Consider the following 55485-nt stretch of genomic DNA (forward strand, 5'->3'; position numbering starts at 1 on the left):
CTCGGCGGCGAGGGTGCCGCTGCGGGGGGGGGACCGCGCGAGGGGGGGAGCGGGAGCCGGGGGGCGTGGTGTGTTCCCGCCCCCTTCTAAACTCCTCCCGTGCTGGGACCCTCCCCCCACCCCCCCCCCGCCCCCCCCCCGCAACCGCCTGAACCGGCCGACTTAACCGCCCGAGCCACCTCTGTCGTCCGGAGCATATCCGTTACGGGCGTGGGTACTTGGGCGTCTCTGCATGGATGTGTGTACGTGAGGGGTGGGGAGCATGAGAGTCATGTGGCTGAGATGGCGTCGTGCGCTGAACAGAGCGACAGTACTGACCGCGGTCGCCGGGGCGGCGGGCGCATGCCTGCTGTGGTCGGCGCCGGGCGCGGAGGCTGCGTCCGCGAAGCCGGTGCCGGTGACGGCTTACACGCAGCGCAGCGAGGCCGGCGACTGGATCGGCCAGGGTGAGGCGCACACCTACCGGGCCCCGGCCGCGGACATCCGGGTGCTGGGTGACGACACCTACGCCACGGCGATCATCGAGGCCGGCGACGTGCGGTGGTCCGTCGAGATGCAGGCACCCGCCGGCGACCGGCTCACCCCGGGCGTCTTCCGCGGCGCCGAACGGGCCCCCGGGCCCTCCGGCCGGGCGCCCGGCCTCTCGGTGGGCGGCGACGGCCGTGGCTGCAACACCGTGTACGGACAGTTCACGATCAACCAGATCGACACTGACGGCAAGGGCGAGATCGCCCTGCTGGACGCCTCGTACGTCCAGCGCTGCGAGGAGGCCGACGCGCCCGCACTGCGCGGCACGATCAAGTACAAGGCGCTGCCGCTGTCGTTCTCCTACGTCAGCGAGCCCGGCGACTATGCGGGCGGGGGCCGCAGCCGTACCTTCACCAACGGCATCGCCACATTCACCCTCGACGGCACCGTCGACGGACGCATCGAGTTCGGCGCCTCCGGTCTGCGCGAGACCTGGAACGCGCTCGTCGTGCCCCCCACCGGCCAGTCCTTCCAGGTGGGCCGCACCTATCAGGCGGACGAGCTGGGTGACGACGAGCACGGGATGCTCTCCGTCGGCGGCGGCGGATGCAACCACAGCAACGGCGAGTTCACGGTGGACAAGCTGGTCGCTGACGCCTCGGGACAGATCACCGCCCTCGCCCTCACCTTCGAACAGCACTGTGAGGGAGCGGACCCGGCCCTGCGCGGGACGATTCACTACTTCGCCTGACCGCGGGCCAAAACCCACGAGGTAGGTGGCGCGGGGCCCGCCCGTGGGCGGGCCCTCAGCCGGCGAACGAGACGTGATCACCGCACCAGTGGTTCGCCCGGAGAAACCGCTCCCAGGTCAGTGCGCCGCTCCTTCCCGGGAGCAGACGCTGCGGTACTCGGCTTTCAGCCTGGCGTGCTGGCGATCGGGGACGGCGCACGCTCGTCGCGCGGCGGTTCTGCACACCAACACCGCCTGCCGTGTCGCGTCCCGGTTCCTGCCTCTGGTGGCGGACATGACGGCCCCAGCGACATCCCCGGTCTACGGCTGCAGGGACTCAGCAAGAGGCGTCTACGTTTCGTGCACCTGCCGACCGGCGGCAGAGTCGACCTGATCGACACCCAAGTCTCCCCTACCCGCCGGCGCAACGACTTCATGAAGTCCCTCCGCCACGAGGAGCGCTGACACAGGAGGCACGGCAGCACGCCGCTGTGGGAACTCCCCCACCTTCATCCCGCCGAATGGCTGTTGGAGCACCACTGGCAGATCAAACCGTGCATGCTGCCGCGCAGCGCGCTCATGGCCAGAGTCCCACGGTTCTGGGGAGATCAGACCGTTCGCGGGATCGGCATGTCTCTCTGCCGCCGGAAGCGGCAGAGAGACACAGAGCCCCGTAACGCTAGCTAGATGGACACCTCGACACTTCCTTCGTAGACGCAGCGGCTGTCCTGCAACGCCTGAACGTCGACGCAGGCATCGCCTGCCGGCCTCAGCTGGAAGGTGCAGGGGAGGTGAGGATCGGTATACCCGGTGAATCTTCCGTCGATGCCCTGGATACGTTGCACATTTCCGTGGCTTCGGGCCAGGGCCAGTGCGCTATTGACCATCACCATGCCCGGAATATGGTCCACGGGTTGCCCCCTGAACTCCAACTGCTCTTCGCTGGCTGTCATTTCGACCGTCGTTGCTTCAGGCCAAGCCTGTGAATCCCCTGCAGCTTCCCCTGATCCGCGGACGAACCGATACGCCGCGGGCGACAGGAAAGTGAAGGTGACCCGCGCCGTTCCCAGCTGCTTGCCCTCCACTGTTATGGCGGCTGCGAAAGTGGAACTGACCAGTTGCCCACGTCGCATGTCAGGGTCGATCAGCCGAACAGACAGGGTGAGTGGCGTTCCGCCTTCGAGCTGCCCATCGCCACCGACCGCCGGGGCGCTGCACGAGAGAGCTTGGAAGACGCAGTGGTGTGAGCGCGGCACGTCGAAGGCTTCGTGAGCGATCAGGAGTGCTGCCTGCCGGACGGCGTGGATGAGCAGCATGATCCGATCACCACCGTCGTGGCGTGCCGAGACCGTGTACTGGTGGTCCCCTTCGGCAGCCTGCCAGTCGAGAAGTGTGATGCCGGAGGCGGGGTCGATGAGATCAGCTGGAGCTGGCCCCGCTGTGGGATGCCCTGGATCGGTCATGTGGTCGTCTCCTTCATCGGCTGCGGCGGCGTAGGGCGGAGTCCGTCAGTTCGGGAGGACTCCAGCCGCCGTCTTCGGAGTTGAGGGTCTGGCCGGGAGGCACGATCTCGTCGATACGGTCCAGGACGTCGCTGGGCAGCGTGACGTCGGCTGCCGCGATCTGGCTCTCGAACTGTTCCATGGTGCGTGGACCGATAATCGCCGAGGTTACGGCCGGGTGTTCGGTGACGAAGGCGAGCGCCATGTGAATGAGGCTGATGCCGGCTTGCTCGGCGAGTTGGGTGAGCTGTTCGACGGCGTCTAGCTTGCGCTGATTGGCGTTCAGCGTCATGTCGTACCGCTTCCCCCAGCGGCCCGCGCGCTTGGTGGGCTCCGGCTCGTGCCCCTTGCGGTAGCGGCCGGTGAGCCACCCGCCGGCCAGGGGACTCCAGGTGGCGGTGCCCATGCCGTACTTGTGGCAGGTAGGCAGCACATCCGCTTCGATCTCGCGGGCGAGCAACGAGTACGGGGGCTGCTCCAGCACGAAGCGTTCGCGATGTCGGCGTTCGGCCGTCCACTGTGCCTCGACGATCTGGTGGGCGGGGAAGGTGGAGCTGCCGAGGTATCGGATCTTGCCGGCCTGTACGAGGTCGGAGAGCGCGCCGAGGGTCTCGTCGATGTCCGTGTGCGGGTCGGGCCGGTGCATCTGGTAGATGTCGATCCAGTCGGTGCCGAGTCGGCGCAGGCTGTTGTCGACGGCCTGGTGGATCCAGCGACGCGAGTTGCCGCGGGAGTTGGGGTCCACTCCCATGGGTGCGTGCGCCTTGGTTGCGAGGACGACGCGATCGCGTTTGCCGGTCTGGGCGAGTGCCTTGCCGACGATCTCTTCGGATTCCCCGCGGGAGTAGGAGTCGGCGGTGTCGATGTAGTTGATGCCCGAGGCGAGGGCGCGTTCGATGACGGGGATGGATTCGTCGGCACTGTTGTTGCCCCAGGATCCGAACATCAGGGTGCCTAGGCAGAGCTGGCTGACGCGGATGCCGGTGGTTCCGAGGTAGCGGTACTTCATGCGGTGACAGCCTCCGGTGCGGTCCATTGGGTCACGCGCGTGGCGACGTGGTCCGGCCAGTCGTAGAGGAAGTAGTGGCCGCCGCTGAGGTACTCGACGTCAACGGGCTGGCTGGTGTAAGCCGACCAGCCGGGCAGCTGATCTGCGTGGGTCATCTCATCCGCATCTCCGGCCAGGACATGGACCGGCACATTGATGAGGGTGGGCGGCTGGGCAGGACTGTAGGCGTGGACCATACGCTGGTCGTTGCGGATGATGTGCAGGAACCCGTCGGCCATGGCGCGGCTGAGTCCCTTGGGCACACCGCCGACGGAGCTGAGTTCTGCGAAGAGTTCGTCGTCGGGAAGCTTCGCGACGCGCTTACCCCAGTCGGTCTGAAGGTGCGGAGGGTTGCGGCCGGAGACGACGAGCGACTGCGGAAGCTTCTGCCTGGTGCTCTGGAGGTGGCACACCATCTCGTAGGCGATGAGAGCGCCCATGCAGTGGCCGAGGATGTGGAAGGTGTCGCCTTCGAGGCGCTCCAGGAGCTGCTGGGTCAGATTCTGTGCGGCGTCGGGCACCTGGGTGGCGAAGTCCTCGGAGCGGCGCATGCCGCGGCCCGCCGGTTCGAGCGGAACGACGTCGATGTGCTCGGGGAAGCCACGCTTCCAGGAGCGGAAGACGCTGGCCGATCCGCCGGCGTGCGGCACGCAGAACACCTGCGTGCGGGGAGGGTTGGGCATGAGGGACGTTCCTTGGGGTGTGGTCACTTGTGCTGGGCGGTTGCGGCCAGGGGCACGACGGTGATCTGTGCCGGGCGCTCACTGCGCAGGAGCAGGGGCCGCAGTTCGGCGTGCATCATTTCCTCGGTGACCATGACGGGCTCGGTGGCGTGGACTTCGAGCTCTATGCGGGTGTCTCCCTGTTCGTCCTGGCGGACGTGGGGGATTGCCCGGGCGACTCCTGGGATGCTCTGAGCTGCCTGGCGGATGGAGTAGAGCGAGACCTTCTCTCCGTGCACGACGACGAAGTCGGAGAGCCGTCCCTGATAAAAGAGGTAGCCGTCCTCGTCCTGCCGGAACAGGTCTCCGGTCGCCACCAGCCCCGGGGCCAGCAAGGGCTGACGCGAGGAGGGCCCGACTTTGCGCCGCAGAGCCGTGTCGGTCGCGACGATCAGTTCACCGACGCCGTCTGCAGCGGGTTCCCGGACCAGAACGCTGACGTCCTCCAGCGGAAGACCGACTGAGGCATGCCGGTGAGCGGGCTCCTGATGGGCTGCCAGCGTCGCGACACGCGGGCCTGCTTCGGTAAGCCCGTAGGTGAGGTACAGCTCGCCGCCGGGGTTCAGAGCAAGAAGTCGACTCACGTGGGCCGGATCGATACGGTCCCCTCCGACCGCCAGCGACCGCAGTGGTGCGGGCAGCGGGGTCCCGATTTCGACGAGTTGCCGGGCGATCGTGGGGGTGATCGATGACGAGGTCACGCCGTACCGCTGGATCGTGTCGCGGTACGTCGCCGGGTTGAACGGTGGCCCGGAGATGATGAGTTCCGCTCCGGTGACCAGGGCCGTCAGCGCTTGGGCAACGATGGCGTAGGAGTAGTACAGGGGCAGGTTGATGAGGATCGTGTCGCTGCTGCGGACGCCGACGGCTGCGGCATGGCGGCGTGCGTTGCGCAGCAACGAGTCGACCCCGTGCAGGCAGGCGCTGAACATTCCGGAGGTCCCGGACGTCAGCATCAGCGCGTGCCCGGGTTCGTAAGCGCCCTGCGGTTCGCCGTCAGTCAGCACGACGGCCTGCTGTTCGCCCACAGGGACGGTGTGGGCGCTGCCGTAGCGGCGGGGGTCGATGCGCGCAGCGATCAGCGCGCCGGCCGACAGATGGTGCGCCAGGGCGGTGAGTCGGGCTGACGGTGTAGAGGGGGCGACGGTGACGGGCACACAGCCGTTCAGCAGCACGGTGAAGTACTGCTTGAGCAAGTGGCTGCCGTTGGCCAGCGCGATGATCACCGGAGTTCCGGGGGCCAGTCCCAGTGCGGTGAAGTCGTGCTGCAGGACGTCGAGGTCGGGTCCCGCGACTCCAGCGGGCCTGCTGAGATCGGTGGTGCGTTGGAGCAGGGCGACGACGTCGTCACGCGTGATGCCCAGGTCCATGGTCGTGGAGAGCATGGTGAGGACACCTCCTTCAGTGATTCACGGCCGGCTTGTCGGCTCTGGCCGCGAGGCGGTGGAGTTCGAGTTCGCAGCGCGCCGCATCGGTGGCCTGTGCGGCCTGGAGAACGAGGCAGCGTGCTGCGTGGACGTCGTTGTCCTGTCGGTGGGTGGCGATGAGGACGTAGCGAGCCAGGCCGCGCCCCAACCAGCTGGCCGCGATGTCGCTGGCCGTGCCCACAGCATTGGTGGGTGCGGTGCTCAGTGCCAGAGTCGGCCCGCGGTAGCCCTGCTGGATACAGGAGAGTCCCGCGATCGAGCCGGGGTTGGCTCCGGCGAACTTGAGCGGAGACAAGCGCCCACGGGGTGTCGCCTTGGCTATGATCCGCATCGTAGTGACGGTGCATGACTCACTGATGGCGATCATGCCGACCTGGTCGCCGACCGTGGTCAGGTCCGCTCCGCAGTCATCTACAGCGGCTTCCACCGCATCGTTGATCAACCATGCCAGCGGATCAGCGTACAAAGAGGACCCGTTGCGCGAATGCCTCGCTGGAGAGTCCGTGATGGCTTCCCCGAAGCCAACGGCAAGAGGCGGGCAGTGACGGCGTTCACTCATGGTCAGCTCCCGGCACGGTGAAGAGCAGCGCGGTATTGAAGCCGCCGAAGCCCAGGGTCAGGCTGAGTCCGCTGCCGGCCGGAACTGGTGTGCCTCTGTCCTGTGCCGGCGGCAGCGGTAGCGGGAAGTCGTCGATCGGCTCTTCGAGTTCCTGCACCGGCGGCACTTGACGATCAGTCAGGGCCTGGATGAGGGTGATCGCTTCGATGGTTCCGCAGGCACCGAGGCTGTGGCCGAGTGCCCCCTTGGTGCCGAACACGGTGGGCTTTTCGGCTGCCGCACCGAAGAGTGTGCGCAAGCTGGTCGACTCCACCGCGTCATTGACCGGGGTTGCAGTGCCGTGTGCGCTCACGACGGAGATGTCCTGTGTGGTCAGGCCGCTCCCGGCCAGGGCACGCTCGACGGCGAGTACGACACTGCTGCCTGCGGGATCCGGAGCCGTCATGCCCGCGGCATCGTTCGCGGAACCGGCCCCGTGCAGGATCGCCCGCTCGCGTGCACAGCGGCTGCGCGCGTGGTTCACGGACTCAAGGATGAACACCCCGGCGCCCTCGCCGAGAATCATGCCGTTGTGCCGGGAGTCGAAGGCCCGCAGTCCATCGGGGCTCATGGTGCCGAGCAGCGAATGTCCCAAGCGCTTGGCCGGGGTGACGATGTCTGCTCCCACGCACACGCAGACCTCGCGCTGTCCGGAGCGGATCAGTTCCGCTCCCATCAGCAATGCATCGGAGCCTGCCGAGCAGGCGGTGGCCACGCACAGCGGTGGGCGCGGGTATCCGAGGGCTTCGGCGACGCCGCGAGCCCAGTCGTCGAGGCGGACGACATCGGGATCGTCAAGGTTTGCCGCGTAGCTGGTGCCGAGGATCAGTTCCGTGCCGGGGCCCGCCAGTACTTCGGGGGTGAGCCCAGCATCCGCCAGCGCCGTCGTGATCGCGCGTGTGGCCAGAGTGTGCTGGCGTTCGCCGGGAGGCTGCTCCAGCGGGACATCGGGGACGATGGCTGCAAGGTTGCTCCGCAGCGGGGTGCCGGAGGGGACTTCGCGTACCCCTGTCTCGCCTTTGAGGAGACGAGCCCACACCCCATCCAGGGTGTTTCCCAGGGGAGTTTCCCAGCCAACGCCGGTGACTATCGGCGGTTCAAATTCCACTCTGTTCAGACCTTCTGTCAGGGTTTCAGGCAGCGGCCGTCTGGCTGCGGAGCTTCTCCACGAGCGAGGCCAGGGAGGCGATGGTGGAGAAGTGCTCGGGAGTGAAGTCGTCGTCCGAGATCTCCACCTCAAAGGCCTCCTCGATCTGCACTCGCAGCTCCACGAAGCCGAGGGAGTCCACACCGAGGACGTCACGGAGGCTGTCCTGCTCGCCCATCTGGTCGGTCGGGATCTCGACGTAGACGTGGGAGACCAGGATGTTCTTGATCGTGTCAGCGATGTTCATCTTTATATTCCTTGAGGTCAGGCCGCTACAGTGGCCAATTTTGGGCGGACTTGATGAAAGGTTTCATCAAGTGATGAGGGATCTCCGGTCCGAAGAGTTCAGGACAGGGAGCTAGCTGGAGGCTCGGCGGGTGCGCTGGGACAGTGCGGCGCCCAAGAGGATGACGACCGCCCCGACGGGCTGGTGCCACTTGAGGCCTTCACCGAGGACGAGCACTCCGGCCGTGGTGGAGATGATCGGCACGAGATAGGTGACCATCGAGGCAACCGTCGCGCCGGCGTCCCGCACCAGGCTGTACTGGATGAGGAAGGCGAGACCGGTGCCCACTGCCCCCAGGACCACGAGGGATGCCGTCTCGGCGAACGGGAAGCGGTGCGGCACGGACGTGATGAAGGGAGCTGCCAGCGCAAGTTCCACCGTACCCGCCGTGAGCTGCGCCGCAGACAGGGAAACGCTTGAGCTCCCGGAGTGGGAGAGGAACCGGCGCACATAGACCCAGCCGGTCCCCATACTCAGAGCGGCCGCGAGCGCCTGCCCTGCTCCTACTGGATCGCCGGCACTGATTCCACCCCAGATCCCGAAGACCACCAGGACCCCGAGAAAGCCGAGCCCCATCCCCATGAGCCGATTGCGGTCCGGGCGCTCACCGGGCAGCACGGTCACGGCCACGAGCAGGGTGAACAGTGGAGTGGTGGCGTTGCAGATCCCCGCCAAGGCCGAGGTGATCCGCTGTTCGGAATAGGCGAAGAGCGTGAAAGGGAGAGCATTGAGCAAGAAGGCGGCAACTGCGAGATGCAGCCACAGGCGCGCACTGCGCGGCAACACCTCCCGCCTGACGGCGACGACGAGCAGCAGCGCCACGGCGCCGAATGCAACGCGCCCGAGGGCGACCTGCAGTGGTTCGTAGGCTTCCCCGCTCACCTTCACGAAGAGGAAGCTGAGCCCCCATACGAGAGCAAGCAAGGCGAACCTGACGCGCCAGTCCAACCCCCGCTCCTTCCTGCCAGCAGGAGGAGGAGGCGCGGCCGGATCCGTCCCCTTGCCGACGTCGTCGACGGGCGGAGCCGCACAATCCGGCGGGTCGAACTGCTGCCCGCCACCAGGTGCCGCACGAGGTGAAGTATCCATGGCCATGACTATGGAAGTAGGCCCATGACCTGCACAAGCGAGAGATTCTGAGAACTCGATGTAGCATCCCTTCAATATGCTTAACCTAGATCGACTACGCACTCTTCAGGCAATTGCGACATATGGATCCGTCAGTGCCGCGGCGGACGTACTGCACGTCACCACGTCGGCCGTCTCGCAGCAGATGCGCAAACTGGAGCAGGAAACCGGCCACCAGCTGGTCACGCGTAGCGGTCGCGGCGTCGAGCTCACGCCCGCCGCACAACTCCTAGCGAGGCGAGCCGAGCGCATCCTCGGCCTTGCCGACGAAGCCGAGGCCGAACTTCAGGCCCGCAACGAATCAGCAATCGGACCTCTGACCGTCGGGGCGTTCCCTACGGCCGCACGCGGGATTCTTCCCACAACCATCCGCCTCCTCGCGGAGCGTGCGCCCCAACTGAACGTGCAGGTAAGGGAGATGGACTTCGACTCTCCCATGTCCCAGGTGGAGCGTGGCGACCTCGACCTGGGCATCGTCCAGGACTGGGATCACGTACCGATCCCCTGGACCGACGGTGTGGACCGGCATCTACTGATGACCGATGCCGCGCGCGTCGCCCTACCCGCAGAACACCGCCTCGCCGACCGCGACGTAATCAGGATCCACGAACTCGTCGACGAACCCTGGATCAGCCGCGTCCGCCGCTCCACCTGCCACGAATGGCTCCTGTACACGATGCGCGAGCAAGGCGCCGAGCCGCGCATCATGCACTCGGTCACCGAACACCCCACCCAACTAGCCCTCGTCTCGGCAGGCGTCGGCCTGGCAATGGTCCCGACTCTGGGCCTGGGACCTCTGCCGCCAGGTGTGCGTACTTCGGCGATCGAGCCGCACCTGACGCGCCGCATCTACGTCATCTGGCGACCCGACCGGGCCATTCGCCCGTCGGTACGCGTCGCCATCAGAGCTCTGAGCGATGCGACGAAACAGACGGCCCTACTCCCGGTTCCCTAAGAACCACGAAGGACCGCCGGACCAGTGAACGCCTTGGCGGCCTCTACCCCCTCTGCTGTTACACGCCTCTGGCATCGCAGCCGCAGCTGCAGTCGCAGCCGGACGAGTCCAGTTCACGGTCGGGCAAGGTCCCGCTCACTCCCCACAGCAATCAGCCACACCGTTCACACCAATGACCTGGCACGAGAACCGTGGTCAGCGGTCGGCACACCGCAAGACGCACCACAGTGCGCAGCGCCCTCCCCCTCCCCTGGCGCTGAACGAGTCTCACCTCGGACCAACCAGGGTCTATGCCACACGCCCCTCCCCGGGAAGGTGCGCACCAACGGTGTTCAAGAAGCGCGGCTGGACCGTAGTCATGGAGTACCGCCTCTTCTCCGACAACCGAACGCTCAGTCTGAACGCCTACGACGATGCCTGCGTCAGGAATGTCCGGGCGGCCGAGGACGCCACGTCCTCCAACTGACGGAACCGGGCGCGGGCGACGGCGCCCCGCGCCTGCCGTCGCCCGCAGGTAGACGATGCTGTTGGTCTCGTTGCTCACCCTCACGCCGCCCGCCAGCAATTCGACCTCAACGGCCCACCCTGCCGTGCGGCGCTGTCCGGTCTGCCCAGGCGAATGGGCCTCAGCGTCGTCGATGTCCGAGGCGGCAGGCGGGGTTCCGTCGGGGGCGTGGCTTCACCGGTCAGGTGCATACGCCCTTGGTGGGGAACTGGGAGGAGGCGTTCTACCGGCGGACCGCCGCGATCAGTCCGCCGGGCCGTTCCTCGCGCCGCGGCGGGGTGCTGATCGGGCGGTCGTAGGCGGCAGCGCACTCGCGCAGGGTCCGGCTGTCGGCCTCCCAGCCGTGCCCGGCCAGCCAGCCCACCGGATCGTCGGGCATCTCCGAAAGCCACATGGACGCCGCCGATCCCGCTGCGGCGTCTGCTGCGAAGCGCTCGATCACGCCGCGCGAGCCCAACGTCAGCCCCATTCGGCTGCCCGTCGCCGATTGCGCGCCGATCCGGGCCAGGAGCAGCTCTACCGCGTCCTCGGGCAGGTAGATCAGCAGCCCTTCGGCGATCCATACGGTTGGCGCCGCCGGGTCGTGCCCCGCGGCGGCCAGCGCGCCCGGCCAGTCCTCACGCAGATCCACCGCCACGGCGATCCGCTCGCAGCGAGGGACGGCCCGCTCCTGGCGCAGCACTAAAGCCTTGAAGTCCAGTGGCGCGGCGGTGTCCACCTCGAACAGCCGGGTGCCCTCGGGCCAGTCCATCCGAAAGGCCCGGCTGTCCATGCCGGCGCCCAGCAGTACGACCTGCCGTACTCCGGTCGCGGAGGCCTGCTGCAACAGGTCGTCGAGAAACTTCGTCCTGATGACGATGGAGAACGACACGGCCAGCCGACGGCGGCGCGCGGCCTCGTCATCGGGCGGCGGCGAGGAGGGCCACAGACCGCCGGCCGCGGCGAAGGCCTGTGCCAGCGGGTCGCGGAACAGCGCGTTCTCCCGCTCGGTCTCCAACGCCCGCACCCTGGCCACGCCCACCGCCGTGGCCCACACTCCCGACGGCTGCACCCGCTCCTGCCCCTCAGTCACCTCGCCAGCCTAGATGAACGATTCCCAGAGGCCTGATGAGCGGAGCCAGATTCACGCGTGGCTGGCCAGCCACGCGCGCGCTGACCACCTACAACCACTCAAACACCATGAGCAATTATCAACAGCCGCCCTGTGTACGCGGCCACACGAAGTGGACCAGAGCCCGAAGAGACCGGCACAATCAGTTGGCGGAGCCGACGGACGCCGCATACCACCTTGGCGTTCTGGCGCTGTCGGCCAAGACCTCGATGTCTCCTAGTCTTTGTCGCCCTACTTCGGCCAACTCGGTACCCATGACCGAAGTACGGCGACAAAGACTAGGAGACATCGAGCGAGGCCAGCAGCGCGAGGGCTTGGGCCGAGGGGCTGCCGGGGGCGGCGTGCAAGAGCAGCGCCTCAAGTCCGTCGGGGCCCGCCACCTGGAACTTCTCGACCAGTAGTTCCAGCGGGCCGACCTCGGGATGCTGTATACGGAAGGTGACGTGTTGCGCTGTGCGCACGTCATGGCGTGCCCACAGCTGGCGGAACCGGTCACTCTTGAGGGAGAGCTCTCCGATCAGGGCGTGCAGGTACTCGTCGTCGGTCTCGGCGCCGATCTGGGCACGTAGGTGAGCCACGGCGCTGGCCGTGTACTGCTCCCAGTAGCCGTGAAAGTCGCGGGTGGCCTGCTCGGTGAACAGCATCCGCAGCCGATTCACTCCCGGCACCATGTCCGGTGACAGCGCCCGGGCCAGACGGTTGGCGGCCAGCACGTCGCTGTACTTGTTGAACACCAGGGCGGGCACGTTGAGGGTCTGCAGAAGCAGCCCAAGGCTCTCGGGCACGTGCTCCTGCCTCCGGTTCGGGCGTCGGCGCGGCTTCGGGCCGGCCAGCGACATCAGATAGGCAGTTCCTTCCGCGTCCAGCCGGAGCACACCGGCCAGCGCGTCGACGACCTGGGGCGAGGGGTTGCGGTCACGGCCCTGCTCCAGGCGCAGGTAGTACTCGACGCTGATCCCGGCCAGCATCGCCAGTTCCTCACGGCGCAGTCCGGGCACCCGGCGCTGTCCGTGGCCGCCCGCCAAGCCCGCATCGTCCGGTGTAACGAGTTCGCGGCGGGCCCGCAGAAAGTCTCCGAGAGCGTTGTCCACTCCTTCACCGTATGCCCCCGCTTATGCAGGTGGGTGCCCCTGTCACTACCAGGAACAACGGGAGCTGGGTCATCACATTCGCGCAGGTGAGGATGGTGAAATGACGAAGACATGGTTCATCACAGGAGTCAACAGCGGGTTCGGGCGGGAACTGGCCGAACAAGTTCTTTCACGCGGCGACCGTGTCGCGGGGACGGTCAGGCGCGAAGGCTCGGTCGATGACCTGCGCGCCAAGTACGGCGACCGGTTCTGGCTCGGCCATCTCGACGTCACCGACATCTTGCAGGTACGAAAGGTCGTCGACGCCGCGTTCGGCGAGCTGGGCCGCATCGACGTCGTAGTGATCAACGCCGGATACGGGCTGTTCGGGGCAGCCGAGGAGTTCACCGACGAGCAGGTGGTCCATCAGATCACCACAAACCTGATCGGCTCGATCCAGACGGCACGCGCGGCCCTGCCGCACCTGCGGGCACAGGGCGGCGGCCGGATCATCCAGATCTCCTCGGTCGCCGGTCTCGCCGCGCACCCCGGGGCATCGCTTTACCACGCGGGGAAGTGGGGCATCGAAGGGTTCATGGAGGCTCTCGCGGAAGAGGTGGCTCAGTTCGGCATCGAGGTAACACTGGTAGAGCCCGGCGGCGCGCGTACCTCATTCTCCGGCAGCAGCCTTCAGTTGAGCCAGCCGCTGGCCGCCTACGACGACACCCCGGCCGCCGCCGTGCGCGCCTTCAAGGACACGGCCGTCCCCGTCCCCGGGGATCCTGCCAAGGTCGCGGCGAAGGTCATCGCCTCAGCTGCCCAGCAGCCCGCCCCGATGAGGCTGGTCCTGGGCAGCGACTGCTACCAGGGAGCCACCGCCGCGCTGCGCAAGCGCCTCGCCCAAGTCGAACCTCAGCAGGCAAGCGCATCCGAGACCGACGCGGAGAGCTGAGCTCGACCGACACCGCAGGCGCCTGCGCCGCCTGACAAGGAACTCGCCTCGTGCCCGAACGCACCACTGACCGTCACCTCGCCCGGTGACCGTCCGGAAGCGGAGGTAGTCCATGAGGCCGGTGACGTCCAGGCCCGTCCTCTGAGGCTGTCGTTCGCCAATGGGGAACCGTGCACCGGCCGGCCGATCCTCGACGCGGGGCGGCCCGCTGCAACCGGCCGCAGTTGCTGGCGGGCCACACTCACGCCTTGCCGCGCTCCTGCCGCAGGAGTTCCAGCTGTCGACAGACAGCTTTGCTCACCCTGGTTTCGTCGTTGGTGGCGAGAAGGTCGAGCAACGCCCCGCGCAGCACCGCCAGCGTCAGGGTGCGGCGAGTGGCTCCGTCGTCGCTGTCCCGTTCCGGCTGCGGCTGGCACAGGGCCAGAACGTCGAGCCAGTCGTCCACGGTGGACCTGGCGAAGCCGGCCCAGGGGCCGTCGGGCTCGACGAGGGAGCGGGCGTACGCCTCGGCCCACAGCCGCAGCAGCGGGCGGTGCTCCTCGGCGGCGAGCCAGGTCCACACCTGCTCGGCAGCCGGTGCCAGGCCGACGGGAGCGTCGCTGTGGCGGAGGTGGTCCAGCAATGCCAGTTCATCGGTGCGGGCCCGCTCCAGCAGCGCTCGCACGAGGCCGTCCTTGTTGCCGAAGAGGAACATCAGCACGCGTGTGCTGGAGCCGATGGCTTCGGCCAGCGGGCGCAGCGACAGGTCGGCCAGTCCGTGCGCGAGCGCGTAGTCGTAGGCGGCTTCGAGGAGCTGGGTCTGGCGTGCGGAGGGGTTTGCGGTCTTCGGGGGCATGGGCCTACCTTAAGGCGACTGACACACTCGTGTCAGTTACCTTGAGTGATTGACAGTTTCGGAGAGTGCGCAGTGCCCGAGGAAGCACCCCAGCGGCACGCGGTCATCCGCCGCGCCGACCGTCCCGGCGATCTGGGATGGGTGGTGATGGCCCACGGCGAGCTGTACCACCAGCAGTTCGCCTTCAACACCGACTTCGAGGCCCTGGTGGCAGGGATCGTCGGGGACTTCGCCATGAAGCACTCCCCGGCAATGGAAGCGGCATGGATCGCCGAGGTCGACGGCGAACGCGCGGGCTGCGTGTTCCTCGTCACCGACGACCAGCCGGGCGTGGCCAAACTGCGCGTCCTGCTCGTCACCCCGGCGGCCCGGGGCCTCGGCATGGGCACCCGCCTGGTCGGGCAAAGCCTCGACTTCGCCCGCGCAGCCGGCTACCGGTCGGTGACCCTGTGGACCACAGACAATCTGGCCTCCGCCCGCAGGATCTACGAACGCTTCGGATTCGCCCTCACCGACGAGAGGCCTCACCAAGGGTTCGGCCACGACCTCACCGGCCAGACCTGGACCCTCAACCTGCACAGCACGCCAGCATGAATCCGGCTGCCCCACCGCGCGGGATCAGGCGATCGATCTGGATCCGGCCGGGACTCATTCCGCACGCACCGCGGAACGCGGAGTCGTTGACCAGGCGGCCGTCCGAAACGCCTGCACCCTCAGGTGCGCTACACGCAAATATTCCTCAAGTGGACACTCCGGCAGATTCGTTCGGCCGAGCTTCGATGGTCCAGAGCCGTGGAGGGTTGAGGTTTTCCCGATGGCGGTCGGTCCCGAAGTCACAGTTCCTTCACGTGCAGTCGGGGGATTCATCCGAGGAGCCTCAGATCACGCCACGCGCTCACCAGCACGGCCGAATCTGCCGCAGCCAGACCCAGCGCACATTGATCAGGACGACTCCAGATCAACTGCCCCTCGAAAGGAACCGCACCCAAAGCAGAACGCGCAGAACGCCGGTGAGAGAACCCGTAGCTCGCTCCTGCCCTGCAGCACCTGCTCGCCCTCGAAACCGACTTCCTGCATCCGGGTGACACAACGCAGTTCCACCCCGCGACACGGGGCTGGCAGTGGAGTCATGGCACGGGAACCGAAGGGGTGCCTTTACACGTCCCGGTGCATGACATGAACATTCTTTGACCCAGAGGGAATCCCCATGCAGCAGTCAACCGGGAGACAGATCGCCGTACGAGCAGCGGGGACGCTGCTGACGGTGGTGTTCGCGGCAGGTTGTTCGGCGAGTGTGGGGTCGAAGGCGGTGAGCAAAGACGAGGTCGCGAAGCAGGCGTCGGCGGCCCTGGGCAAGCAGGTCGGCCGGAATCCCGACGACGTCACCTGTGAGGACGATCTCAAGGCTGAGGTCGGCGCGACCGTACGCTGCGAACTCACCGACGGCGGCAAGCAGTACGGCATGACGGTCACCGCGAAGTCGGTCGACGGCGACAAGGTCAACATGGGCTTCAAGGTCGACGACGCTGCGGGCGCGGGCAACTCCGCCAAGCCGGTGCCCACCGACACGGCGGGCTCCGGCACCAGTGGTGGGGGCAAGTCGGTGGACCGGGCTGAGGTCGCGCGCCAGGGCAAGGCCGCCCTGACGGCACAGGTCGGCAAGGCGCCCGACGCGTTCGCCTGCTCCGAGGACCTCCCGGCCAAGGTGGGTGCCGTCGTCCGCTGCCAGCTCACATCGGAGGGCAAGCAGTACGGCGTGACGGTCACCGCGAAGTCAGTCGTGGGCGGGAAGGTCAGCATGGACTTCAAGGTGGACGACACCGCGGCCGGCTGATCCCGGCCTAACTGTCCCTACCAAAGCCGTTGAAAGTGGCGGTAGGTGATCAGACAGACGGCAAGTCCGAGGAACGCCTCGTGGATGCCGTCGCGTCGTTCCCACCAGATGCGTCGGCGGCGGAATCCATGGAGCCAAGCGATCGTCCCCTCGACGACGTAGCGGAAGATGCCCAGGCCGGTGCCATGGGGCTCGCCCCGCTTCGCGATCACAGGCCGGATCCCGCGTTGCCAGAGCAGGCGCCGGTAGATGTCGTGGCCATAGCCGCGGTCGGCCAGCAGCGCGTCCAGGCGCCGACGGGGTCTGCCGACCCGACCCGCGACGGGCGGGATCTTGTCGAGCAGGGGCAGGAGTTGGGTGACGTCGTTGCGGTTGCCGCCGGTCAGCGACACCGCGAGCGGGATGCCCTGCCCGTCGACGATGAGGCGGTGCTTGCTGCCCGGCCGGGCGCGGTCGACCGGGCTGAGCCCGCTTTTGGGCCCCTGCGGGCGGCCCGCACGTGCGAGGAGTCGATAGCCGCCCGGTCCCAGTCCAGTTGATCCTTCGGCCGCAGCTTCTCCAGCAGCAGCACATGCAGCTGGTCCCAGACGCCGGCCACGTTCCAGGCCGCCAGGCGCCGCCCCCTATCCTGCCCAAATTTCTGACCCCTGCTTGACGAAGTCGAGTCTATGAGTCCAGTCGGATGGCCAGAGATCGACCGGGTACAGGAAGTGGTCACCGGGTCCGCCATTGGTGTCGGCCGGTGGTCGCCCGGTTGGAACGTCGGAGACCCGAACCCGTAGCAATCCAGCGGGAACAGTCAGGCTCGGCCCGTCCTCGGCATAGTTCCCAGGGCTGGACATGGTGAGCCGTCCAGTCGGGGCGTCGAGATCGGTTTCCACAATGTGCTCGGTCGTCGGGTCTGTCGGTGGTGCGGAAGCGTGCACGGTGATCACCGACTCGACCATGTCGTCCGGTGCTGTGGCGACGGCGATCGAGTGTGGTTCAACGCCGACGCGATGGACGTACACGGCTTCCTTCGTTCAGCCGGCGGGAGCCAGGTCCGGGTCCGTCGCGTGTTCGGCTATCCACGCGCCATAGGGGTCGATGCCCCGCAGAAGCGACACGATCGACTGCTTCCAGATCGAGTCGCCTGGCCAGATGGACCTGATGGGCCGGCTGCAGCCGCGGCACATGCAGGACGTCATCGCCGGCATCAGCCTCTTCCGTCCCGGCCCGGTCAAGGGCGGCATGCCTGCACGGTTCATCGCCGCCTGCTGCGGCCCCCGAAACGAAGAACGCCACTGCAACGATCCGCAGCAAGCCATCTCCCGACAACGCGCCGTCTGCAGAGGCCAAGAGAACCAGCGGCGGGAGAGGCCCTTGGACTGACCCGTACGGCGATCACTACGCCCGTGACCGGCGAGCGGCATCGGCATCGGCATCGGCATCGGCATCGGCATCGGCATCGGCACAGAGTGCGCAGGGGAAGAGCGCGCCAGCGACGCTACGAGATCCCGGTCTGCCGGAATGTACGCACGACCGCCACCGTGCACGCGGCCACGAGCCCGGCCGCCGTACCCATCAGTCGCAGTTCCGTTCTCCGCAGTTCGCCCTGGGCGCCCACGCCCCGAACGGGTGCCCGCCCTCGCGGGTCGTAGACCACGGGAAGGATGTCGCCCGGTGCGATCGACGCGACGCAGCCACGCCACACCTGGATGCCTGCCCGGTCGACCTCAAGGTCGGCCAACGAGCAGATCCGGCGTCCTTGGCCCGGTGGCGACGCCACCGACGCCACGCGCGCGGACTTCACGAGTCCGCGCTGCTCGAGCGCCACCCCGGCCGCCACGTCCGGTGCCTGGAAGGCCAGGCAGATTCCCAGCACGGCGACCAGCCCGATCAGGATGCGTCCCGCCCGCAGCGCCATGAGGTACAGCACCAGGGCCGCGACCACCACGAGGCCCAGCTCGCGGGTGTCCAGGGAAGCGGGGCCACGCCACATACCGGCGAATCCCAGTCCGACGGTTGCGGCCACCATCATGCTGCCCGCCAGCAGGCCACGGATCATCAGTTGTCGCGGTACGCCCACGAACTCGGCGGGTCCCCACAGGATCGTGCGCATGTGTTCCCCGAGTCCCGGAACTGTCCGGTTGCCGTGCCCTCTCTGCCCGGCCCGCATTTCGTACCTCCTTCGTGCCGGATCCGGCGGCCTCGCGTTCATCTTGCCGCCTCGTGTGCGCTACCAGCAGCGGTCACCGGCTTCGAACGGCGGCGTCACGTCGACCACCAGCGCTCAGGCCCGCCTCCTCGCCATTCGACGAGTGGCGAGGAGGCCACCTCGTCGGCGTCCAGAACGACTCCGGCCAGACACAGCAACTCGATGACATCGGCGACGGACCGAGCGACTCCGGCTTGTCTGCCACGCAAGGTCACCAGGCGTGCGCCACCTTCGTGGACTGCGTGAACGACGACTGGAGTCACTGGACTCGGTCCCCTGCCCGGCAGTGAGGACCACGAGGTGACGCAGTCCGTGCGCGAGCGCCCGTTCCGAATTGGCCGGCTCCGGGGTCGAGCAGTCATCTTCCGGTCCTCCTGTCTCGAACGATTGGAGCAGGAGTGACCGGATCACTCCTGATCAGCCTGGATGTGTCGGATCGCCCCAGCCCAACGGATGAAGCCCGGTGTCCGTGTCCAGGAGCGGAGCGAGCGGTTCGCCGCTCGCGTCGTTGAAGGCCTTAAGCGCGTCGATCAACGCTGTCCGCTGCTCAGGGGCCAGGCGTTGCACGATCGTCTCGATCTCGCTGCGGCGGCGGGCGGTGACGTCCTCAACCGTGCGCCGCCCCTCGTCGGTGAGCTGCAGCAATGTCTCGCGGCGGTTGTCCGGGTTGATCTGCCGGTCCACGAGCCCGGTCGCGATCAGCCGGTCGACCATCCGCATCGCGGTCGACGGGGCCACGCCCAACAACTCGGCCAGCGCCACGAGTTTGGTCGCCCCGCGAGTGGAGAGCACCACCAGCATCCGGAACTGCGGCAGCGTCACCCGGTCCTCGACCTCCGCGAGCGAGCGCGCGGAGACCGCCACCAGCACCCGCGAAGCCGTCAGTACGGCACGCGTCATCGCATCCACATCGTCCCTGCGCGCTATCGGCGCAGCCTTCCTGGCCATGGCACCTTTCTACCCTGCCCATGGCACCGCGCGCCCCTCCCCCACCGGTTGTTCATGGCTCGCCGCCGATGGCGCAGCCGCACGGCCGCGTCGTCGCGCGACGCGGCCGTGAAGATGCCGGACTACGTCTGCGCCGGCGCCACTTGTTACACCTTTGGACTATGCAAATATTGCACCTCCTAAGCGTCGGCGTCGCGCTCCGTTACCGAATCGATTCCGACGTCCACCCCAGGAGGCGTCGAGGCGACCACACCCGGCACGTCGCCCCCTTGACAACCTTTGCATAATGCAAAAGTAAGGAAGGGGAAATAGTGAGTGTCCTACGCAGTGAGGGACGGGCGAGGCGCCCGGTTCCGGGCGGCCGGGGTTCGATGATGGTGCTGGCCGTACTGGTCGGTGCGGGGGCCGGCGTCGGCTCGATCGTCTTTCGTTGGTGCATCCAGACCTTCACCCGGATCTTCTCCGGGCGTGCCGACTACGCGGCGGCTCCCGGGAGCGGCAACCCCCACGTCCCGTGGCTGGGGCCCTTCTTCGTTCTCGTGGTCCCCGTCGTCGGCGGCCTGCTCTACGGGCCGCTGGTGAACCGGTTCGCGAAGGAGGCGCGCGGGCACGGCGTCCCCGAAGTGATGCTCGCCGTCGCCCAGCGCGGCGGACGGATCAGCCCCAAGGTCGCCGTGGTCAAGACGCTGGCCTCGGCACTGACCATCGGCTCGGGCGGCTCGGTCGGCCGCGAGGGACCGATCGTGCAGATCGGGTCGGCGCTCGGCTCCACACTGGGCCGCCTGAGCAGGCTCACCGAGGACCGGATGAAGCTGCTGGTCGCGTGCGGCGCGGCGGGCGGCATCGCGGCCACGTTCAACGCCCCGCTGGCCGGCGTCATCTTCGCGATGGAACTGATTCTGGCCGCGTTCAGCATCGAGGCGTTCGGCGCGACCGTGCTCGCCAGCGTCACCGCGAGCGTCATCGGACGGGCCGCGTTCGGCGACGTCGCCTTTCTCAGCCTGCCCGACTTCCATGTCCAGCACCTGGCCCAGTACGGCCTGTTCGCCGTGCTCGGCGTCGTCGCCGGTGCGGTCGGGGTCGGCTTCTCCCGGGTGCTGTACGCGATCGAGGACGCCTGCGACTGGGCCTGGCGCGGCCCGGAGTGGCTGCGGCCGGCGGTCGGCGGCCTCGCGCTGGGCCTGGTCCTGCTGGCCCTGCCCGAGATGTATGGGGTGGGGTATCCGGTCCTGGAGGGCGCCACCGAAGGCAAGTACGCGATCGGGTTCCTCCTGATCCTGCTCGTCGGCAAGATGATCGCCACCAGCCTGACCATCGGGATCGGCGGCTCCGGCGGGGTGTTCGCGCCGAGCCTGTTCATCGGGGCGATGCTGGGCGCGGCCTTCGGCGCGGGCGCACACGACCTGCTGCCCGGCACGGCCGGCTCCGTGGGCGCCTACGCACTGGTGGGCATGGGAGCCGTCTTCGCGGGCGCCTCGCGCGCGCCGATCACCGCCGTGGTGATCCTCTTCGAGCTGACCGGCGAGTACTCGATCATTCTGCCGCTGATGCTGGCCATCGTGCTGGCCACGGTCACGAGCCACACCTTGACCCGCGACACGATCTACACGCTCAAACTCCGCCGTCGCGGAATCGATCTGGAAGGTCCCGCACCCGGCGCCGCCATCGGCGCCGAGCAGGTCGCCTCCGTCATGGAACCGCTGCCGGCGTCGGTGTCCGGCACCCTGACGCTGGCCGAGGCCGCCGACCTGCTGAGCCGCTCCGAACACGGGGCACTCCCGGTCCACGATCCCTCGCGCGCCTATCTGGGCATCGTCACCGCGCGTGCGGTGACGGAAGCACTCGCGGATCAGCCGGACAGCGTGCCATCCGTGGCGGGCGACCTCGCCGAAATGCCACCACGCGTCACCACCGACGAGCAACTCGCCCACGCCCTGCACTCCTTGCTGTCCGTATCGGGCACCGGACTGCCCGTCGTGCACACCGAGACGGGCCAGCCGGTCGGCTGGCTGAGCCATCAAGGCGCCCTGCGGGCACTGCACGCTCCCACGGAGAGCCGGACCGGCGAGCTCCTTCCGTCGTAGAACGACAGGGACTCGGCCTGGAGAAACAAGTGGGACACCACCACGGACAGGGTGGCCGGTGTCCGGCAAGCCCCTCACAGGGCCGCTCTCACGGGTCTGCCTGCCACGGCGCGGCCACCGTCGTCCACCTGTGGGCGCCCGGCACGGACAACAGCCCTTGCTGGGGAGCGCCGTTGCGGCGGGTCGCCCCGGCACCGGCCGACTCTTTCCGACGCGCCGACCTGGGCCACGGCGCCGCCTCCGAACGCCCTACCGGCCTCGACTACGGGCGTTACCTGCGGCTCGCCGCCGACTACCGCGCCCACGGCTACGCGGATACGGGTCATGCGCCCGCGTTCGCCGTCGAGGACCCGGCATTCAACGCGCTGCGGATCGCCTCCGAGCACGCCATCGCCACGATCGCCGAGCTGGTCGGCGCGGACGCCGACGTCCACCGCGGTGGGCCGTGCCCGATGAGTCAGTGCCGCGATGCCCTCCGCAACGTCGGTGGCGAGTGGCAGGAAACGCAACTCCTCCCGAGGGAAACGAAGCGCGCCGGCTACTGAGACGCGGCCAAGGCGTCGCGTGCGGTGGCCGGTCGGCGGCCGAGAAGTTCGCCGAGGAGAGGGTCGGTGCCGGAGAAGAAGCCGGCCTCTGCGGCCTGGTAGAAACCCAGCAGGAATCGGCTCATGTGCTCGGGCTGCCCAAGGGCGCTCTGTGCCGCGACCCAGTCGTTTTCGTCCATGTGCTGGTAGCGAACCGTGCGTCCTGACAGTTCGGACGCGACGTCCGCGATTTCGGCGAAGGTCGGTGCCGCGGGTGCGGTCAGGGTCACCGGGCCTTCGTGGGCGCCGGGGGAAGTGAGGATCAGCGCAGCTGCCTCAGCGGCGTCGCTGCGGGCGGTCCAGGAAACCGGTCCGTCGCCGGGCACGGCGATCACGCCGGTCTCGCGCCACGGTCCCGCGAGCCACAGGAGACTGTGGGCGTAGAAACCGTTGCGCAGTGAAGTCCACGGTGTGCCGGAGGCGGCCAGGATCTGTTCGGTGGCGAAGTGGTCCCGTCCAGGTGCGAACGGGTTGTCCGGTGCGGCGGCCTGGTGACTGGTGTAGAGGATCCGCTTCGCCCCGGCCTCGACGGCAGCGTGGACAGCCGTGCGGTGCAGAGCGGTCGCGTCCGCGGTCGGGTCGTTGGAGGAGACGAGCAGCAGCTGATCGGCGTCCGCGAACGCCTCGGGAAGGGAGTCTGCAGCGGCGTAGTCGCCGTACCTGACCTCGATTCCCTGCCGGGCGAAACGCTCCGCCTTAGCGGTATCGCGCGCCACGATCGCGATCTCGCTCGCGGGCAAGTGTTCGAGGAGATGGTCGACGGTCGCACCGTTCAGGGCTCCGGTTGCACCGGTGACAATTATCATTGATCCGCCCTTTCCGTTATCGGTGGAATCACCTCCACGGTAGCCCCGGATATCAGCGATAGCAAACCATTGCTATCCTTGATTCATGGGTGATGCAGTAAGAACCAGCCGCACGGACACGCGGGCTGCGATCGTCGAGGCTGCCGCTTCGGTACTGCGCGAGAAGGGGCCCGGCGCGGTAACCACCCGCGGCGTCGCCGAGCGCGCCGGCGTCCAGGCCCCGACCATCTACCGCCTCTTCGGCGACAAGGACGGCCTGCTGGAGGCGGTGGCCGAGTACGTCATGGCCGCGTTCGTCGCGGACAAGGCCTCCCGCGTGGCGGCCGCCGCGGCGACCGAACTGGACCCGCTGGACGACCTGCGCGCGAGCTGGCGCAAGCAGATCGAGTTCGGCCTGGCCAACCCGGCGATCTTCCGACTGCTGAGCGACCCCGACCGCGTCCGCGAATCGCCTGCCGCCCGCCGAGGCAAACAGATCCTGGAGACACGTGTGCGCCGGCTGGCGGCAGCCGGGCGGCTCCGGGTTCCCGAACCGCATGCGGTCGACCTCATCCAGGCGGCCGGCATCGGAACCATTCAGACCCTGCTGGCAACCACCGAGGAGCAACGGGACCCCATCCTGGGCGAGGCGATGATGGACGCCGTCCTCGGCCGCATCCTGACCGACGCACCCACCCAGACACCCGACGGTCCCCTCCCTGCAGCCATCGCCCTCCGCGCACACGCACCCCACCTGGAGACGTTCAGCGAGCCCGAACGCCGGTTGCTCGTTGAGTGGCTCGACCGGATTGCAGACCCCGCGGGAACCAACGCCACGACGACTCCGGCCGCTTCACCCCATCCCCCTCAGCGCCACACCTGACGCTCGGCACTGTCCGCGCCTGAGCATGCCGTGCTCCTCCGACCGGATGGAGGGGTTCAGGGTGGGGCGTGAACACCGCACTCGTGTGCGGGACTTCGTGGAGGGAGGCTGTGTGAGGGTGGGTGCGCCACACCCAGGCAGCCGCCCGTCCTGCGCGGAATCCGTGCCGGGGCGCCGAAACCCACGGGAGCCGGCCGACCGAGACCGTGGGGATGTCGCCGCGATGGCGTGTCCGAGAGAGAAGGCCCCTAGCGGGCCTCAACGGGACTAGCAAGAGGGACTGTTGGCGCGTTCACCGGTCATCTCAGCAGGTCTGGCCTGCTTCACGGCGCCACGAATACCTGCGAGCTGCCGGTTGTCCAAGAGATGCGCAGCGTGCGACGGGAGATGCGCCAGCCGACGGGGGTGCGCACGAGGTCGTCCTCGTAGGTGCCGCCGGTGTGGTAGTAGTCATTGCCCCGATGGTGATGGGCGACGATCTGTGTGGCCGCCTTCGCGCCCGTGTCCGTGACGGCGATGCTTTGGGCACCCAGGAGATGCTGCGTCGCGTCGAGGTTGCTGAACAGTTGGCGGGCACCGTCCGCCACTGCGTTCCCGCCCGTTGTCAGGCTGCTGAACTTCTCGCCCTCCGGCAGGTGGGCGGCGAAGACATTGCGTACCTCGGCGTCGTCGGTGAAGACGGAGGCGACGCGTGCGAAGTCGCGACGGTCCAGCCCGAAGGCGTAGGCCGTGAGCAGGTTGTGGATCTCGGTACGGTCCGAGTCGTCGGGAGCGGAGATGTCGCTCATGAGGTTCCAATCGTGAAGGGCGTGGCGGAAAGGAGCCGAGGGCGGTTTGCTGGGCCTGGGGCGCAGCCGCTTGGTCTGGGTCGTCTTCGAGGGGATGCGTCACGTCACGAACTCGGGTGGCATGCGGGGCTGGCCACCGCAGGTCCACACCCGGCACGCCCGCACTTCGACAGGTGCTTTGAGCGTTCGTAGTTCCGCCGGTCTCCCTGTCTGTCGCCGAACGAGCGGCGGCAGTCGCTGGAGTCAAGGGGCCGTGTTGGGCCGCATCGGCGGAGCTGCGCGCGTGGGAGTGCGTGCCGATGTGTTCTCGTCGGCGACGCCTGGCGGGGCCCGCAGGCTGCGGAACACGGGGCTGGCGCCCGTGCCGCTCGGAGGCCGTCGAGCGGCCCCTGCCCAGGTGGTCGCCGTGGGCGCCCGTCTCATCAGCGTCGGCCAGCGTTGCCCGCAGTGGATCACCGGTATGCGAGCCGGAGCGCGGCAGGAGGGTGCGGTCCCTTGCCAGCCTTTGGCTGACCGCGGGCCGTGCGCTGCGACGGTCTTGTCCGCCGTGGGGTGTGCCTGGCGAGCCTGCTGCTGCGGGGCGTCGATCGGCCGGTGACTACCCCTCCCGGTTTGCAGGTCGTGCGGTGCGGGCCGGGCCGCGCCCGTTCTCTGTTCCTAGATGCCGGCAAGGACGGTGGGGTCGCCTTCGGTCCAGGCGTTGTCGACGGTGAGGTGCTGGATGACCCAGGCCTCGCCGCGCCGGACCAGGTCGACGTCGTACCGGTTGGTCATGAGGACGTGGCGGGAGTGGTCCTCTCGGGGCAGGTGCTGGCACGCCATGATCCCTTCCAGGTGTGCTTTGTCGCCGTCGAGGGCCACTCGCGGGTTGCTCAGGGAGTGTGTGGTGTCCAGGTGGCTGAGTGAGCTCAGCAGAGCCGGTGCGATGGTCTCTCGGCCGTTGATCGGCGGGTACTCCTGGCCGGCCTTCTTCGTGGCCGGTCCGAAGTCGGCTACGGCGTCGTCCGCGAACGCGGAGGCGAGCAGGTCCTTGTCCCGCAGGTCGAGGCCTGCGGCGTAGCGGTAGAGGGTCTCCACCACGGCGAGCTTGTCTGCGGTGGCTGTGAGGGAAGTACTGCTGTCGGTGTCCGACATGGTGCGTCCTTAGGTGGCGGGGTGCTTCGTCCATCACCGTAGACCACTATTCGACAGGTGTCGAATAGTGTTAACGTCGAGAACGAAGTCAGAGAAGGAGCGCCATGTATTACGTGAATCTCAGCGTCCGAAGGGCGACCGACACCGCCGTCGGCAGACGGCGGCAGCGCACTCATGCCAGGCAGTCGACCGCGCCCGCGGCAGCAGCGCTGTGCGGCGTTTCCAGCGTCGGGCGGATTTCGGCGCCGTCCCGGGCGGTGGCCGGGCCGCGCAGGCGGTGGCCGAAACCCGAGCCGCCGGAGCCAGATGATCGGCCTCGAAGTAGGGTGCGGCCATGGTGAGTGAGCAGTCTTCGGCAGTCGAAGCGGACCCGCGCTTCACCCGCTCGCGGCGGGCGATCGCGGACACGTTGGCCGATCTCGTGGAGCGGACGCAGTCGTGTCCTTCGGTCTCCGCACTGGCCCAGGCCGCCGGCATCCACCGAGCCACGTTCTACAACCACTTCGACTCGGTCGAAGAGGCCGCGGTATACGTGATCGCAGACGATTTCCGTGCCCTTCACGACCTGAACATCCGCGATCGGCAGATGGGCGCGGATCCGACCGCTGTCGCAGTGGCCACGCTCAATGCCATGCTCGCCTCTCTTCGGCAGCGCAAGAGCCTCTTCCTTCTGGCTTCGACCTGGCGATCGTCGAGCGGGCTGATGGGCATCGGCGACCTTCTTCTGGAGCAACTGCACGCTCTTCGGCGCGACCTCGGTGTGGACGAGCAGGAGTCCGAGGCACACAACTCCGTCGAGGACGTCTACACGGCTTCCGGCGTGCACGGAGTCTTCTCAGCCGCGATCGGAGGCAACACGGACTGCGATCCAGACGAGATCGCGGCCCGACTGTACGACCTCCTGCCCCAGTGGATCCGCCAGCCACCAGAGTCGTCGACGCACTGACGCAACACCGCAGCCGGTCGCAACAACCGACAGCTTCGACAACACCAACGGCCCTGTCCGCCGGCGCGCCTTCTACTGGCAGGGCGCACAGACCGTTCCGGCGCCCGGGTCCTGTCGCGCCGCCCCTGCGGCAACAGCGGAAAACAGCGCACCCGGCAGCGCTTGACAGCCGCCTTCTGCCGGCATCAGCCCCCCGTTACCTTTTTCGTGGTTCCGCAACGGGGCCTCCGGCCTTCGGGTCCGGCATGACTTCCCCCTCCTGTTGTTGATGATCCGGGGGGTGGTGTCACCGGGCCCGGAGGCATCGACGGACCGCTGATGAGGGGCTTGAGCACCGGCTTCACCCAAGGCCGGAAGAGCTCTCCGTAACGTGGATGTGGCAGCTCGGTGCCGTGGCAAGGCCGGACGAAAGCGTGATGGAGGGGCCTGCACGTGCTCGACACCGGCGACATCGACGTCTTCCTCGGCCTGGACGTCGGCAAGGGCGAACACCACGCCACCGCCGTCGCCCCGGTCGGGAAGAAGGCGTTCGACAAGCGCCTGCCCAACACCGAGCCCAAGCTCCGCGAACTGTTCGCGAAACTCCAGGCCAAGCATGGAACGGTGCTGGTCGTGGTCGACCAGCCGGCCTCGATCGGCGCCCTGCCGCTGGCGGTCGCGCGGGACATGGGCTGCCCGGTCGCCTACTTGCCGGGGCTGACGATGCGGCGGATCGCCGACCTCTACCCGGGCGAGGCCAAGACCGATGCGAGAGACGCGTTCATCATCGCGGACGCGGCCCGCGCGATGCCGCACACGCTGCGGGCGATTGACGGCGAGGACGAGACGATCGCCGAGCTGGAGATGATCGTCGGGTTCGACGACGACCTGGCCGGCGAGGCCACCCGCGTCGCGAACCGGCTGCACGGCCTGCTGACCCAGATCCATCCGTCGCTGGAACGGGTCCTGGGACCGCGGTTGCAGCACCCGGCCGTCCTGGCCTTGCTGGAGCGGTTCGGCTCACCGGCACAGATACGCAAGGCGGGCCGTCGGCGGCTGGTCACGCTGCTGCGGCCGAAGGCGCCGAGGATGGCCGAGCGGCTGGTCGAGGAGATCTTCGCCGCGCTGGACGAGCAGACCGTCATCGTTCCGGGGACCGAAGCGGCCACGTTGATCGTTCCGAGTCTGGCCGGATCGCTCGCCGCCGTGCTCGATCAGCGCAAGCTGCTGGCCGGGCGGATCGAAGAACTGCTGGAGGACCACCCTCTTTCGAAGGTCCTGACGTCCATGCCGGGCATCGGCGTCAGGACCGGAGCCCGCATCCTGATCGAGGTCGGCGACGGCAGCACCTTCCCGACCGCCGGCCACCTCGCCGCCTACGCAGGACTCGCACCCGCGACCCGCAGTTCCGGGTCGTCGATCCGCGGTGAACAGCCCTCCAGGAGAGGAAACAAGCAGCTCAAACGGGCCTTCTTCCTCTCCGCGTTCGCCGCTCTGGGCGACCCCGCGTCCCGGGCCTACTACGACAAGAAGATCGACCAGGGCAAGCACCACACCCAGGCCCTGCTCTGCCTCGCCCGCCGCAGGGCCGACGTCCTGTTCGCGATGCTCCGCGACGGAACCTTCTATGAACCGCAGCCGTCGGCCGCAGTCACCTGACCTGCGGGTCTGCGAGGAGGACAACTCGATCGGCCTCGACGTCGAAGCCGATCACCGGATGGCCATCGTCGCCCTCCGGGTCCATCAGCACGGGCTTGCCCAGCCGTCGGCCGATCTCCCGGAGGAAGTCGCAGAACACATCCAGTCGCTCCTGGCCCTGCAACTCCCGCAGGTCGACGTCGAAGTCGACTTCATCGGCAGCATGGAAGCGGAAGATCGCCAATACATCTGCAGCCGGCCAGACCCGCAGGTCCGGGCACTCGGCATCCCCCGGGCGGGACAGCACGGCCTCCGCCCGGGGCACTGGAAGCACCGTCTCTCCCTCGGAGTACTGGCACTTCCAGCCCTTCTCCGCAACAAGATCAAGGACCGTCTGCCAGTCCTCCACCGAGGCATCCGGGACACGCACGTCCGGCAGCGACCCCACCAAGTCAGGGTCGAAGAAGCACTTCACGTCATCCCACAGCAGATCAGCCACCCCGCCATGCTGCCCCGGCTCACGGACTCGACGCACCCCGTTTCCCTTGACCAAAGACATAGGGGCACCCCCCCATCCGCGGCCTGGGCGCGCTCGTCATCACCGCACCAGGTCCACAGATGACGCCTGCCCGCAGTCGGGCCGCCGCCCTTCCGCCCAGGAAGGACTCGTTGGCCATCACCGATCGGCGCGGCAAGACCTCGTCACCAGGAGTTTCTGATGTCTTCTCACCTCCCGCCCGACCCCGCGATCCGCTATCTGGGCGTCACCCTCGACTGCCCCGATCCCGACGAGCTCGCGCACTTCTACAGCGAGGCCCTCGGCCTGCCCATCACCATCTCCACGGACGGCTTCGTGTTCCTGAGCCGCGAGGGCTCCCCCGGGCTGGGCTTCTACCGACTGGATGACTACCAGCCCCCCACCTGGCCGGACTCTTCAGTACAGAAGCAGGCCCATCTCGAGTTGGGCGTGGACGACCTGGACGCGGCCCAGGCCCGGCTCACCGCTCTGGGAGCTGTCGTCGCCGACCCGCAACCACTGCCCGAACGACGGCGCATCCTGCTGGACCCGGCCGGACACCCGTTCTGCATCACCCTCTGACCCTGGTGGCACGACGGACAGCTCCCCGGCACAAGCGTCCCTTTCGTGCACGGGCCGCACCGGGGATCCGCCGGCGCGGGTCACGCGGGCACCGCGGTGCCACGGCGCCCACCGCACAGGACAACCCCCAGGATCATCGCCGCGTCCCTGACCGCATCACCCACCACATCGACTTCGACGAGCCGGCCACCCCTGTGAGGACCACATCGTGAGGAGACACAGACATGAGCATCGCTCTCGTACGAAATCCAGGCGACGGCCAGAACTTCCGTTACTACAACAACGTCATCGAGCAGGTGGCGACCAACGGTGAGACGAGTGGAGCAGTCAGCGTCGTGCGTCTGACCGTGGGCCGCGAGGATACACCCCCGCTGCACGCCCACAGCCGGGAGGACGAGAGCTGGGTGGTCCTCTCCGGCCGCGTCCGGTTCTGGGTCGGATCGACCTCACTCACCGCGTGCGAGGTGCACGATGCCGAACCGGGCGCCTATGTCTACGTGTCGCGTCTGATCCCCCACACCTTCCAGACCATCACACCGACCGCGGAAGTCCTCGTCATCAACAACCCAGGGGCCGTCGAGGGCCTCTTCCACTCGGTCGGGCCCGCCGACGCCCGCGCCGACTCCGAGCACACGGATCTCGCATCGGCCTACGGGATCGTCAACCACGACAACCCACCCCCGCCTAAAACCCAGACCGCACCCGAAAAGAGCGCCCCATGAGCCAGGACCTCAAGAACAAGGTCATCGACTACCTTCGAACACTGGAGGGGACCGACTGGGCCGCCGCGCGCGCCTTGTGCGCCGACACCGCCACCGTCTGGCACAACGACGGCAAGGGCGACGAAACGCTGGAGCAGCACTTCGAAGGGTTGAAGACGCAGATCGGCGTCTATGAATCGATCCGCTACGACATCATTCGTCAGCTCTCCCAGCCGGGCGGAGTTCTGCAGCAGCACGTGGTCCGCGTGACTGCGAAGACGGGTGAGCGCGGTGGGGTGCACGCCGCGGTGTACTTCGGCTTCGACGATGCCGGCCTGATCACCCGCATCGAGGCGTACGCCAACTACATCCCCGAGGGCCAGGCCGGCTGAGCCGAGGCCGTGCCCGCCCGTCATCATTCCTGCAGCCCTGGGGGGGGGTGAGGCACGGCAGGGTCCCGGCTCGGCCCGCAACGACCGCGAAGTCCCCGCCGACCATTCCTTGCCGCCTCTCTGTCGAGCGGCAACTGCGGGTCGCGGGCTCGTCCTGCCCGTCCTGTGGCGCAGGTTGAAGGGCTCCGAGCGGCAGCCGGCCGGAAGGTCAGGGCCACACGCGACGGCTTTCAGTCGCTCATGCCGCGCAGGGTCTGCTGAAGACCGGAGCCGATCTTGTCCATGGTGGCCGCGTAGGCCTCCGGCATGTCGACGTCCAGCCGGTCGGCCAGGACAAAGACCCACCAGAGGCATTCGGCGAGCTTGTGCCGCAGTTCGGCGTCCACGTCCCCGTCGATGCCCCAGGTGTGTTCGGCGGCGAGCACCAGACGGCCGACGTAGGCGGCGTCGTTGGTGAATCCGACCGCGAGTTCGGGCAGTGTCCAGGTCCGGCCGAGCACGTGCTGTTCGATCTGCTCGTACTGTGCTCGGACCTTGAGGGCCGTGTCGTCGGCCTCGGCGAGTCCGGTTTGGGGGCCGTCAGCAGGTGTGTGGTTCATCGTGGTTCCTTTTCGGGATGGTTGTCTGCGTCTGCTACGACGCTAGAGGCAGATGTGGACGTTTTCGGTCCTGGTTTGTCGTCGCCGCGGCCGAGTGTGTCGGCAGACGGGTGGCGTTCGTCGTGGGCAGGCCAGCGGGCTGGATTGTCATCGGGCGGGTCGCTGCGAGCGGGCTTTCGCAGTCGCGCAGGACGGCGGAGCTACACGGGGCGGGGCGCCCGCGCTTTTGGTTCGTCGCGTCAGCGGGTGGGCGCGGGGGCCAGTTCGAATACGGCGCGGTCGGACTCGGCTCCGTTGATCTGCAGGGAGATCGCGTGCTGTCCGGGGTAGTAGCGGCGTGTCGTGACCGGCCGGAACGAGTACTCCCGCGTGACCCGGATCTGTTCGCCCGGTGCGAGGGTTCGGGTGGTGAGTTTGAAGGTCTTGCCGCTCTGTGTTCCGTTGGCCTTGCGGTGGTGCACGACGTAGTCGATCGCGAGCCGCGCCTGGGCCTCGCCGATGTTGCGGATCGACGCGGTGAAGCGGATCGCTCCGCCGAACGGGACGGTGTCCCGGTCCAGATGAGGACCCTCCACCTCCAGGGCCGCGGGGGCGAAGCCGAGCAGTTCGAGCGCACCCGGGTGGCCGCGCTTGACGAGCGTGCGCAGTGCGTGGCGCACCAGGCGTTCGGTGGTGGCCTCGGGGTGGTCCAGCCAGCGGCGAGCCGCCCCGAGGACGACCTCGGGGTGGTCGCGGCTGATGTCGTTGAGATGGTTGGCGACCGAGCGGCGGACGTACTCGCTTTCGTCGCGGTAGAGGGCGTCGAGGATGGGGACGGTCGCTCCGGGGCGGGCCAGGATGTCCGGCACCCGTACCGACCAGGGAAGGTAGGGACGGGTGCCTTCGGAGGCGAGCCGGCGCACGTCGGCGTCGGGCGAGCCGGTCCAGCCTGCGGTGATGATGCCGAGGGCCCGGTCGAGATCGTGCCGGAGAAGGGTCCGGATGGCGAACTCCGAGGACAGTCGTCCGGTGAGGCTCGCGAGCAGTTCCATCGCGTCGTCGAAGGCCGCCGGTTCGCCCTCCTGGACGGCACGGGTGGCAACGGCACTGGTGACCGGCCAGATCAGCCAGCCGGTGAACTGGGCGTCCTTGCGGGCGATGCGGACGGTGCGTGCCAGTGCGGCGTAGTCGCCCGGAAGGTCCGCGAGGAGTGCGTCGCGCAGCAGGTCGGCGCGCTCGCGCAGGGACAGTGTGTCGATCTGTCGGGGCGCCGCGCGCAGTGCCGTCAGCTCGGCGTCCGGGGCGGCGGCACGGATCGCGCGGGTGAGGTTTCGGGCGGTCTCGCGGCCGATGAGTTCGTCGGCGAAGGGCATGGATGTGTCCTCACATGAGGTACTGCAGCGCGGTGGTGATCTGCCAGTCGACGCTGTCGTGGTCGATCGTGGCGTGTACGGGAGAGTCCGCCATTTCGCCGGTAATGCCGGCCGCGCCGGCGCGTGCGTGCGGCAGGCTGTCGTAGGCGACGATGTCGATGATGCGTCCGTCGTTGGTGCCGACGATACGTCGCCACAGGAATCCGGGCTGGCGTTGGAGGTAGGCGTTGATGTCGGCGTTCGCCTCGACGAAGTCCTTGGCGGTGTGGCCCTCGGCGGGGCGCAGGGTGGTGATTTCGAGTGTCTCGGCCATGATGTGTTCCGTTCTCCTAGGGCGATGTCGTTCGGCAGTGACGGCGTCGGCTTGCCAGGCGTTCGGGCGCCTGAAGGCGATGACTCGCTCCCGGGGCAGGGATACGGGCTCGTTCCCGGCGGCCGTGCCGGTCAGCGGACGAAGGCCTGGGCGGCGAGGCCGTTGATCGTGGTGTCGCCCTGCTGGAATCCGACCATGGACTCGATCATGTTGTGCGGGTAGTCGAGGCTGGGTGCGGTGAGGCTGTCGAGTGCGGTGATCTGCTGGTCGGAGAGCGTGACGTCCGCCGAGGCGAGGTTCGCGGCCAGTTGCTCCCGCGTGCGGGCGCCGATGAGCGTGGACGTCACCTCGGAACGCTGGCGCACCCAGGCGAGCGCCACGGCGGCCACGGTGGTGTCCAGGGTTTCGGCGATCTCCTCCAGGGCGTCGAGGAGGGTGAAGGTGGACTCGCTCAGGTAGGCGGCGGCGTAGGCGGTGCGCCCGGAGCCGGCGACCTCGGTGGCGGTGCGCGAGTACTTACCCGACAGGGTGCCGCTGGCAAGGGGGCTCCACGGTGTGATGCCGAGGCCGAAGCGGCGGGCGGCGCCGAAGGTTTCCCCTTCCACGCTGCGGGCCAGCAGGGAGTACTCCACCTGGAGGGCGGCGATGGCCTCCCCGTCGCGCAGCCGGGCGGTGGTGGCGGCCTCCGCGACCCACCAGGCCGGCACGTTGGACAGGCCGATGGCGTGGATCTTCCCGGCGCGCACCAGGTCGGTGAGGGTGGACAGGGTCTCCTCCATCGGGGTGTGCCGGTCCCACTGGTGCATCCAGTACAGGTCGATGTAGTCGGTGTTCAACCGGCGCAGGGATGCGTCGAGTTGGGCACGGATCGCCTTGCGGCCGGCTCCGCCGGAGTTCGGGTCGTCGGCGGCCATGTTGCCGCCGAACTTCGTCGCCAGGACGACGCGGTCGCGGACCCCGGGGCGCTGGTCGAAGTAGCGGCCCAGGGTCTCCTCGGAGGCACCCTTGTTGTACATGTTGGCGGTGTCGACGAAGTTGCCGCCGGCGTCGAGGTAGTGGTCGAGGAGCCCGAAGGAGGTTTCGGGGGCGGAGCCCCAGCTGCCGTCGTCGAAGTTCATCGCGCCGAAGGCCAGGGGGCTGACGCGCAGGCCGGAGCGGCCGAGGGTGCGGTACGAGGTGAGAGACATGGTGTTCCTTCTTGGATTCGTGGAGAGCGGTGGGGTGTGGACACCACACTCGCTGACCGGGCGGGGAAGAGGGAGGCTGTGTGAGGGTGGGTGTCCCGCACCCAGGCAGGGCCCCGGACCTGCGTGAAGACCACTCCCCCGACGTTGCTGGGATGTTCGGGGTCGGGCACTGTGCGGCGTCGAGCCCGGCCTGGGGCGGGTCGGCCAGGCTGGTCGGTGCCGGCCAGAGCCTGGCGCTCAGACGGCCGTTTCGGGGCGGTCGGGTCGCGCCCAGTGGGTGTGGAAGGTGCCTTCCTTGTCGGTGCGCTGGTAGGTGTGGGCACCGAAGTAGTCGCGCTGCCCCTGGATGAGGGCGGCGGGCAGCCGTTCGGCGCGCAGCGTGTCGTAGTAGGACAGGGCCGCGGTGATTGCAGGGGTGGGCACGCCGCGTCGGGCGGTGGTGGCGACCACCTCGCGCCAGGGGACCTGGGCCTTGCTGATCTCGTGTGCGAAGGCCGGCTCGGCGAGCAGGCTGACGAGGTGGGGGTCGGCGGCGTGGGCGGTGCGGATGCGGTCGAGGAAGGCGGCGCGGATGATGCAGCCGCCGCGCCAGATGCCGGCCACGGCGCCGAAGTCGATGTCCCAGCCGTAGGCGAGGGCGGCGTCCTGGATCATCGTGAAACCTTGGTCGTAGGCGATGACCTTGGAGGCGTACAGAGCCTGTTCCACCTGGGCCGTGAACCGCTCGGCCTCGGACCGTGTCAGCGGGATCGGTGTGCCACCGGGCAGCGGACGGTAGGCGGCCCGCAGGGTGGGCTGGCTGGACGCGGCGCGGGCGAAGGTCGCCTGCGCGATGGCCGTGACGGGGGATCCGAGGTCCAGTGCGGTCTGCACGGTCCAGCGGCCGGTGCCCTTCTGTCCGGCCGCGTCGGCGATCACGTCGACGATGGGGCGCCCGGTGGCTGGGTCCGTGTGGGCGAGGACCTCGGCGGTGATCTCGATCAGGTAGGAGTCCAGGCGCCCCTTGCTCCAGGTGCGGAAGATCTCAGCGATCTTCGCGGGGCTGTGTCCGGCGACCTGGCGCAGCAGGTCGTAGGCCTCCGCGATGAGCTGCATGTCGGCGTACTCGATGCCGTTGTGGACCATCTTCACGAAGTGGCCCGCCCCGTCGGAGCCGATGTGGGTGGCGCAGGGCTCCCCGTCGACCTGGGCGCTGATCGTCTCGAACATGGGGCCCAGGACGGCGTAGGACTCCTTGGATCCGCCGGGCATGATGGACGGCCCGTTGAGTGCGCCCTCCTCACCTCCGGAGATGCCCGCTCCGACGAAATGGATTCCGCGCTCGCGCAGGGCCGTCTCACGGCGGCGGCTGTCGGCGAAGTGCGCGTTCCCGCCATCGATCATCATGTCGCCGGGCTCCAGCAGCGCGGCGAACTCGTCGATGACCGCGTCTGTGGCGGCCCCCGCCTGCACCATGATCATGAGCCGACGTGGACGCTGCAGCGCGTCCACGAACTCCCGCGCCGTCTCGGCCGGTACGAAGGCGCCCTCATGGCCGAACTCGTCGACGAGGGACCGAGTCCGGGCCGCGGTCCGATTGTGGACGGCGACCGTGTAGCCGTGGCGGGCGAAGTTACGGGCCAGGTTGCGGCCCATCACCGCAAGGCCGGTGACGCCGATGTGCGCGCTTGCGTTCATGGTGGTGTCTTTCTGTGGTGCCTGTACGGCGTGGAACGAACGGGATGTGCACGGCGGTCAGAGGTGCTGTGGGCCCATGGCCGTGAGGTAGGAGAGGGCCTGCGCGCTGCGGCCGCCCGGAGCGGGGGATCCGATCAGCAACTGCTGTCCTGGGGCGGCCGGCACGCTGAGGACGCGATAGCTGAGTTCGATGCGTGCGGCAGCGGGGTGGTCGACGCTCCCGTACGCGCGGTCCAGTCCGGCTGTCGCATCACCCGGCCAGATGTCGGTGAAGCCGGGAGCCTGCGCGAACAGGTCGGCGACAAGGTCCTCGATCTCGGTGTCGCCCGGCAGCCGGAAGGCGTTGCGGCGCAGGGCGTGCAGGGAAGCGGTCGCGGCCAGGGGCCATTCGGTGAAGAAGGTCTTCGCCTGCGGGTGGGTGAACAGGATCCGGATCAGGTTCAGTTCGCCGCCGGTGTCCTCGGCGCCGTCGGCGAAGGGTGACAGCAGAGCCTGTGCCGGGGCGTTGGCCGCCAGGATGTCGAAGCAGGGGCTCAGCACGTAGGCAGCTGCCTGGTGGGAGGTCTCCAGCAGTTGCAGGAGTGGTGACGGCACACGCGCGCGTGTGTTGTCGGGGCGCAGATTCGGGTTCAGTCCGGCGAGATGGAACAGGTGGGCTCGCGCGCCCGGTGCCAGCTTCAGTGTCCGGCTGAGGGCTTCGACCGTCCGGGCCGATGGGTATCGCTCCCGGCCCTGCTCCAGCCGGCTGTAATGGTCGGCGCTGACGCCCGACAGGACGGATACCTCCTGTCGGCGCAGTCCCTTGACCCGGCGGGTACGGCAGCCGGTGCTCAGGCCGACGTCCGCAGGCATCAGCCGCGTGCGTGAGGTACGTAGGAACTCACCGAGGGGGTTGTCCGGTGACCGCGCACCGTCGCCGCCGGTGTGCGCGGAGCTTGTGGGCGGCGCGGCCGGCACCTGCATGCGCATCTGCGTTCCTTCCCGGCGCGGCGCACCCCGGCAGGGCGTGCCCGCGGACGAACTTCAGGCAGCGGGCTGTTCCTGGAGGTGGTAGCGGGCGTCGCCGGTGAAGTCGATGGTGACCTCGCGCCTGGCGAAGGACCACGTGCCGTCGCGCCGCTCGAAGCGGTCGCGGTACCGGCCGCCTGCCACCATCTGCAGCGGCAGGAGACCAGGCACCGACTGGAGGATGCTGTAGTAGGAGCGTGCGACGGCACTGTCGTCGGCCTCGTCCACCTCGATGCGGATGTTCGTCGTGATGTGCCGGGTACGCAGCGTCCCGTCGTCGTGGACGACCAGCATCGAGCCGATCAGGTCCTCGATGGCCTTGGCACCGCGCAGGCTCACCTCACCGGACACGAAATCGGCCTCATCGAAGAGAGCGCCGAATCCCGCGAAGTCGCCCTCGTCCACAAGGTGCGAGTACCGGGCGATGAGGTTCTCGATCTGCCGGGCGCTCGAGAGGGAAGCAGAAGACATGGCGTGGTGGCCTTTCAGCAGAGACGGTGCCTGCCCTGTCCGGGCGGGCACCCTGAGTCTTTCTCCGCTGAGCCGGGCCAGGAAGGACGTGTGAACCTGGGTGTGCCACACCCAGGTTCAGCGGCCGGTCCGGCACCGCGAGCCCTGGCTAGAACGGTCGTTCCAGTACAGTGGGGGCTGTGAAGGCGCTCCACTCCTGTCCTGGTGCTGCTGCGGGACGGGGTGATCTGGACCCTCCCGCCTCGGTGCGCGATCACCTGATGCGGAAGGCGCGTACCGTCCTGGCAGAGGGACGCAGAGCCCGGTAGCACCGGCCGCACTCCTTTCCGCCATCCCCCCACCAGGCAGTAGGTCGGAAAATGCAGCAAGCGCAGAACGAACTCGGCGCCTTCCTGCGGGCGAACCGCGCCCGCACCGAGCCCACCGATGTGGGCCTGCCTCCCGGCGGCGGCAGCCGCAGAGTGAAGGGGCTGCGCCGCGAGGAAGTAGCCGTCCTCGCCGGAGTGAGCTCCGACTACTACGCGCGCCTGGAGCAGGGGCGTGAGCGCAACCCCTCACCGCAGGTCATCGATGCCATCGGGCGGGCCATGCGGCTGACGCCGGATGCACGCACCCACCTCTTCCGGCTGGCGGGCCTGCACCCGGCTCTCACCTCCGCCGCGGACCGCGACCTGGTCCACCCCTCCCTGCTGCACCTGCTGGACGCCTTCCCCGCGGCCGCCGCCTACGTGCTGAGCCCCGCCTTCGACATCCTGGCGAAGAACGCCGTCGCCGCCGTGCTCCTCGCCCCCTTCGACGGCACCTCGAACATGGTCCGTGTCCTGTTCCACCACCCGCGAGCACGCGAGGTCTTCGTCGAGTGGCCGACGGTGGCGCGTGCCACCGTGCAGGCCTTGCGCCTGCATGCGGGCCGTTTCCCGGCCGATGCGGGCATCACCGACCTTGTGTCCGAACTGTCCCGGACATCCGCGGAGTTCCGGGAACTGTGGCAGGACAACGAGGTGGAGAACATGGCCCGCGCGTTCAAGGTGTTCGTGCTCCCCGAGACCGGCCGCATCGAACTGACCTACCAGACCTTCGACGTCCATGACGCCCCCGGACAGCAGCTCCTGGTCGGCGTTCCCGAGCCCGGCAGCGCCAGCGCCGCCGCGATCGAATCCCTCAGAACACCGGCCGAACACGGCGCGGCCACCGTATGAGGCCACGGCGACGCGGCTTCGCCAAGACGGCGCCCTCCTGCTCCGAGCGCGAGGCACACGCCGCCGCGCCGGCCACGGCCTGCGAATAGGTTCAATCCGTGATCACTACGTCTGCCCGGCTGCTGCGCCTGGTCTCCCTGCTCTCGTCCCGGCCCACCTGGTCGAACGCGGAGCTGGCCCGGCACCTGGACGTCACCGAACGCACGGTGCGCCGGGACATCGACCGGCTGCGTGAACTCGGCTACGGCGTGGAGTCGATCCCCGGCCCGGGCGGCGGCTACCGCTTCGGCGCCGGCAACCGCATGCCGCCGCTGAACCTGGACGACGACGAGGTGTTCGCCGTGGCCATGGCGCTGCGGGAGGCAGCACAGGGCGCGGCGCTCGGTGCCGACCCGGCAGCCCTGTCGGCCTTGCTGAAGCTGCGTCAGATCCTGCCCGCCCGCGTGGCAAAGCGCCTGGAGAGCCTCGACGCCACCGTCGAGCACACCCCGCGCTGCGAGTCCCCCCGGGCCTCCGCGGATGTGCTCTTTCTGCTGGCCTCCGTGTGCCGGGCATCCGAACGCGCCACTCTCACCTACCGCGACGCGCGCGGCACCACCACGATCCGGTGCGTCGACCCGTACCGCCTGGTCCACACCGGCGTCCACTGGTACTTCGTGGCCCGCGACATCGAACATGCCACCTGGCGCACCTTCCGTGCCGACCGGGTGATCGACGTCGAGTCAACCGGCGACGTGGTCGACCTGAGCGATGCCCCGGACGCAGCGCAGCTGGTCGCCGACACCATCACCCGCACCGGCTACCCCCTCTTCGCCCGCGTGCGGCTTCCCCTGTCCTTCGACGACTCCAGACGGCTTGTGGCCCCCATCGTCGCCACCCACGAACCCGACGGGCCGGACGCGACGATCATCACCATCGGCGGAGCCGACCCGGACCAGCTCGCCGGCTACCTGCTCAGCCTGCGCACACCGCTGGAAGTCATCTCCCCCGACTCCGTCCGCGACGCGCTGCTCGCCCGCCTCGACGCCCTCTACCGCGCCAACGCAGCCGCCCGACCGGCTCCGCCCGGCCCCGGTGGCGACCACGCGGACCCCCGCATCAACCGGTGAAAGACCAGGACCGAAGCTGTCCGGATCTGCTCCTAGCCTGAAGACGAGGCACACACCGCCGGGCATCGAACCGCTCGGCCGGACCTTCCCCTCAGCCCTTCTTCCCACAGGAGCTCACCATGGCAGCCATGCCCCGCCTGCTCGTCTACGGAGCCACCGGCTACACCGGACGACTCGTCGCGGAACACGCCAAACAGTCGGGCCTCAATATCGTCGTGGCCGGACGAAACCCGGAGCGCGTCACCGCGCTCGGCGAAGAACTCGGCGTCGAGAGCCGCGCGTTCTCGCTCGACGACCCGGAGATCCTTCGCGCCGCGCTCGACGACATCACCGTGGTTCTGAACGTCGCCGGCCCCTTCCGCCACACAGCACGCCCGCTCATGGACGCCAGCATCGAAGCCGGCGCCCACTACCTCGACACCACCGCCGAATACGACATCTTCGCCACCGCGCGCTCCCGACACACCGAGGCCCAGGCCGCCGGCATCATGCTCATGCCCGGTGTCGGATGGGACGTCGTTCCCAGCGACAGCATCGCCACCCACACCGCAGCTCGCGTCGCCGAACCCGTCAGTCTCCGGCTCGCCCTCAAACTCCTCAGCGCCACACCCGAGGAAGCCCAGGGCCTGAACCTCTTCTCCCGCGGATCCATCGTCAGCGCGACCGAAGGAATCGGCGACCTGGGAGTACTCGTCCGCACCGACGGAGCCATCGTCGCCCTACAGGAACCGAAGACCGCCTCCTTCGACTTCGGCGACAACGGCCCCGAAGAAGCCGTGTCCGCATCCATGGGCGACCTGATCACCAGCCACTTCGCCACCGGCATCCCCTCGATCGAGGTCTACGTGCAAGCCGGGCAGCCACTGCCCATCGACCTCGACCTCTCCGCGCTGCCCGACGGCCCCACCGCCCAGGAACGGGAAGTAGGCCGCAGCAAGGTAATCGCCGAAGTGACGGGCCGGGACGGCAGCGTGGCCCGCTCCCTCATCGACACACCCACCGGCTACCGGTTCACCCAGCTCTCCTCCGTGGAGATCGCCCGCCGCGTACTCGCCGGATCCTTCACACCGGGATTCCAGTCACCTTCGTCCGCCTACGGCCCCGAAATCGCCCTCGCCATCGCCGATACGCAGATCAAGGACCTCTAGAGAGCTCTCCCGCCGGGCCGAACCGGGTCTCCAAGTCCGAACACCGGCGGCGAGCGCGGTGCCGCTGTCACCAGCGCACTCGACATCAAGGCGTCACAGCCCCAGCAGCCCTGCCACGAACACGCCGCCCCGGCCTCAGGCAAGACCTCAAGCTGCAGCGGAATTGTGAGACAATAATCGGGGCCTCAGGTGGAGTAAGGCAGGCCCACGCCAGGAAACTCGGGGGATCCTTCAGGCAACGCTCTTGCGCAAGGTTCGACCGAACCGGGAATGCTGTTGTACAACTTCAGCGAGGACAGGACGGCGTACGCCTCCGCCCCTGCACGGTCAGCCCAATACGCTGGAGGACAACACCATGGCACGAGCCGCGGGCACGGACCCGAACGCCGAAAGCGTTTCGGACTCGGGTGCCAGCCGGACGCTACAGGCGTACAACGAGCTGCGTGCGCTGCTCACCTCCGGTCACTACGAGCCGGACTCGCGGCTGACAGAGTCGGACCTCACCGCGCGTCTCGGAGTCTCCCGCGGCACGCTGCGTTCGGTGCTCGCGCGGCTCGCGCAGGAGGGGTACGTCACCGCCGAGGCGCACCGCAGCGCGCGCACCCGCTCGTTCTCCGTGGAGGAGGCGCTCGAGATCCTGGAGACCCGCGAGGTGCTGGAGTCCGCGCTCGCGGCGAGCGCCGCCGAGCGGGCCACCGACGCCGACATCGCCGCGATGACCGAGACCTGCAAGCAGATGTGGGAGCACCAGGTGCCGGGCGGGCGCGAGGAGTACTGGAAGCTCAACCGGAAGTTCCACGAACAGATCCGGCAGGCGGCGCGGCAGGCCACGCTCGCCCGGTTCGTCGACAGCCTGCTCTACCCGCTCGTCATGCAGCAGTACCGCGACGCGGACCGCCAGCACCCACGCACCGGCTCGGTGCGGGAGCACGAGGCCATCCTCGCCACGATCGTCACCCGCAACCCGGAGGCCGCGTCGGCGGCGATGCGACACCACCTGTCGGCGGCCAGGCACGCGCTGCAGCTGCACATCGGGACGTCGAACGAGCCGACGGCGTCGGCCGACCGCTGACCTCCCGCCCCCGACGGGCACCAAGCGGCGACACGGTGCCCGTCGACAGAACGTCGTCTCAACTAGCCAGGTAACTGGTCGTGTTGGCGTCGAACCGCAGCACGACGTCATCTCCGGGACGGCAGCCGAGCCCGGCCCGGGCGTACGCGGTCATCGACACATCGGCCGCGCGTACGACGAGTTCGAGCCGGTCCCCGAGGAACTCCGAGGACTCCACGGTGGCGAGAAACTCGTCGTCCCCGAGCGCCGGCGCCGCTCCCACGCCGATGGTGCGCACCTCGATGTTCTCCGGGCGTACGCACACGAACCCGCCGCTGCCCGACCGGCATCCGCCCTCGGCGGACGAGCGCAGGCACAGCACCGAACCCAACTCGGTCTTGGCGATCACTCCTCCCTCGGAGCGCGGGGAGACGTCCTGCACGGGAAGCAGATTGGCGCTGCCGATGAAGTCGGCGACGAAGGACGAGCTCGGGTGGTCGTAGAGCCGTTCCGGCCGGTCGATCTGCTCGACGTGCCCCTGGTTCATCACGACCACCGTGTCCGAGAGCGCCAATGCCTCCCCCTGGTCATGGGTCACGTACAGGGCGGTGACTCCGAACTGCTCCTGGAACGAGCGGAGTTCCTGACGGAGCTTGGAGCGCAGCTTGGCGTCGAGGTTCGACAGCGGCTCGTCGAGAAGGAGTACCTCAGGGTCGCCGAGCAGGGCGCGCGCGAAGGCGAGACGCTGCTGCTGGCCGCCGCTCAGCTGGGTGGCCCACCGGTCGGCCATGGGGGCGAGCCCCACCTGCTCGAGCATGTCCATGGCCCGCTTGCGGATGTCCTGGCCGCGGCGGCGGTTACGGCCGTGCCGCATCGGAAAGGCCGCGTTGTCGAGGACGGTCATGTGCGGCCAGATGCCGTAGGACTGGGGCACCATCGCGATCGGCCGGTCCTCAGGGCGTACGTAGCGCTTCTGCGGCACGTCGAACACGACCTGCCCGCCCATCTCGATCCGGCCGCCTGTGGCCCGTTCGAGTCCCGCCACACAGCGCAGCGTCGTGGTCTTCCCGCAGCCACTGGGGCCGAGCAGGGTGACGAACTGCCCCTTCGGTACGTCGAAGGAGACACCGTCGACCGCATAAGTGGTCTCGCTGCCCGCGGGCTTTCCGTATGCCTTGCGCAGTTCCGTGATGACGATCGAGTTCACGGGATTCTTGCTCATGGTCTCCACCATCTCTCTCATGCCTCCTGCACGGTGCTGCGCCTGTTGACCAGCCACACCGCGGCGGTCGAGATCACCACGAGCACCACAGCGAGGGCGCTCGCCGTCGGGTTGTCGACGCTGGAGGTGAAGGTGTCCCAGAGGACCACCACCAGCGTGCGGTTGTCGGATCCGGTCAGCAGCAGTGCGATCGGCAACTCGCCCAGGGCGTGCGCGAAGACCCACAGCCAGCTCTTCCACAGAGTCGGCCGCAGGAGCGGCAGCAGCACGGTCCGCGTCACGGTGAACGGGCTCGCGCCGGTGACGCGGGCGGACTCGATGAGACCGTCGTCCAGTTGCACCAGTGCCGTCTGCACCATGCGCGATCCACGAGGCAGGAACCTGGTCACCAGAGCCACGACGATGATCCATACGGTGCCGTAGATCGGAACGGGCACGAACAGATAAAGGAACAGGACGGCGGCGCCCAGCACGACGCTCGGAATGCCGAAGACGGCGAACTGCGTCTCGAACAGCAGGGTGCTGCCGGGGAATTGGCGTCGTGCGGCCGCCACTGCGATCCACACCGACATGGCCGTGGTCACTGTCGCGGTGACGAGGACGACCTCCGCCGTGTTCAGCAGAATCTGTCCGATATCGGGGATGTCGAGCAGATGGGTGTAGTTGGCGAACGTCATCGACTCGAATCCGGACCAGGTGATCGGCCGGGTGTACGGCGAGAAACTCGTCCACAGCAGCGCCAGAATGGGCAGCACGATTCCGATGAACATGTACACGCAGACCATGACGAATACCGGGATACGCCAGCGGCCGAGGCTGACACGCGTCTGCCTGTACCCCTTTCCGACCACGACCCGGAATCGGTTGGTGTCACGCACACGCCGCCGGTACACGAACAGCAGCACCAGTGATACGAGGAGGATCAGAACCCCGTACGTACAGGCCTGCCCGTAGTTGGGAATGCCGCCCGGCGGCTGCAGGGAATACTGGATGAGGCTGCTGAAGACGAAGATCTTGTCCGGAAGGCCGAGGATCGCGGGGATCGCGAAGCCCTCGAGGGCCACCACGATCAGCAGAATCGCGGAGGCCGACACGGCGGGGGCCACGAGCGGCAGCACGATGAGGCGCAGCCGGCGCCACAGCGGGGCGCCCACCGTCGCCGCGGCCTCCTCCAGCTCAGGGTTGAGACGGGCGAAGGCCGGCGCGATCATCAAGTACATGCTGGGCACGCCGAAGATGCCCATCACGAGAACCATTCCCGGTATGGAATAGATGTCGATGTGCACGCCGATGAGCTTGCGGACGATGATGGCCAGCGGTCCGTTCGCCGGATTGGCGACCAGCGCCCACGCGATCGCCATGACCGTGACGGGAACCGCCATCGGCGCCAGCGCCAGCGGGCTCAGGAACCGACGCCCTGGAATGTCGGTCCGCTCGAAGAGATAGGCGAGCGAAAGGCTGAGCACAAGGGCGACGACGAGCGAACCGACCACGTAGAGAACGGTGTTGAGGGTCACCGAGCCGAGTCGGCTGGACTCGAAGACGTTCTGGAAGTTCTCGAACGAGAAGCCCGGCACCTCGAAGGGGAGGTCGACGGTGGAGGGCTTCAGACTGCTGTAGATAAGGATCGCCAGCGGGAACAGGACCAGATATCCCACCAGGACGACCATGGCCAGGTTCAGCAGCACGCCCGCGGCCGACGAGATCTTCGAAGCTCGCGCGCCGGAACGGATCTGCGGTTCCTTCGGAGGTTCCGCAATCGGCGTATCTGGTATTTCTTCCGCATTCAGGGCCATCGCGGACCTCCGATTCTAGACGTGATCATGCACCTAGCCCACATCTGTTCCGAATTCGCGCTCCACCTTCGGATAGAACCCGGAGAGCTTTTGGTACTTCTGCAGGGTCGCGGTGCCGTACCACTTCAAATCCACGTCGCACATGGCTCGAAGGACGGCAGTGTTCCCTGGGTCCGAGCAGTCGGTGTTCACCGGGATCCGCGAGTTGTAGCTCTTGGCGAGCAGTTTCTGGGCGGCGTCCGACGACAGGAACGACGTGAGGAGCGCCGCGGCCGCCGGGTGCGGGGCGCCCTTCGGAACATAGAGGTACGACTCGCTGGCGCTGGTCGGCGAGACCGGCGCGATGGCGACGGGCGCGCCCTTGTCCTTCGCCGCGAGCACCAGACTGGCGAGACTGGTACCGATGCTCACCTCGCCCGTCTCGATGGGCGCCTCGGCCTGGGTGACATTCGGGGAGTAGTGCGGTTTCAGCGCGGCGAGCTTCTTGGCCCAGGCCAGCGCCTTCGTCTCTCCCATCGACGGGTCGAGGTCCCAGACGGACATGAACGACGCGCGCGACTCGGCCGAGATCCGGCCGCCGGACCACTTGGAGTCGAGCAGGTCGTCCCAACTCCTGGGCACGTCAGCGGGTTTTACCTTGTCGGTGTTGTACGCCCACACCTTGGGCGTGGCCCATACGTAGACGAAGTTCTTGGCGAAGATGTCCTTCTGGGCGATGCCGTACTTCGCCCAGTCGACGTCACCGGCCAGCTTGACCGCGGGAGTCATGGTGAGCCCTCCGGAGTTCGCCACGTCGAGCGAGACCTTCTTCGCCGCCTGCTCCACCTTTAGCTGACTGACCTGGTCCGGCGCCTTGATATTGGTGTACTTGACCTTGATGCCGGGGTACTTCTTCTCGAACAGCTCGATGGCCGGCTGCATCTGCGCTTCCGGGTTCCACGAGGCCCAGGTGACCTCGCCCTCCTTCTTGGCCTGCTTCACCAAGGCGGTCTTCGACGAAGGGAGCTCGGCGCTCTCGGCCGTCGTCCCACAGCCCGTCGCGGCGGCCGTCACCAGCAGCGCGAGCGCCATCGCCGCCACCCGGCCCTTCCCGTCGTGCCTCATGGTCATCCCCTCCTCAGGGGTGGGCGCCCAACGTCCCGTTGGTCACCTGATCGTCGCGCGCACTGAGCAGCGCGTCTGAACAGCACGTCCGAGCAACACGCCTGAGCAGCACGTCGCTTTCCCGCACCCCACGGCAGACCTCTCGGGAGGCTCGGGTTCGTTGCGGACCGGATGCGCCGACGCCGGGATCACCTGTCGGCGGCTCGATGTGCGCCAACGCCACCTCGATTGGCCACTGGGGCGGCGCGGCAGACGGCGCTGGGGAGACTGGCCGGGACAGCCACACGCGGCTCAAGCACTTTGTTCAACAAAATGGACCGTAGCACCGGCCCCGCTCGCCGTGAACCCCGTCACAGCAAATTCCCTCATGCATGGAGTTTGCGCTCTTCCACGCACCGACCCCACACCCGTCGACCTCGACCGAGCGCCATCCATTGTTCGACAATAGACGGGGACCACGGCGCGCGCTTCCTCCTGTGACGCCCATCCGGGGCCACTCGACGAACGACAGGGCCCGGCAGTCCGGGCACCACCGCCAAAGCTCCAGATTGTTTGACGATTTGTGCTCGAAACCTTGCACGAGGGGCGACATCGAGGTTAGCTGCCCCAGGATTGTGCAACAACCGAGTGCTTTGAAAGGAACCGACATGAGAAGCCAACTCCGCTGTAGCGCAGGTGACTTCGAGCCTCGGCACGAGTGCGGCCGGAGCGCCCGATGACCCGGCTCACCGTGGCACTGCGCCGCTACCCGCACACCGAGCCCCTCCTGGACGGCACCGTGAAGGTGCCCGGCTGCGAACTCGACCTGCCCGAGGTCGAGCCGATCCACCGGGCCTTCGCGCCGATGGTCCGCGAGCAGCGGTACGACGTCTCCGAACTGGCCGTCGCCACCCTGCTGCAGGCCGTCGAGGCCGATGTGCCGATCGCCGCGCTCCCCGTGGTCCTGCACGGCAACTTCCACCACCGCTCGATCTCCGTATGGGGCGGCGACGGGCAGCTGCGTCCGCAGGACCTCCGCGGACGACGCGTCGGTGTGCGCGCCTACAGCCAGACGACCGGGCTGTGGGTACGAGGTGTGCTCAGTGACACCTACGGCGTGCGGGCCCAGGACGTGACATGGGTGACCACGGAGGGCGCGCACGTCGACGGCGCACCCGAGCCGCCCAACGTGGAGCACACCTCGGCGAAACTGGTGGACGCGCTGCGCGAGGGCGATGTCTCCGCCGTGGTCATGGGGGCACGCTCCGCCGACCACGTCGACGGTCTCGTGCCGCTCATCGGCGACTGGAAGGACCAGCAGGAGCGCTTCCTCGACCACCACGGCTGGGTGCCGATCAACCACCTCGCCGTCGTTCGCAAGGACCTCCTCCGGTCCGAACCCGGCCTTGTCCGCGCGCTCTACCAGGGGCTCTGCGCCGGCATCGACGCCGCGCGCCCTGTCGAACCCAGCGGGTCCACCCGCGAACTCGTGGTGCGGCACGGGATGAGCGACACGCTCCTGGCCACGCTCCAGACCGCCATCCGCTACGCCCGCGAGCAGGAACTCATCGCGTCCGACCTGGACGCCGCGGACCTCTTCGCCGACTTCAACCGGTACGTGGGCCGGATCTGACACTCCCGCGACACACATCGGCGCACCCGCACCACCCCGAGGAGCATTGATGCAGTATTTCGACACCCACACACACGCCATGTCGGACGACACCGACACGTACCCGGTGCGACCGCTGGGTGGTACGCGCTCGCAGTGGTCACAGACCCGTCCCGTCGACGTCTCCGGCCTGATCCGGCACCTCGACGAGGCAGGTGTCGAACGGGCGGCGCTTGTCCACGCGTCGACGGTCTACGGCTTCGACAACCGGTACGCGGCGGACGCCCTGTCCAAGCATCCCGACCGCTTGGTGGGCGTCTGCGCGGTCGACTTCCTCTCCGATTCGGCGGTCCCCGACCTCCGACACTGGATCGAGGAGCGCGGATTCAGCGGCGTACGCATCCGCGTGTCGGACGGCACCACGAAGGTCCCCACGCCCGGCTCCGGAATCTCGGACGCGCGCATGGGCGCGGTGTGGGACTACGTGGAGAGCCGCGGCGTGCCGGTGTGCATCCAGATGCACTCCAAGGACGCGGGCAGGCTCGCGCAGGTCCTCGACGCGCATCCGACGCTCACCGTGCTGCTCGACCACGCCGGCCGCCCCGACGCGAGCGGCGGTCCCGCCTACCCGATGCTCGACGAGCTCGGGCAACTGGCGCGGTTCCCCGGAGTCCACCTGAAGATCACGCCTCCGGCGCTGCGCCGCCTCGGTGCCGAGCCGGACGTCGACGTGCCCGAGGTCCTGCGCCGGCTCGCCGGCGCCTTCGGCACCGAACGCCTGATGTGGGGCTCGAACTTCCCGGCGTCGGAGGGGACCCTGAGCGAACTGCGCGACTGGATCGAGGGCCACCTGTCCTGGCTGGCTCCTGACGAACTCGCGAAGGTCCTCGGAGGCAACGCCGTCCGCGTCTACAACGCGTCCGCGGCCACACGATGAACCCGCCGACGAAGCGTGGAAACCCGCGGCGCCGCGCCCTCGCCGTGGGCACCGTACTGGTCACGGCGGCCTGCATGACCGGCTGCGGGGCCAAGGCGGAGAGCGCCGACCTGCCGAAGTCGATGAGCGCACTGGTGAAGCAGGCCGTGAAGGAGGGCGTGGTCGACTGGTCTGCCCCCAAGCCGCAGTCACAGATGCAGCCCGCGATCGACCTGTTCGAGAAGAAGTATCCCGGCATCGAGGTCAAATACACCAACACCAAGGCCCCCGACCAGGTCAGCCAGCTCAGGATGGAGCAGGCCGCGGGGAAGGTGTCGGTCGACGTGGCCAATGCCGGCGGGCTCACCGTCGGCCCGTCCGCGGACATGGCCGACGACATCGACTGGTCGCGGTACGGCGTCGCCAAGGAGAACGTCCTCGACAAGGGGCTCGTCTACATCTGGGCGGTCCCGAAGGTCTGGGCCTACAACACCGAGAAGGTCGCGCCGGCCGATGTGCCGAAGACCTGGAACGACCTCCTGGACCCCCGCTGGTCCGGCGGCAAGGTCGCCGCGGAGTCGCGCGCGTCGTTCCTGACCGCCTGGGACCTGGACCCGTCGCTGGGGCAGACGAAGGCCCTGGCGTGGGCGAAGAAGTTCGCCGCGCGGAAGCCGCACTACGCGTCGAACACCACGCAGACCGAGGCATCGGTCGAATCCGGTGAGGTGAGCATCGGCACCAGCCTCATCAACCTCGTGCTGGAGGCCAAGAAGAAGGGCGTACCAGTCGAGGTGGCCCCGCTCTCCCCCACCAACGCCAACGAGTCCTACCTCTATGTCCCCAGAGGCGCCCGACACCCCGCCGCGGCGGCCCTGTTGACGTCGTTCCTGTCCTCCGACCCGGCGCAACAGGCCCTCGCGAGGACGTACAACTCCCGGATCCCGGCGCGGACCGACTGCTCGCACCCGGACGACACCCCGGTCCTCGCCGCGATCTGCAAGGCGAACCTGAAGTGGTACCCCACCTCGACCCTCGCCGACTACAACCGCCTCACGAACTTCTTCCCCAAGGGAGAAGAGGCGCTGGGGACGGACATCGGTTGACCGACGTGACACCGGCCGCCGGGAGCCGTCCGGGCACTTTCGCCTCGCTCGGGATCAGGAACTACCGCCTGTTCTCGATCGGACAGTTCACGTCCGTGGTCGGCAACTGGATGCAGAACATCGCCATCGGCTGGCTGACCCTCGAACTCACCCACAGCGGGACGGTGCTCGGCATCGTGACCGGGGCCCGGTATCTGCCCGTTCTGCTGCTCGGTGTCTGGGGCGGTCTGGTGGTCGACCGGCACGACACCCGCCGGCTGCTCTTGCTGACCCAGGTCTCCTTCGCCGTCCTGGCCGCACTGCTGACCGTGCTGGTGTGGGCCGGCATGGTCACGCTGCCCCTGCTCATCGTCATCATGCTCGCACTCGGGCTGACGAACGTCTTCGACAATCCGGCGCGCCAGAAGCTGATCGGTGAGCTCGTCGACGCCGAGCACCTGGCCAACGCCATCGCGATCAATTCCACGTTCATCAACACGGCCAAGCTCGCCGGGCCCGGCATCGCCGGATCCGTGCTCGCGACGCTGGGCGCGGCGCCGTGTTTCGCCCTGGACACCCTCTCCTACCTGGCCGTCATCCTGAGCCTGCTCAGACTGCGGACAGGAGAGATGTATCCGGCCGAACCGGAGGACCGGGGGCGGGGCCAGATCCGGGCGGGCCTCGCCCACATCCGGCACACCCCTGAACTGCTCTACCCGATGATCATGGTGTATGTGACCGGCATCCTGACCTGGGAGTTCCCGGTGAGCCTGCCGCTGCTGACCACATCGGTGTTCCGGGCCGGGCCGGTCGGCTACGGCGTCGCGATGGCCGTGATGAGTCTCGGCGGGGTGGCGGGCGGGCTTCTGGCGATGCGCCGGCGCCGTCTCAGCACTCGGTCCCTCGCGGTGTCGGCGGTGCTCTGGGGAGCCGTGATCTGCGCGGCAGCGCTCGCCCCGACCCTGCCGGCGGCGCTGGTGCTGCTGGTGTTCGTCGGTTCGGCCTCGATCACCTTCAACTCCTCCGCCAAAACCTTGATGCAGGTGTCGGCCGCTCCGCAGATGCGCGGCCGTGTCCTGTCGGTGTGGTCCATCGGCTGGCTGGGCGGTTCGGTCATCGGCGCGCCTGCCGTCGGCGCCATCGGGGCCTCGTGGGGTGCCCGTGGCGGCCTGCTCGTGGGCGGGCTGGCGGCGGCGGGAGTCGGCCTGGCCGTGCTGCCGCATGCGCTGAGCGGCCGAGCGGGCCCACACCCCTGACCCACCCCGGGAACCTCATCTTGTCCAACAGTTTTTCCGGGGAACCGACTCGGAATCCTATGAATGCACTGCTCTTCACGCCAGGTTATTGTGCCTCCGCTACGGCAGTGTTACGTTCCTGATGAAAGTTGTTGGACAATCTGAGTGACGCGGAGCGCCACCATCGATTGAATCCACCCACGACCGCCGCCACCAGCGCGAGCGCACGGCCCCCGATTCCGCCCCTCGCGAGGCGGAGGCCGAGGAGACAGACATGTCGACCACAGAGCGCAACGTCCACCCGGAGGCACTCCGTCTCGAGCACGTCACACTGCAGTTCCCCGGCACCCACCGGCCGGCGATCCAAGACGTGTCGTTCAAGGTCGATCGCGGCAAGGTCGTCGCGGTGATCGGCCCCAGCGGGTGCGGCAAGAGCACCATCCTCAACCTGGCAGCCGGGCTGCTCTCGCCCACCCGGGGCGAGGTCCACTACGCCGGCGAGCCGGTCACCGCCGTCAACTCCGACGCGGCGTACGTGACTCAGGCCTCCCACCTGCTGCCCTGGCTGAGCGTCCGGGCCAACATCGGCCTGGCCCTCAAGTTCCGCAAGGTCCCCAAGGGGGAGCGCGAGGAACGCATCGCCCACTGGGTCGAGCTCGTCGGCCTGACCGGCTTCGAGAACCACTACCCGCGGGAGCTGTCCGGCGGCATGCAAAAGCGCTGCGCCATCGCGCGGGCGCTGATCTACGACCCGTCCATCGTGCTGATGGACGAGCCGTTCGGACCGCTGGACGCCATCACCCGCCTCAAGCTCCAGCAGGAACTGCTCAACATCTGGCAGGAGCAGAACGGCACCCTCGTCTTCGTCACGCACGACCTCAACGAGGCGCTCTACCTGGCCGACGAGGTCGTCGTGATGTCCCAGGGCCCCGGCACGATCCGCCGTGTCATCCAGGTCCCCTTCGAGCGGCCGCGCCAGATCGGCTCGCTCGTGGAGTCACCGGAATTCTCGGAGCTCTACAACCATCTGTGGGGCCTCTTCGCCGCCGAGCAGGAAACCGCCGCGTAGCACTCCCCCGCTGCCCGCCGCCTGCACCCCATGTCGCCAAACCAGTACGGCAGTTGTGCCGTCATGCCCTCCCCCATGTCCGGCACGGCTGTCGCCGAGTGAGGTTCACTGCTTTGATAACGATCACGGAAGAGATCGACGTACCGAGTCCGCCCGGCCGTGTCTGGGAGGTCATCTCCGACCCCTCGGCCGTGGTGTCCTGCATCGGCGGCGCCGAGCTCGGCGCTTCGCACGACGACGGGTCCTTCGACGGGACCCTGGCCATCAGGTTCGGCGGCATCCGCGTCAAGTTCGCCGCCCGCATCTCCCTGGAGCTGGACGAGGCCGCGCACGAGGGCCGGCTCACCGCCCGCGGCGCGGACGGGCAGGGCGCCACCCGGTTCAGCGCCTCCGCGACCTTCCGTGTCGTCGAGGCGGACGCTCCCGGCGGCTCCCGGGTGTTCTGCGACGGCGAGATCAAACTCAACGGCAAGCTCGCGAAGCTGATCGAGTCGGGCGCCGGAGCGGTGGTCTCCCGGATGACGAAGGAGTTCACCGCGCGGCTCGTCGAGACATGTGCCCCGCCCGCCGGGAAACCTGCCACCGCCGAGGCCGGGACACCTGCTCCGATCGCCGCCGCGCCCGCCCCCGCACCGCGCCCCGCAGGCCTGTTCGCCCGGCTGCGGGCGTGGTGGACCGGACGCCGCGCCAGGCGCCGGGGGCAACAGCCGCAACCCGCGCAGCGCGGCGAGAACACATCCGGTGAAGCACTCGGTCAGGGAGGTCGGCGATGACAACGTCCAGGCTCAACAAGGTGATCGGCGCACTGGACGCGGGACAGCACGTCTTCGCGACCTTCTCCGCGGCCGATCCGACGGCCGCGACGGAGCTGAGCACCTCGGACTACGACGCCGTGGTGTTCGAGATGGAGCACAAGCCCTGGGACATCAACGCCCTCAAGGACAGTTTCCAGTACCTGTTGAGCAGGCGGCAGATCTTCGAGGCGGACAGCATCGCACCCGCCGTCACCCCGCTGGTGCGTATCCCCGCCAACGGCGCGGAGAAGGCCCAGTGGCATGCCAAACAGGCCTTGGATCTCGGCGCGTTCGGCATCATCTGGCCGCACATCTCCACGGTGGAGGAGGCCCGCAACGCCGTCGCCGCCTGCCGCTACCCGAGGCTGCCCGACACCCCGCTGCACGAGCCGGCCGGCCTGCGTGGCGACGGCCCGCACGCGGCCACGCGCTACTGGGGCATCTCGAACATCGAGTACTACGCCAGGGCCGATGTGTGGCCCCTCGCCCCGGGCGGGGAGATCCTCGTCGGCCTCATGATCGAGGACCAGCTCGGCATCCAGAACCTGCCGGACATTCTCGACCAGGTGCCGGGGATCGGGCTGATCCTGATCGGCGAGGGCGACATGAGCCAGGAGCTGGGATTCCCACGCCAGTACGAGCACCCGCGGGTCCTGGAGTGCAAGCGACGGATCCTCGACATCTGCGCCGAGCGCGGGGTTCCCGTCGGCCATCCCCACGTGACGGCCGCCAACGTCAAGCAGGTGCTCGACGACGGCTACCGGTTCCTCATGTCGGCGCCGGTGCGCACCTACCCGGGCCTGCAGAAGGCCCGGGAGCTGACCGGCCGCGAGTGACGGGGACACACCCCGCCGACCACCGCACGCGAGTTTCGGAGCAATTCATGATCATCGACAGTCATGGGCATTTCACCACCGCGCCGCCGGCGCTCGGCAAGTGGCGCGAGAAGCAGATTCGGGCCTTCGAGGACTCGGGCGCCAGGGTCTCGCCCGACGAACTCCACATCGGCGACGACGAGATCCGCACCGCCATCGAGCGCGGGCAGCTGAAGCTGCAGACCGAGCGCGGCACCGATCTGACCCTCTTCTCGCCGGGCGCCGGCAAGATGGCGCACCACTACGGGGACGAGCGCACCAGCCTCGACTGGTCCCGGGTGAGCAACGACCTGATCGCCCGGGTGTGCGGCCTGTTCCCCGAGCGGTTCGTGGGCGTGTGCCAGCTGCCGCAGTCCCCGGGCGACGCGCTGCCCGCCTCGGTCCGCAACTCGGTCGACGAACTGGAGCGCTGCGTAGAGGAGTTGGGCTTCGTCGGCTGCCTGCTCAACCCGGACCCGTCGGACGGCTACTACCAGGCGCCGCCGCTGACCGACCGGGTCTACTACCCGCTCTACGAGAAGATGGTCGAACTCGGCGTCCCCGCGATGATCCACGTCGCGATGTCGAGGAACCCGGCACTGCAGGGCACCTGCGCCCACTACCTCGCCGGTGACACCGCCGCGTTCATGCAGCTGTGCGAGTCGGACCTGTTCAAGGACTTCCCCACGCTGCAGCTGATCCTCCCGCACGGCGGCGGCGCCGTCCCGTACCACTGGGGCCGCTACCGCGGAATGATGCAGGACCGCGGTCGCCCGCCGCTGGAGGAGTCGATCCTGCGCAACGTCTCCTTCGACACCTGCGTCTACCACAAGCGCGGGATGGAACTGCTCCTGGACATCGTCCCCGCGCGCAACGTCCTGTTCGCCTCCGAGATGATCGGCGCCGTCCGCAGCGTGGACCCGGAGACCGGCCGGCGGTTCGACGACACCAAGTACACCCTCGACTCCATCGACACCCTGAGCGACAGCGATCGGCAGGCGGTCTACGGAGGCAACGCGCTGCGGGTCTTCGCACGGCTCGACGGCGTCCTGAAAGCGCGGGCGGCGGCCGCGGCGAACGTGAAGGAGTCCCAGAAGTGAAGGTCTACGAAGCACTCGCCGAGGCGTTCGTCAAAGAAGGCACCACCGATGTCTTCGGCATGATGGGCGACGCCAACATGCACTGGATGGCGGCCCTCGCCGACCTCGGGGTACGGCTCTACGAGGTCCGGCACGAGGGCTCCGGCCTCGGCATGGCGGACGGCTGGGCCCGTGGCGCGGGACAGCCGGGCGTGCTCACCACCACCAGCGGCCCCGGCGTCTCCCAGCTCGCCACCTCGATGCTCTGCGCGAGCCGGGCGCGCACCCCCCTGGTCGCCTTCTGCGGTGAGACGCCACTAGGCGACGAGGGCGCCACCCAGTACCTCGACCAGCGGCGCTTCGCCGCCGCGATCGAGTGCGAGTTCATCCACGTGACCCGGCCCGAGAACGCGCAGGAGGCGGTGCGGCAGGCCTTCTACCGCGCCCGGACCGAGTCCAGGCCGGTCATGATCAGCGCGCCCTTCGACGTCCAGGTCGCCGAACTCGACGACTACGACGAGGACTACGTCCCCTCCACCGCCCTGATCGAGAAGCCCCAGATGGTGCCCTCCCCGGCCCGTCTCGAATCTGCGGCCGACCTAGTCCAGGACGCCAAGCGCGTGGTGATCATCGCCGGGCGCGGCGCCCGCAGGGCCGCCGCCGGCGAGGAGATCCTCGCCCTCCAGGAGCGGACCGGCGCTCTGCTGGCCACCACCCTGCAGGCCAAGAACTGGCTGTGCGACCGCACCGACTTCCACGTCGGCCTGTCGGGCCTGTTCGGCGACAAGCTCTCGATGGAGCTGCTCCAGGAGGCCGACTGCGTGATCGCGGTGGGCGCCAGCCTGAACCACTACACCATCGAGAGCGGCTACCTCTACCCCGAGGCCAAGTACATCCAGATCGACACCGCCCCGCACCTGGTGATGGGCAACGGCAAGGCCGCGGACTGCTATCTCCAGGCCGATGCCGTCACCGCCCTCACCGAACTGACCCGCGTGCTCGAAGAACGTTCCGTACGTCTGGAGGGCTACCACACCGACCGGGTCAAGGAGCATCTGACCGGGCGGGTCCAGCAACCGGAGTACGTGAACGAGCCGGGCCGGCTCGACCCGCGCGAGGCGATCTGGATCCTCGACCACGAACTTCCGGGCGA

55 protein-coding genes and 3 pseudogenes (1 of these 58 only partly in view) are annotated in these 55485 nt (G+C 68.3%); 28 read left to right on the top strand and 30 right to left on the bottom strand.

The genetic code is table 11. From position 1 onward, the window contains the following. The first annotated feature begins 271 nt into the window (after nt 1–271). Entirely contained in the window at nt 272–1219 is a 948-nt protein-coding gene (locus tag ACFVDP_RS07090) for a hypothetical protein (protein ID WP_383484658.1), read from the top strand. A gap of 662 nt (nt 1220–1881) precedes the next feature. Here ACFVDP_RS07090 and ACFVDP_RS07095 read toward each other — a convergent pair. From ACFVDP_RS07095 to ACFVDP_RS07130, 8 genes are all read right to left on the bottom strand, one after another. Beyond that, on the bottom strand, nt 1882–2661 hold the full coding sequence (locus tag ACFVDP_RS07095) for an AfsA-related hotdog domain-containing protein (RefSeq protein ID WP_383484661.1): 780 nt from the start codon (nt 2659–2661) through the stop codon (nt 1882–1884). 13 nt (nt 2662–2674) lie between these two features. Beyond that, nucleotides 2675–3709 (bottom strand): aldo/keto reductase, encoded by a 1035-nt coding sequence (locus ACFVDP_RS07100; protein WP_383484664.1) that lies wholly within the window; start codon nt 3707–3709, stop codon nt 2675–2677. After that, nucleotides 3706–4431 carry a thioesterase II family protein gene (locus ACFVDP_RS07105; protein ID WP_383484666.1) on the bottom strand — a complete coding sequence of 242 codons (726 nt, stop codon included), beginning with the start codon at nt 4429–4431 and terminating at the stop codon, nt 3706–3708. The genes ACFVDP_RS07100 and ACFVDP_RS07105 overlap by 4 nt, the downstream gene beginning before the upstream one ends. A 23-nt stretch (nt 4432–4454) precedes the next feature. Next, a complete protein-coding gene (locus ACFVDP_RS07110) occupies nt 4455–5855 on the bottom strand; it encodes a class I adenylate-forming enzyme family protein (protein WP_383484669.1) in 1401 nt (466 codons plus the stop codon). A gap of 16 nt (nt 5856–5871) precedes the next feature. Further along, on the bottom strand, nt 5872–6456 hold the full coding sequence (locus ACFVDP_RS07115; protein ID WP_383484672.1) for a polyketide synthase: 585 nt from the start codon (nt 6454–6456) through the stop codon (nt 5872–5874). Further along, nucleotides 6449–7603, bottom strand: coding sequence for a beta-ketoacyl-[acyl-carrier-protein] synthase family protein (locus ACFVDP_RS07120; RefSeq protein WP_383484675.1), 1155 nt, complete (start codon nt 7601–7603; stop codon nt 6449–6451). The genes ACFVDP_RS07115 and ACFVDP_RS07120 overlap by 8 nt, the downstream gene beginning before the upstream one ends. A 25-nt stretch (nt 7604–7628) precedes the next feature. After that, nucleotides 7629–7889, bottom strand: coding sequence for an acyl carrier protein (locus ACFVDP_RS07125; protein ID WP_383484678.1), 261 nt, complete (start codon nt 7887–7889; stop codon nt 7629–7631). A gap of 111 nt (nt 7890–8000) precedes the next feature. Then, the gene (locus tag ACFVDP_RS07130) at nt 8001–9017 is read right to left on the bottom strand and encodes a DMT family transporter (protein WP_383484681.1); all 1017 of its coding nucleotides are present in this window, start codon (nt 9015–9017) and stop codon (nt 8001–8003) included. 76 nt (nt 9018–9093) lie between these two features. On the opposite strand from ACFVDP_RS07130, the gene ACFVDP_RS07135 reads away from it, so the two are divergent. Both ACFVDP_RS07135 and ACFVDP_RS07140 read left to right on the top strand, forming a co-directional pair. Next, nucleotides 9094–10011 carry a LysR substrate-binding domain-containing protein gene (locus tag ACFVDP_RS07135; RefSeq protein ID WP_383484684.1) on the top strand — a complete coding sequence of 306 codons (918 nt, stop codon included), beginning with the start codon at nt 9094–9096 and terminating at the stop codon, nt 10009–10011. A 328-nt stretch (nt 10012–10339) separates the two neighbouring features. Then, nucleotides 10340–10477, top strand: a complete 138-nt coding sequence (locus ACFVDP_RS07140) for a hypothetical protein (RefSeq protein WP_383484687.1) — start codon at nt 10340–10342, stop codon at nt 10475–10477. 262 nt (nt 10478–10739) lie between these two features. Here ACFVDP_RS07140 and ACFVDP_RS07145 read toward each other — a convergent pair whose 3' ends face one another. Further along, the gene (locus ACFVDP_RS07145; protein ID WP_383486017.1) at nt 10740–11552 is read right to left on the bottom strand and encodes a class I SAM-dependent methyltransferase; all 813 of its coding nucleotides are present in this window, start codon (nt 11550–11552) and stop codon (nt 10740–10742) included. A gap of 353 nt (nt 11553–11905) precedes the next feature. Then, on the bottom strand, nt 11906–12718 hold the full coding sequence (locus tag ACFVDP_RS07150; RefSeq protein ID WP_383484690.1) for a helix-turn-helix domain-containing protein: 813 nt from the start codon (nt 12716–12718) through the stop codon (nt 11906–11908). 100 nt (nt 12719–12818) lie between these two features. On the opposite strand from ACFVDP_RS07150, the gene ACFVDP_RS07155 reads away from it, so the two are divergent. Beyond that, nucleotides 12819–13649 (top strand): SDR family oxidoreductase, encoded by an 831-nt coding sequence (locus ACFVDP_RS07155; protein WP_383484693.1) that lies wholly within the window; start codon nt 12819–12821, stop codon nt 13647–13649. A gap of 241 nt (nt 13650–13890) precedes the next feature. Here the strand turns inward: ACFVDP_RS07155 and ACFVDP_RS07160 are convergent, their stop codons facing one another. Then, on the bottom strand, nt 13891–14484 hold the full coding sequence (locus ACFVDP_RS07160; RefSeq protein WP_383484695.1) for a TetR/AcrR family transcriptional regulator: 594 nt from the start codon (nt 14482–14484) through the stop codon (nt 13891–13893). Nucleotides 14485–14556: 72 nt separating this feature from the next. Between ACFVDP_RS07160 and ACFVDP_RS07165 the strand changes: the two genes are divergently transcribed. Both ACFVDP_RS07165 and ACFVDP_RS07170 read left to right on the top strand, forming a co-directional pair. Beyond that, the gene (locus tag ACFVDP_RS07165; RefSeq protein ID WP_383484698.1) at nt 14557–15078 is read left to right on the top strand and encodes a GNAT family N-acetyltransferase; all 522 of its coding nucleotides are present in this window, start codon (nt 14557–14559) and stop codon (nt 15076–15078) included. Nucleotides 15079–15691: 613 nt separating this feature from the next. Next, a complete protein-coding gene (locus ACFVDP_RS07170; protein WP_383484701.1) occupies nt 15692–16318 on the top strand; it encodes a DUF4333 domain-containing protein in 627 nt (208 codons plus the stop codon). Nucleotides 16319–16335: 17 nt separating this feature from the next. Here ACFVDP_RS07170 and ACFVDP_RS07175 read toward each other — a convergent pair. Both ACFVDP_RS07175 and ACFVDP_RS07180 read right to left on the bottom strand, forming a co-directional pair. Beyond that, nucleotides 16336–16937, bottom strand: a pseudogene (locus ACFVDP_RS07175) (IS5 family transposase); the annotation flags it as partial. A 4-nt stretch (nt 16938–16941) separates the two neighbouring features. Next, nucleotides 16942–17328, bottom strand: coding sequence for a hypothetical protein (locus ACFVDP_RS07180; RefSeq protein ID WP_383486073.1), 387 nt, complete (start codon nt 17326–17328; stop codon nt 16942–16944). 88 nt (nt 17329–17416) lie between these two features. Between ACFVDP_RS07180 and ACFVDP_RS07185 the strand changes: the two are divergent. After that, nucleotides 17417–17602 (top strand): annotated as a pseudogene (locus tag ACFVDP_RS07185) (hypothetical protein); the annotation flags it as partial. 202 nt (nt 17603–17804) lie between these two features. On the opposite strand, the gene ACFVDP_RS07190 reads toward ACFVDP_RS07185, so the two are convergent. The 3 genes from ACFVDP_RS07190 to ACFVDP_RS07200 all read right to left on the bottom strand — a co-directional run bounded on the left by ACFVDP_RS07190 (nt 17805) and on the right by ACFVDP_RS07200 (nt 19463). Beyond that, nucleotides 17805–18419: a hypothetical protein gene (locus ACFVDP_RS07190; protein WP_383484703.1), complete on the bottom strand. Its 615-nt coding sequence runs from the start codon at nt 18417–18419 to the stop codon at nt 17805–17807. Between the two features lie 152 nt (nt 18420–18571). Continuing rightward, on the bottom strand, nt 18572–18730 hold the full coding sequence (locus ACFVDP_RS07195; protein WP_383484706.1) for a hypothetical protein: 159 nt from the start codon (nt 18728–18730) through the stop codon (nt 18572–18574). 202 nt (nt 18731–18932) lie between these two features. Continuing rightward, the gene (locus tag ACFVDP_RS07200) at nt 18933–19463 is read right to left on the bottom strand and encodes a MarR family winged helix-turn-helix transcriptional regulator (RefSeq protein WP_383484708.1); all 531 of its coding nucleotides are present in this window, start codon (nt 19461–19463) and stop codon (nt 18933–18935) included. 374 nt (nt 19464–19837) lie between these two features. Here ACFVDP_RS07200 and ACFVDP_RS07205 point away from each other — a divergent pair, with 374 nt between their 5' ends. Both ACFVDP_RS07205 and ACFVDP_RS07210 read left to right on the top strand, forming a co-directional pair. Then, nucleotides 19838–21547, top strand: a complete 1710-nt coding sequence (locus ACFVDP_RS07205) for a chloride channel protein (RefSeq protein WP_383486019.1) — start codon at nt 19838–19840, stop codon at nt 21545–21547. Between the two features lie 107 nt (nt 21548–21654). Beyond that, nucleotides 21655–21984, top strand: a pseudogene (locus tag ACFVDP_RS07210) (hypothetical protein); the annotation flags it as partial. Nucleotides 21985–22085: 101 nt separating this feature from the next. On the opposite strand, the gene ACFVDP_RS07215 reads toward ACFVDP_RS07210, so the two are convergent. Next, nucleotides 22086–22937 carry an SDR family oxidoreductase gene (locus ACFVDP_RS07215; protein ID WP_383484710.1) on the bottom strand — a complete coding sequence of 284 codons (852 nt, stop codon included), beginning with the start codon at nt 22935–22937 and terminating at the stop codon, nt 22086–22088. 85 nt (nt 22938–23022) lie between these two features. On the opposite strand from ACFVDP_RS07215, the gene ACFVDP_RS07220 reads away from it, so the two are divergent. Continuing rightward, entirely contained in the window at nt 23023–23799 is a 777-nt protein-coding gene (locus ACFVDP_RS07220) for a TetR/AcrR family transcriptional regulator (protein ID WP_383484713.1), read from the top strand. A 323-nt stretch (nt 23800–24122) separates the two neighbouring features. Here the strand turns inward: ACFVDP_RS07220 and ACFVDP_RS07225 are convergent, their stop codons facing one another. After that, on the bottom strand, nt 24123–24587 hold the full coding sequence (locus ACFVDP_RS07225; protein ID WP_383484716.1) for a nuclear transport factor 2 family protein: 465 nt from the start codon (nt 24585–24587) through the stop codon (nt 24123–24125). A 657-nt stretch (nt 24588–25244) separates the two neighbouring features. Further along, a complete protein-coding gene (locus tag ACFVDP_RS07230) occupies nt 25245–25721 on the bottom strand; it encodes a nuclear transport factor 2 family protein (protein WP_383484719.1) in 477 nt (158 codons plus the stop codon). A gap of 334 nt (nt 25722–26055) precedes the next feature. On the opposite strand from ACFVDP_RS07230, the gene ACFVDP_RS07235 reads away from it, so the two are divergent. Both ACFVDP_RS07235 and ACFVDP_RS07240 read left to right on the top strand, forming a co-directional pair. After that, nucleotides 26056–26667 carry a TetR/AcrR family transcriptional regulator gene (locus ACFVDP_RS07235; RefSeq protein WP_383484722.1) on the top strand — a complete coding sequence of 204 codons (612 nt, stop codon included), beginning with the start codon at nt 26056–26058 and terminating at the stop codon, nt 26665–26667. A 432-nt stretch (nt 26668–27099) separates the two neighbouring features. Next, the gene (locus ACFVDP_RS07240; RefSeq protein ID WP_383484724.1) at nt 27100–28305 is read left to right on the top strand and encodes an IS110 family transposase; all 1206 of its coding nucleotides are present in this window, start codon (nt 27100–27102) and stop codon (nt 28303–28305) included. On the opposite strand, the gene ACFVDP_RS07245 is transcribed toward ACFVDP_RS07240, so the two are convergent. Continuing rightward, complete coding sequence (locus tag ACFVDP_RS07245) at nt 28298–28783, bottom strand: hypothetical protein (protein ID WP_383484727.1); 486 nt, start codon at nt 28781–28783, stop codon at nt 28298–28300. The genes ACFVDP_RS07240 and ACFVDP_RS07245 overlap by 8 nt on opposite strands. A gap of 219 nt (nt 28784–29002) precedes the next feature. Between ACFVDP_RS07245 and ACFVDP_RS07250 the strand changes: the two genes are divergently transcribed. The 3 genes from ACFVDP_RS07250 to ACFVDP_RS07260 all read left to right on the top strand — a co-directional run bounded on the left by ACFVDP_RS07250 (nt 29003) and on the right by ACFVDP_RS07260 (nt 30476). Then, entirely contained in the window at nt 29003–29383 is a 381-nt protein-coding gene (locus tag ACFVDP_RS07250) for a VOC family protein (protein ID WP_383484729.1), read from the top strand. A gap of 224 nt (nt 29384–29607) precedes the next feature. Then, nucleotides 29608–30105 carry a cupin domain-containing protein gene (locus ACFVDP_RS07255; RefSeq protein WP_383484731.1) on the top strand — a complete coding sequence of 166 codons (498 nt, stop codon included), beginning with the start codon at nt 29608–29610 and terminating at the stop codon, nt 30103–30105. Continuing rightward, on the top strand, nt 30102–30476 hold the full coding sequence (locus ACFVDP_RS07260; protein ID WP_383484734.1) for a nuclear transport factor 2 family protein: 375 nt from the start codon (nt 30102–30104) through the stop codon (nt 30474–30476). Before ACFVDP_RS07255 ends, ACFVDP_RS07260 begins: the two co-directional genes overlap by 4 nt. Nucleotides 30477–30706: 230 nt before the next feature. On the opposite strand, the gene ACFVDP_RS07265 is transcribed toward ACFVDP_RS07260, so the two are convergent. The 7 genes from ACFVDP_RS07265 to ACFVDP_RS07295 form a co-directional block, all read right to left on the bottom strand. Further along, nucleotides 30707–31075, bottom strand: coding sequence for a hypothetical protein (locus ACFVDP_RS07265; RefSeq protein ID WP_383484737.1), 369 nt, complete (start codon nt 31073–31075; stop codon nt 30707–30709). A 239-nt stretch (nt 31076–31314) separates the two neighbouring features. Next, entirely contained in the window at nt 31315–32427 is a 1113-nt protein-coding gene (locus ACFVDP_RS07270; RefSeq protein ID WP_383484739.1) for a DNA alkylation repair protein, read from the bottom strand. A gap of 10 nt (nt 32428–32437) precedes the next feature. Beyond that, nucleotides 32438–32740 carry a hypothetical protein gene (locus ACFVDP_RS07275; protein ID WP_383484741.1) on the bottom strand — a complete coding sequence of 101 codons (303 nt, stop codon included), beginning with the start codon at nt 32738–32740 and terminating at the stop codon, nt 32438–32440. Nucleotides 32741–32871: 131 nt separating this feature from the next. Next, on the bottom strand, nt 32872–33927 hold the full coding sequence (locus ACFVDP_RS07280) for an aldo/keto reductase (protein WP_383484743.1): 1056 nt from the start codon (nt 33925–33927) through the stop codon (nt 32872–32874). A 237-nt stretch (nt 33928–34164) separates the two neighbouring features. After that, the gene (gene gndA, locus ACFVDP_RS07285; protein WP_383484747.1) at nt 34165–35604 is read right to left on the bottom strand and encodes an NADP-dependent phosphogluconate dehydrogenase; all 1440 of its coding nucleotides are present in this window, start codon (nt 35602–35604) and stop codon (nt 34165–34167) included. Nucleotides 35605–35661: 57 nt separating this feature from the next. Next, entirely contained in the window at nt 35662–36573 is a 912-nt protein-coding gene (locus ACFVDP_RS07290) for a helix-turn-helix transcriptional regulator (protein ID WP_383484749.1), read from the bottom strand. Nucleotides 36574–36627: 54 nt separating this feature from the next. Further along, entirely contained in the window at nt 36628–37083 is a 456-nt protein-coding gene (locus tag ACFVDP_RS07295) for a nuclear transport factor 2 family protein (protein WP_383484752.1), read from the bottom strand. Nucleotides 37084–37442: 359 nt separating this feature from the next. Here ACFVDP_RS07295 and ACFVDP_RS07300 point away from each other — a divergent pair, with 359 nt between their 5' ends. The 4 genes from ACFVDP_RS07300 to ACFVDP_RS07315 all read left to right on the top strand — a co-directional run bounded on the left by ACFVDP_RS07300 (nt 37443) and on the right by ACFVDP_RS07315 (nt 41611). Continuing rightward, a complete protein-coding gene (locus tag ACFVDP_RS07300) occupies nt 37443–38282 on the top strand; it encodes a helix-turn-helix transcriptional regulator (protein ID WP_383484755.1) in 840 nt (279 codons plus the stop codon). A 98-nt stretch (nt 38283–38380) separates the two neighbouring features. Continuing rightward, the gene (locus tag ACFVDP_RS07305) at nt 38381–39391 is read left to right on the top strand and encodes a helix-turn-helix transcriptional regulator (RefSeq protein WP_383484758.1); all 1011 of its coding nucleotides are present in this window, start codon (nt 38381–38383) and stop codon (nt 39389–39391) included. A 119-nt stretch (nt 39392–39510) separates the two neighbouring features. Continuing rightward, a complete protein-coding gene (locus tag ACFVDP_RS07310; RefSeq protein ID WP_383484760.1) occupies nt 39511–40539 on the top strand; it encodes a saccharopine dehydrogenase family protein in 1029 nt (342 codons plus the stop codon). Between the two features lie 355 nt (nt 40540–40894). Continuing rightward, on the top strand, nt 40895–41611 hold the full coding sequence (locus tag ACFVDP_RS07315) for a GntR family transcriptional regulator (protein ID WP_383484762.1): 717 nt from the start codon (nt 40895–40897) through the stop codon (nt 41609–41611). A gap of 58 nt (nt 41612–41669) precedes the next feature. On the opposite strand, the gene ACFVDP_RS07320 is transcribed toward ACFVDP_RS07315, so the two are convergent. The 3 genes from ACFVDP_RS07320 to ACFVDP_RS07330 form a co-directional block, all read right to left on the bottom strand. Further along, entirely contained in the window at nt 41670–42812 is a 1143-nt protein-coding gene (locus tag ACFVDP_RS07320) for an ABC transporter ATP-binding protein (protein ID WP_383484765.1), read from the bottom strand. A 17-nt stretch (nt 42813–42829) separates the two neighbouring features. Then, nucleotides 42830–44500, bottom strand: a complete 1671-nt coding sequence (locus tag ACFVDP_RS07325) for an ABC transporter permease (RefSeq protein WP_383484768.1) — start codon at nt 44498–44500, stop codon at nt 42830–42832. A 141-nt stretch (nt 44501–44641) separates the two neighbouring features. Beyond that, a complete protein-coding gene (locus ACFVDP_RS07330) occupies nt 44642–45712 on the bottom strand; it encodes an ABC transporter substrate-binding protein (protein ID WP_383484770.1) in 1071 nt (356 codons plus the stop codon). Nucleotides 45713–46427: 715 nt separating this feature from the next. Here ACFVDP_RS07330 and ACFVDP_RS07335 point away from each other — a divergent pair. The 9 genes from ACFVDP_RS07335 to ACFVDP_RS07375 all read left to right on the top strand — a co-directional run. Further along, complete coding sequence (locus ACFVDP_RS07335) at nt 46428–47324, top strand: hypothetical protein (protein WP_383484772.1); 897 nt, start codon at nt 46428–46430, stop codon at nt 47322–47324. A gap of 49 nt (nt 47325–47373) precedes the next feature. After that, the gene (locus tag ACFVDP_RS07340) at nt 47374–48240 is read left to right on the top strand and encodes an amidohydrolase family protein (protein ID WP_383484775.1); all 867 of its coding nucleotides are present in this window, start codon (nt 47374–47376) and stop codon (nt 48238–48240) included. After that, complete coding sequence (locus ACFVDP_RS07345; RefSeq protein WP_383484778.1) at nt 48237–49322, top strand: ABC transporter substrate-binding protein; 1086 nt, start codon at nt 48237–48239, stop codon at nt 49320–49322. Before ACFVDP_RS07340 ends, ACFVDP_RS07345 begins: the two co-directional genes overlap by 4 nt. Nucleotides 49323–49327: 5 nt before the next feature. Beyond that, nucleotides 49328–50557 carry an MFS transporter gene (locus tag ACFVDP_RS07350; RefSeq protein ID WP_383486022.1) on the top strand — a complete coding sequence of 410 codons (1230 nt, stop codon included), beginning with the start codon at nt 49328–49330 and terminating at the stop codon, nt 50555–50557. A 253-nt stretch (nt 50558–50810) separates the two neighbouring features. After that, nucleotides 50811–51605: an ABC transporter ATP-binding protein gene (locus tag ACFVDP_RS07355; protein ID WP_383484781.1), complete on the top strand. Its 795-nt coding sequence runs from the start codon at nt 50811–50813 to the stop codon at nt 51603–51605. A 113-nt stretch (nt 51606–51718) separates the two neighbouring features. Beyond that, nucleotides 51719–52378: an SRPBCC family protein gene (locus ACFVDP_RS07360; protein ID WP_383484784.1), complete on the top strand. Its 660-nt coding sequence runs from the start codon at nt 51719–51721 to the stop codon at nt 52376–52378. Next, nucleotides 52375–53235, top strand: a complete 861-nt coding sequence (locus ACFVDP_RS07365) for an HpcH/HpaI aldolase/citrate lyase family protein (protein ID WP_383484787.1) — start codon at nt 52375–52377, stop codon at nt 53233–53235. The genes ACFVDP_RS07360 and ACFVDP_RS07365 overlap by 4 nt, the downstream gene beginning before the upstream one ends. Nucleotides 53236–53282: 47 nt before the next feature. Beyond that, nucleotides 53283–54353, top strand: coding sequence for an amidohydrolase family protein (locus tag ACFVDP_RS07370; protein WP_383484790.1), 1071 nt, complete (start codon nt 53283–53285; stop codon nt 54351–54353). Next, nucleotides 54350–55485 carry the 5' portion of a thiamine pyrophosphate-binding protein gene (locus ACFVDP_RS07375; RefSeq protein ID WP_383484793.1) on the top strand. It continues 517 nt past the right edge of the window, so only the first 1136 of its 1653 coding nucleotides appear in the window; the start codon lies at nt 54350–54352; the stop codon falls past the right edge of the window. The genes ACFVDP_RS07370 and ACFVDP_RS07375 overlap by 4 nt, the downstream gene beginning before the upstream one ends.

Source organism: Streptomyces sp. NPDC057694 (assembly GCF_042799415.1).
Taxonomy (GTDB): Bacteria; Actinomycetota; Actinomycetes; order Streptomycetales; family Streptomycetaceae; genus Streptomyces.

What these genes read in the sequence shown, in the direction of transcription:
- ACFVDP_RS07090 (WP_383484658.1), top strand. Translation starts at nt 272, where the DNA reads ATGTGGCTGAGATGGCGTCGTGCGCTGAACAGAGCGACAGTACTGACC.
- ACFVDP_RS07095 (WP_383484661.1), bottom strand. Translation starts at nt 2,661, where the DNA reads ATGACCGATCCAGGGCATCCCACAGCGGGGCCAGCTCCAGCTGATCTC.
- ACFVDP_RS07100 (WP_383484664.1), bottom strand. Translation starts at nt 3,709, where the DNA reads ATGAAGTACCGCTACCTCGGAACCACCGGCATCCGCGTCAGCCAGCTC.
- ACFVDP_RS07105 (WP_383484666.1), bottom strand. Translation starts at nt 4,431, where the DNA reads ATGCCCAACCCTCCCCGCACGCAGGTGTTCTGCGTGCCGCACGCCGGC.
- ACFVDP_RS07110 (WP_383484669.1), bottom strand. Translation starts at nt 5,855, where the DNA reads ATGCTCTCCACGACCATGGACCTGGGCATCACGCGTGACGACGTCGTC.
- ACFVDP_RS07115 (WP_383484672.1), bottom strand. Translation starts at nt 6,456, where the DNA reads ATGAGTGAACGCCGTCACTGCCCGCCTCTTGCCGTTGGCTTCGGGGAA.
- ACFVDP_RS07125 (WP_383484678.1), bottom strand. Translation starts at nt 7,889, where the DNA reads ATGAACATCGCTGACACGATCAAGAACATCCTGGTCTCCCACGTCTAC.
- ACFVDP_RS07130 (WP_383484681.1), bottom strand. Translation starts at nt 9,017, where the DNA reads ATGGATACTTCACCTCGTGCGGCACCTGGTGGCGGGCAGCAGTTCGAC.
- ACFVDP_RS07135 (WP_383484684.1), top strand. Translation starts at nt 9,094, where the DNA reads ATGCTTAACCTAGATCGACTACGCACTCTTCAGGCAATTGCGACATAT.
- ACFVDP_RS07155 (WP_383484693.1), top strand. Translation starts at nt 12,819, where the DNA reads ATGACGAAGACATGGTTCATCACAGGAGTCAACAGCGGGTTCGGGCGG.
- ACFVDP_RS07160 (WP_383484695.1), bottom strand. Translation starts at nt 14,484, where the DNA reads ATGCCCCCGAAGACCGCAAACCCCTCCGCACGCCAGACCCAGCTCCTC.
- ACFVDP_RS07170 (WP_383484701.1), top strand. Translation starts at nt 15,692, where the DNA reads ATGCAGCAGTCAACCGGGAGACAGATCGCCGTACGAGCAGCGGGGACG.
- ACFVDP_RS07190 (WP_383484703.1), bottom strand. Translation starts at nt 18,419, where the DNA reads ATGCGCACGATCCTGTGGGGACCCGCCGAGTTCGTGGGCGTACCGCGA.
- ACFVDP_RS07200 (WP_383484708.1), bottom strand. Translation starts at nt 19,463, where the DNA reads ATGGCCAGGAAGGCTGCGCCGATAGCGCGCAGGGACGATGTGGATGCG.
- ACFVDP_RS07205 (WP_383486019.1), top strand. Translation starts at nt 19,838, where the DNA reads ATGGTGCTGGCCGTACTGGTCGGTGCGGGGGCCGGCGTCGGCTCGATC.
- ACFVDP_RS07215 (WP_383484710.1), bottom strand. Translation starts at nt 22,937, where the DNA reads ATGATAATTGTCACCGGTGCAACCGGAGCCCTGAACGGTGCGACCGTC.
- ACFVDP_RS07220 (WP_383484713.1), top strand. Translation starts at nt 23,023, where the DNA reads ATGGGTGATGCAGTAAGAACCAGCCGCACGGACACGCGGGCTGCGATC.
- ACFVDP_RS07225 (WP_383484716.1), bottom strand. Translation starts at nt 24,587, where the DNA reads ATGAGCGACATCTCCGCTCCCGACGACTCGGACCGTACCGAGATCCAC.
- ACFVDP_RS07230 (WP_383484719.1), bottom strand. Translation starts at nt 25,721, where the DNA reads ATGTCGGACACCGACAGCAGTACTTCCCTCACAGCCACCGCAGACAAG.
- ACFVDP_RS07235 (WP_383484722.1), top strand. Translation starts at nt 26,056, where the DNA reads ATGGTGAGTGAGCAGTCTTCGGCAGTCGAAGCGGACCCGCGCTTCACC.
- ACFVDP_RS07250 (WP_383484729.1), top strand. Translation starts at nt 29,003, where the DNA reads ATGTCTTCTCACCTCCCGCCCGACCCCGCGATCCGCTATCTGGGCGTC.
- ACFVDP_RS07255 (WP_383484731.1), top strand. Translation starts at nt 29,608, where the DNA reads ATGAGCATCGCTCTCGTACGAAATCCAGGCGACGGCCAGAACTTCCGT.
- ACFVDP_RS07260 (WP_383484734.1), top strand. Translation starts at nt 30,102, where the DNA reads ATGAGCCAGGACCTCAAGAACAAGGTCATCGACTACCTTCGAACACTG.
- ACFVDP_RS07265 (WP_383484737.1), bottom strand. Translation starts at nt 31,075, where the DNA reads ATGAACCACACACCTGCTGACGGCCCCCAAACCGGACTCGCCGAGGCC.
- ACFVDP_RS07270 (WP_383484739.1), bottom strand. Translation starts at nt 32,427, where the DNA reads ATGCCCTTCGCCGACGAACTCATCGGCCGCGAGACCGCCCGAAACCTC.
- ACFVDP_RS07275 (WP_383484741.1), bottom strand. Translation starts at nt 32,740, where the DNA reads ATGGCCGAGACACTCGAAATCACCACCCTGCGCCCCGCCGAGGGCCAC.
- ACFVDP_RS07280 (WP_383484743.1), bottom strand. Translation starts at nt 33,927, where the DNA reads ATGTCTCTCACCTCGTACCGCACCCTCGGCCGCTCCGGCCTGCGCGTC.
- gndA (WP_383484747.1), bottom strand. Translation starts at nt 35,604, where the DNA reads ATGAACGCAAGCGCGCACATCGGCGTCACCGGCCTTGCGGTGATGGGC.
- ACFVDP_RS07290 (WP_383484749.1), bottom strand. Translation starts at nt 36,573, where the DNA reads ATGCGCATGCAGGTGCCGGCCGCGCCGCCCACAAGCTCCGCGCACACC.
- ACFVDP_RS07295 (WP_383484752.1), bottom strand. Translation starts at nt 37,083, where the DNA reads ATGTCTTCTGCTTCCCTCTCGAGCGCCCGGCAGATCGAGAACCTCATC.
- ACFVDP_RS07300 (WP_383484755.1), top strand. Translation starts at nt 37,443, where the DNA reads ATGCAGCAAGCGCAGAACGAACTCGGCGCCTTCCTGCGGGCGAACCGC.
- ACFVDP_RS07310 (WP_383484760.1), top strand. Translation starts at nt 39,511, where the DNA reads ATGGCAGCCATGCCCCGCCTGCTCGTCTACGGAGCCACCGGCTACACC.
- ACFVDP_RS07315 (WP_383484762.1), top strand. Translation starts at nt 40,895, where the DNA reads ATGGCACGAGCCGCGGGCACGGACCCGAACGCCGAAAGCGTTTCGGAC.
- ACFVDP_RS07320 (WP_383484765.1), bottom strand. Translation starts at nt 42,812, where the DNA reads ATGAGCAAGAATCCCGTGAACTCGATCGTCATCACGGAACTGCGCAAG.
- ACFVDP_RS07330 (WP_383484770.1), bottom strand. Translation starts at nt 45,712, where the DNA reads ATGAGGCACGACGGGAAGGGCCGGGTGGCGGCGATGGCGCTCGCGCTG.
- ACFVDP_RS07335 (WP_383484772.1), top strand. Translation starts at nt 46,428, where the DNA reads ATGACCCGGCTCACCGTGGCACTGCGCCGCTACCCGCACACCGAGCCC.
- ACFVDP_RS07340 (WP_383484775.1), top strand. Translation starts at nt 47,374, where the DNA reads ATGCAGTATTTCGACACCCACACACACGCCATGTCGGACGACACCGAC.
- ACFVDP_RS07345 (WP_383484778.1), top strand. Translation starts at nt 48,237, where the DNA reads ATGAACCCGCCGACGAAGCGTGGAAACCCGCGGCGCCGCGCCCTCGCC.
- ACFVDP_RS07355 (WP_383484781.1), top strand. Translation starts at nt 50,811, where the DNA reads ATGTCGACCACAGAGCGCAACGTCCACCCGGAGGCACTCCGTCTCGAG.
- ACFVDP_RS07365 (WP_383484787.1), top strand. Translation starts at nt 52,375, where the DNA reads ATGACAACGTCCAGGCTCAACAAGGTGATCGGCGCACTGGACGCGGGA.
- ACFVDP_RS07370 (WP_383484790.1), top strand. Translation starts at nt 53,283, where the DNA reads ATGATCATCGACAGTCATGGGCATTTCACCACCGCGCCGCCGGCGCTC.